The sequence below is a fragment of the Caulobacter sp. GW822-FHT07D08 genome (assembly GCF_058798735.1).
On sequence record NZ_JBXAKU010000025.1, the window covers coordinates 1 to 57,146 of the forward strand.

44 protein-coding genes, 1 tRNA gene and 2 pseudogenes (1 of these 47 running past the window's edge) are annotated in these 57,146 nt (G+C 67.2%); 29 read left to right on the top strand and 18 right to left on the bottom strand.

The window, feature by feature from the left end:
• Window positions 1–220, bottom strand: a pseudogene (locus AC1RJ9_RS26050) (IS110 family transposase); the annotation flags it as partial.
• Window positions 221–488: 268 nt separating this feature from the next.
• On the opposite strand from AC1RJ9_RS26050, the gene AC1RJ9_RS26055 reads away from it, so the two are divergent.
• On the top strand, window positions 489–1,397 hold the full coding sequence (locus AC1RJ9_RS26055) for a helix-turn-helix domain-containing protein (RefSeq protein ID WP_492841385.1): 909 nt from the start codon (window positions 489–491) through the stop codon (window positions 1,395–1,397).
• 12 nt (window positions 1,398–1,409) lie between these two features.
• Here AC1RJ9_RS26055 and AC1RJ9_RS26060 read toward each other — a convergent pair whose 3' ends face one another.
• Entirely contained in the window at window positions 1,410–1,949 is a 540-nt protein-coding gene (locus tag AC1RJ9_RS26060; RefSeq protein ID WP_492841383.1) for a hypothetical protein, read from the bottom strand.
• A gap of 19 nt (window positions 1,950–1,968) precedes the next feature.
• On the opposite strand from AC1RJ9_RS26060, the gene AC1RJ9_RS26065 reads away from it, so the two are divergent.
• Together AC1RJ9_RS26065 and AC1RJ9_RS26070 are read left to right on the top strand one after the other, a co-directional pair.
• The gene (locus AC1RJ9_RS26065; RefSeq protein ID WP_492841381.1) at window positions 1,969–2,289 is read left to right on the top strand and encodes a hypothetical protein; all 321 of its coding nucleotides are present in this window, start codon (window positions 1,969–1,971) and stop codon (window positions 2,287–2,289) included.
• A 136-nt stretch (window positions 2,290–2,425) separates the two neighbouring features.
• A pseudogene (locus tag AC1RJ9_RS26070) lies at window positions 2,426–2,812 on the top strand (sugar transferase); the annotation flags it as partial.
• Here the strand turns inward: AC1RJ9_RS26070 and AC1RJ9_RS26075 are convergent.
• The 4 genes from AC1RJ9_RS26075 to AC1RJ9_RS26090 all read right to left on the bottom strand — a co-directional run bounded on the left by AC1RJ9_RS26075 (window position 2,810) and on the right by AC1RJ9_RS26090 (window position 6,554).
• Window positions 2,810–2,865: transfer RNA gene (locus tag AC1RJ9_RS26075), tRNA-Cys, on the bottom strand. The pseudogene AC1RJ9_RS26070 and the gene AC1RJ9_RS26075 overlap by 3 nt on opposite strands.
• 114 nt (window positions 2,866–2,979) lie before the next feature.
• Entirely contained in the window at window positions 2,980–4,116 is a 1,137-nt protein-coding gene (locus AC1RJ9_RS26080; protein ID WP_492853340.1) for a DegT/DnrJ/EryC1/StrS family aminotransferase, read from the bottom strand.
• 328 nt (window positions 4,117–4,444) lie between these two features.
• Complete coding sequence (locus AC1RJ9_RS26085; RefSeq protein ID WP_492841379.1) at window positions 4,445–5,608, bottom strand: DegT/DnrJ/EryC1/StrS family aminotransferase; 1,164 nt, start codon at window positions 5,606–5,608, stop codon at window positions 4,445–4,447.
• Window positions 5,598–6,554 (bottom strand): NAD-dependent epimerase/dehydratase family protein, encoded by a 957-nt coding sequence (locus AC1RJ9_RS26090; RefSeq protein WP_492841377.1) that lies wholly within the window; start codon window positions 6,552–6,554, stop codon window positions 5,598–5,600. The genes AC1RJ9_RS26085 and AC1RJ9_RS26090 overlap by 11 nt, the downstream gene beginning before the upstream one ends.
• Window positions 6,555–6,586: 32 nt before the next feature.
• Here AC1RJ9_RS26090 and AC1RJ9_RS26095 point away from each other — a divergent pair, with 32 nt between their 5' ends.
• A complete protein-coding gene (locus AC1RJ9_RS26095) occupies window positions 6,587–8,227 on the top strand; it encodes a glycosyltransferase (RefSeq protein WP_492841375.1) in 1,641 nt (546 codons plus the stop codon).
• Here AC1RJ9_RS26095 and AC1RJ9_RS26100 read toward each other — a convergent pair whose 3' ends face one another.
• The 3 genes from AC1RJ9_RS26100 to AC1RJ9_RS26110 form a co-directional block, all read right to left on the bottom strand.
• Window positions 8,228–8,917 (bottom strand): acetyltransferase, encoded by a 690-nt coding sequence (locus tag AC1RJ9_RS26100; protein WP_492841373.1) that lies wholly within the window; start codon window positions 8,915–8,917, stop codon window positions 8,228–8,230.
• Window positions 8,914–9,753, bottom strand: coding sequence for a beta-keto acid cleavage family enzyme (locus AC1RJ9_RS26105; RefSeq protein WP_492841371.1), 840 nt, complete (start codon window positions 9,751–9,753; stop codon window positions 8,914–8,916). Before AC1RJ9_RS26105 ends, AC1RJ9_RS26100 begins: the two co-directional genes overlap by 4 nt.
• Before the next feature lie 104 nt (window positions 9,754–9,857).
• On the bottom strand, window positions 9,858–13,076 hold the full coding sequence (locus tag AC1RJ9_RS26110; RefSeq protein WP_492841369.1) for a hypothetical protein: 3,219 nt from the start codon (window positions 13,074–13,076) through the stop codon (window positions 9,858–9,860).
• Window positions 13,077–13,456: 380 nt separating this feature from the next.
• On the opposite strand from AC1RJ9_RS26110, the gene AC1RJ9_RS26115 reads away from it, so the two are divergent.
• Window positions 13,457–13,648: a hypothetical protein gene (locus AC1RJ9_RS26115; RefSeq protein ID WP_492853401.1), complete on the top strand. Its 192-nt coding sequence runs from the start codon at window positions 13,457–13,459 to the stop codon at window positions 13,646–13,648.
• Window positions 13,649–13,759: 111 nt separating this feature from the next.
• On the opposite strand, the gene AC1RJ9_RS26120 is transcribed toward AC1RJ9_RS26115, so the two are convergent.
• The 3 genes from AC1RJ9_RS26120 to AC1RJ9_RS26130 form a co-directional block, all read right to left on the bottom strand.
• Entirely contained in the window at window positions 13,760–14,278 is a 519-nt protein-coding gene (locus AC1RJ9_RS26120; protein WP_492841367.1) for an RES family NAD+ phosphorylase, read from the bottom strand.
• 91 nt (window positions 14,279–14,369) lie between these two features.
• Entirely contained in the window at window positions 14,370–15,092 is a 723-nt protein-coding gene (locus tag AC1RJ9_RS26125) for a hypothetical protein (protein WP_492841365.1), read from the bottom strand.
• 8 nt (window positions 15,093–15,100) lie between these two features.
• Complete coding sequence (locus tag AC1RJ9_RS26130) at window positions 15,101–16,252, bottom strand: tyrosine-type recombinase/integrase (RefSeq protein WP_492841363.1); 1,152 nt, start codon at window positions 16,250–16,252, stop codon at window positions 15,101–15,103.
• A 235-nt stretch (window positions 16,253–16,487) separates the two neighbouring features.
• On the opposite strand from AC1RJ9_RS26130, the gene AC1RJ9_RS26135 reads away from it, so the two are divergent.
• The 4 genes from AC1RJ9_RS26135 to AC1RJ9_RS26150 all read left to right on the top strand — a co-directional run bounded on the left by AC1RJ9_RS26135 (window position 16,488) and on the right by AC1RJ9_RS26150 (window position 19,960).
• Window positions 16,488–16,733, top strand: a complete 246-nt coding sequence (locus tag AC1RJ9_RS26135; RefSeq protein WP_492841361.1) for a hypothetical protein — start codon at window positions 16,488–16,490, stop codon at window positions 16,731–16,733.
• 68 nt (window positions 16,734–16,801) lie between these two features.
• Window positions 16,802–17,479, top strand: coding sequence for a hypothetical protein (locus AC1RJ9_RS26140; protein WP_492841359.1), 678 nt, complete (start codon window positions 16,802–16,804; stop codon window positions 17,477–17,479).
• A gap of 99 nt (window positions 17,480–17,578) precedes the next feature.
• Window positions 17,579–17,809 carry a helix-turn-helix domain-containing protein gene (locus AC1RJ9_RS26145; RefSeq protein WP_492853342.1) on the top strand — a complete coding sequence of 77 codons (231 nt, stop codon included), beginning with the start codon at window positions 17,579–17,581 and terminating at the stop codon, window positions 17,807–17,809.
• Window positions 17,810–18,535: 726 nt separating this feature from the next.
• Entirely contained in the window at window positions 18,536–19,960 is a 1,425-nt protein-coding gene (locus AC1RJ9_RS26150) for a M20/M25/M40 family metallo-hydrolase (protein ID WP_492841355.1), read from the top strand.
• On the opposite strand, the gene gcvA is transcribed toward AC1RJ9_RS26150, so the two are convergent.
• Window positions 19,942–20,874, bottom strand: coding sequence for a transcriptional regulator GcvA (gcvA, locus tag AC1RJ9_RS26155; RefSeq protein ID WP_492841353.1), 933 nt, complete (start codon window positions 20,872–20,874; stop codon window positions 19,942–19,944). The genes AC1RJ9_RS26150 and gcvA overlap by 19 nt on opposite strands.
• A gap of 132 nt (window positions 20,875–21,006) precedes the next feature.
• On the opposite strand from gcvA, the gene AC1RJ9_RS26160 reads away from it, so the two are divergent.
• Both AC1RJ9_RS26160 and astD read left to right on the top strand, forming a co-directional pair.
• Window positions 21,007–22,203 carry an aspartate aminotransferase family protein gene (locus AC1RJ9_RS26160; protein WP_492841351.1) on the top strand — a complete coding sequence of 399 codons (1,197 nt, stop codon included), beginning with the start codon at window positions 21,007–21,009 and terminating at the stop codon, window positions 22,201–22,203.
• Between the two features lie 2 nt (window positions 22,204–22,205).
• Window positions 22,206–23,669: a succinylglutamate-semialdehyde dehydrogenase gene (astD, locus tag AC1RJ9_RS26165; protein ID WP_492841349.1), complete on the top strand. Its 1,464-nt coding sequence runs from the start codon at window positions 22,206–22,208 to the stop codon at window positions 23,667–23,669.
• Between the two features lie 54 nt (window positions 23,670–23,723).
• On the opposite strand, the gene AC1RJ9_RS26170 is transcribed toward astD, so the two are convergent.
• Window positions 23,724–24,689 (bottom strand): FCD domain-containing protein, encoded by a 966-nt coding sequence (locus AC1RJ9_RS26170; RefSeq protein WP_492841347.1) that lies wholly within the window; start codon window positions 24,687–24,689, stop codon window positions 23,724–23,726.
• 304 nt (window positions 24,690–24,993) lie between these two features.
• Between AC1RJ9_RS26170 and AC1RJ9_RS26175 the strand changes: the two genes are divergently transcribed.
• From AC1RJ9_RS26175 to AC1RJ9_RS26225, 11 genes are all read left to right on the top strand, one after another.
• Window positions 24,994–26,553 (top strand): ABC transporter substrate-binding protein, encoded by a 1,560-nt coding sequence (locus AC1RJ9_RS26175; RefSeq protein ID WP_492841345.1) that lies wholly within the window; start codon window positions 24,994–24,996, stop codon window positions 26,551–26,553.
• Window positions 26,554–26,573: 20 nt separating this feature from the next.
• Window positions 26,574–27,518: an ABC transporter permease gene (locus AC1RJ9_RS26180; RefSeq protein WP_492841343.1), complete on the top strand. Its 945-nt coding sequence runs from the start codon at window positions 26,574–26,576 to the stop codon at window positions 27,516–27,518.
• Window positions 27,515–28,342, top strand: a complete 828-nt coding sequence (locus AC1RJ9_RS26185) for an ABC transporter permease (RefSeq protein WP_492841341.1) — start codon at window positions 27,515–27,517, stop codon at window positions 28,340–28,342. Before AC1RJ9_RS26180 ends, AC1RJ9_RS26185 begins: the two co-directional genes overlap by 4 nt.
• A complete protein-coding gene (locus AC1RJ9_RS26190) occupies window positions 28,339–29,970 on the top strand; it encodes a dipeptide ABC transporter ATP-binding protein (RefSeq protein WP_492841339.1) in 1,632 nt (543 codons plus the stop codon). The genes AC1RJ9_RS26185 and AC1RJ9_RS26190 overlap by 4 nt, the downstream gene beginning before the upstream one ends.
• 216 nt (window positions 29,971–30,186) lie before the next feature.
• A complete protein-coding gene (locus AC1RJ9_RS26195) occupies window positions 30,187–32,874 on the top strand; it encodes a TonB-dependent receptor (RefSeq protein ID WP_492841337.1) in 2,688 nt (895 codons plus the stop codon).
• A gap of 98 nt (window positions 32,875–32,972) precedes the next feature.
• Complete coding sequence (locus AC1RJ9_RS26200; RefSeq protein ID WP_492841335.1) at window positions 32,973–33,503, top strand: RNA polymerase sigma factor; 531 nt, start codon at window positions 32,973–32,975, stop codon at window positions 33,501–33,503.
• 4 nt (window positions 33,504–33,507) lie between these two features.
• Complete coding sequence (locus AC1RJ9_RS26205) at window positions 33,508–34,482, top strand: FecR family protein (RefSeq protein ID WP_492841333.1); 975 nt, start codon at window positions 33,508–33,510, stop codon at window positions 34,480–34,482.
• Window positions 34,483–34,581: 99 nt separating this feature from the next.
• On the top strand, window positions 34,582–36,426 hold the full coding sequence (locus AC1RJ9_RS26210; protein ID WP_492841331.1) for a hypothetical protein: 1,845 nt from the start codon (window positions 34,582–34,584) through the stop codon (window positions 36,424–36,426).
• Between the two features lie 44 nt (window positions 36,427–36,470).
• Complete coding sequence (locus tag AC1RJ9_RS26215) at window positions 36,471–39,290, top strand: TonB-dependent receptor (RefSeq protein WP_492841329.1); 2,820 nt, start codon at window positions 36,471–36,473, stop codon at window positions 39,288–39,290.
• A 196-nt stretch (window positions 39,291–39,486) separates the two neighbouring features.
• A complete protein-coding gene (locus AC1RJ9_RS26220; RefSeq protein ID WP_492841327.1) occupies window positions 39,487–40,662 on the top strand; it encodes an alginate lyase family protein in 1,176 nt (391 codons plus the stop codon).
• A complete protein-coding gene (locus tag AC1RJ9_RS26225; protein WP_492841325.1) occupies window positions 40,655–41,815 on the top strand; it encodes an aldose epimerase family protein in 1,161 nt (386 codons plus the stop codon). Before AC1RJ9_RS26220 ends, AC1RJ9_RS26225 begins: the two co-directional genes overlap by 8 nt.
• A gap of 34 nt (window positions 41,816–41,849) precedes the next feature.
• Here the strand turns inward: AC1RJ9_RS26225 and AC1RJ9_RS26230 are convergent, their stop codons facing one another.
• Both AC1RJ9_RS26230 and AC1RJ9_RS26235 read right to left on the bottom strand, forming a co-directional pair.
• Entirely contained in the window at window positions 41,850–42,899 is a 1,050-nt protein-coding gene (locus AC1RJ9_RS26230) for an arginine N-succinyltransferase (protein ID WP_492841323.1), read from the bottom strand.
• A complete protein-coding gene (locus tag AC1RJ9_RS26235; RefSeq protein WP_492841321.1) occupies window positions 42,896–44,368 on the bottom strand; it encodes a serine hydrolase domain-containing protein in 1,473 nt (490 codons plus the stop codon). Before AC1RJ9_RS26235 ends, AC1RJ9_RS26230 begins: the two co-directional genes overlap by 4 nt.
• 183 nt (window positions 44,369–44,551) lie before the next feature.
• Here AC1RJ9_RS26235 and AC1RJ9_RS26240 point away from each other — a divergent pair, with 183 nt between their 5' ends.
• The 3 genes from AC1RJ9_RS26240 (at window position 44,552) to AC1RJ9_RS26250 (ending at window position 49,402) form a co-directional block, all read left to right on the top strand.
• The gene (locus AC1RJ9_RS26240) at window positions 44,552–45,826 is read left to right on the top strand and encodes a hydrolase (RefSeq protein ID WP_492841319.1); all 1,275 of its coding nucleotides are present in this window, start codon (window positions 44,552–44,554) and stop codon (window positions 45,824–45,826) included.
• Between the two features lie 10 nt (window positions 45,827–45,836).
• On the top strand, window positions 45,837–48,287 hold the full coding sequence (locus tag AC1RJ9_RS26245) for a PepSY domain-containing protein (RefSeq protein ID WP_492841317.1): 2,451 nt from the start codon (window positions 45,837–45,839) through the stop codon (window positions 48,285–48,287).
• Between the two features lie 65 nt (window positions 48,288–48,352).
• Window positions 48,353–49,402: a carbohydrate porin gene (locus AC1RJ9_RS26250; protein ID WP_492841315.1), complete on the top strand. Its 1,050-nt coding sequence runs from the start codon at window positions 48,353–48,355 to the stop codon at window positions 49,400–49,402.
• A gap of 24 nt (window positions 49,403–49,426) precedes the next feature.
• On the opposite strand, the gene AC1RJ9_RS26255 is transcribed toward AC1RJ9_RS26250, so the two are convergent.
• Window positions 49,427–50,737 (bottom strand): MFS transporter, encoded by a 1,311-nt coding sequence (locus AC1RJ9_RS26255; protein ID WP_492841313.1) that lies wholly within the window; start codon window positions 50,735–50,737, stop codon window positions 49,427–49,429.
• A 104-nt stretch (window positions 50,738–50,841) separates the two neighbouring features.
• Here AC1RJ9_RS26255 and AC1RJ9_RS26260 point away from each other — a divergent pair, with 104 nt between their 5' ends.
• Window positions 50,842–52,035: a lactonase family protein gene (locus AC1RJ9_RS26260; protein WP_492841311.1), complete on the top strand. Its 1,194-nt coding sequence runs from the start codon at window positions 50,842–50,844 to the stop codon at window positions 52,033–52,035.
• A 3-nt stretch (window positions 52,036–52,038) separates the two neighbouring features.
• The gene (gene acnA, locus AC1RJ9_RS26265; protein WP_492841309.1) at window positions 52,039–54,645 is read left to right on the top strand and encodes an aconitate hydratase AcnA; all 2,607 of its coding nucleotides are present in this window, start codon (window positions 52,039–52,041) and stop codon (window positions 54,643–54,645) included.
• 104 nt (window positions 54,646–54,749) lie between these two features.
• Here the strand turns inward: acnA and AC1RJ9_RS26270 are convergent, their stop codons facing one another.
• Window positions 54,750–55,631: a GntR family transcriptional regulator gene (locus tag AC1RJ9_RS26270; RefSeq protein WP_492841307.1), complete on the bottom strand. Its 882-nt coding sequence runs from the start codon at window positions 55,629–55,631 to the stop codon at window positions 54,750–54,752.
• Window positions 55,632–55,772: 141 nt separating this feature from the next.
• On the opposite strand from AC1RJ9_RS26270, the gene AC1RJ9_RS26275 reads away from it, so the two are divergent.
• Window positions 55,773–56,837, top strand: coding sequence for an isocitrate/isopropylmalate dehydrogenase family protein (locus AC1RJ9_RS26275; RefSeq protein ID WP_492841305.1), 1,065 nt, complete (start codon window positions 55,773–55,775; stop codon window positions 56,835–56,837).
• Window positions 56,834–57,146, top strand: partial view of an NAD-dependent succinate-semialdehyde dehydrogenase gene (locus AC1RJ9_RS26280; RefSeq protein ID WP_492841303.1) — the 5' portion only. The gene runs 1,100 nt beyond the window's last position; 313 of the gene's 1,413 nt are visible here — the first part of the coding sequence; it begins with the start codon at window positions 56,834–56,836; its stop codon lies off the right edge, out of view. Before AC1RJ9_RS26275 ends, AC1RJ9_RS26280 begins: the two co-directional genes overlap by 4 nt.

Below are 57,146 nucleotides of genomic sequence, written 5' to 3' on the forward strand. Positions count from 1 at the left end.
GGCGTGTTTCGTGGCCCAGCGCGCCGATCTCGCGTGCCCAGTAATGTGCGCTGGCGCAAGCTTCCATCGCCACCAGACAGCGCGGCTGGCCGGCGAAGAACGCCAGCAGCTGATCGCGCCTAAGCTTCTTGCGAAAGACCACGCCGCCGGCAGCGTCGGCTCCATGAGCCTGAAAGACCGACTTGGCCAGGTCGAGCCCGATTGTGATAACTTCTCCCACGGACGCCTCCTTTGAAGTGGGGTTCTGACACCTCCACTTTGGCACATCGATGCCGTCAGGGGGCGTCCACCCCATCGACTCTGGTCCGCGCTGGATGAAAAATCAGGGGCAGGTCAGGGCTCAACAGCTAATACTACGGATTTGCAGGCCCGTGCGAACTTAGTGAATTCAAGCGGTTGGCTGCAAAGAGGCCGATTTTGGCCCCAAGCAAAATCAAGGGCTTAGCCGACCTCTGCAAACCAAAATCGGGCCTCCTGGGAGGCGCGAAATGAGCCTCGAAGCCCGCAATTGGGCCCGCCGCATCGGCGGCCTCTCGATCGCCGCCAAAGCCGTCCTGATGGCCCTGGCCGACCACGCCGACGCCGACGGCAAGGCTTGGCCCAAGCTCAAGACCCTGGCCGAGATTACCAGCATGACCGAACGGCATGTGCGGCGTCAGATCGGTGTGCTGGAGGGGAGGGGACTGCTCGTCCGCGAAGATCGATTCCGCAAGGACGGCGGCCAGACCAGCAATGTCTACCGGTTGGCGATCGAGCGGCCAGCGCCGGACCGTGAACCGGCCAACAAGCCCGAGCCTTTCGCAGGTCCGCCCCTGAAGGACGCTCCAGTCCGTGGGAGGCGGACGCTCAGGTCCGAGCTAGGAACCCCACCTGAACCTTCCTCTCCTGACGAAGAAGAAAGCACGGACGCCGCGGACCTGGACACCAGGTCGACCTTCGACCAAGCTTTCGAAGCCTGGAGAACCATCAGCCCGGCGCGCCTGTCCCGTCCACGCGCTTGGCCACTGTGGCGCCGCTTCGCCCGCCGCCTGTCTCCCTCGCGGCTTCTCGCTGCCGCTCTGCGCTACCTCCGCGAAGATCCGGACGTGAGGCGCTACGGCATGCCGCAAGGGCTCGCCAACTGGCTCGCCGACGAGAAGTTCGAGGCGTGGATGCCAGCGGCAGCAAAAGCCGCGGCGCCGGCGGCGCCATCATCGGTCCCCGCCGCGCTTCGAGAGGCTGCAACCCTGCGGAAAGGGGCGGGTTGGACCGCCAGCTGGCTAGCACCATGCCGCTATGACGCCATCGCACGCGTCCTCCACGCCAAGACCACCTTCGCGGCGAAGATCATCGCCTCGGAGTTGGGAGGGCTGCTGCGCGATCTCGAGGTCGGCTTGGCGCCGGTGATGCCAATCTAAGTGACAGTAGGCTCAGCGACGGCGGTCCGCCTTTCCGGGGTAGAGCATAGCCGGCCAATCGCCAGGCGTCAGTTGGGCGCTACGGCGACTGCTGAACCGCACGCCAAGATCTTCCGGGTCTATCCGCAGGATGTTCAGCTTCCTGAAGCCTGGCTCGACGGGTTCAAGCGGGAAGGGACGTCGGCCATAGTAAATCCAGAGGCGGAGATCGCTGTCGGAGAGGCGGCCGAGCTTGAGTAGAGACTCATGCCGCCAGCAGCTGTCGATCTCGAAAACGATGCGCTTTGCGCTGACATCAGTGGGAAGCCAGACGACATCGAACCGACCTGTCCGAGACATTTTGCGGTGTCCCGTGGCGACTTCCGCCTGCGCGTCAAATCCAAGGCGAACGCCAAGCTCGAGCATACGTGCCTGGATGAGGTTATGGCGCTGCAACTTGGAGGTCGCGCGGGGTAAAGGCGCGGTTGCCTCGGCATGGATCTGGCTGATCAAGGAGGTCGGAAGCTGCCAGTTGTTATCGGGCGCTGACCAGAAGGAGATCGGGGTTGGCATGAAGGAACCTACAGAGTGAATGACACTCTGCCTCGCCCCTCCTTCAATCTTTGGAGTTGTGGTTTCCGACCTTCGGATCGAGCGGCAAGGACCAGAGGGCAATGGCAACGCCGCGGCCGCCAGCCCGAACGTGCAACTGAAGTATTCGACGCGCCGCAATGGCAACGGGCAAAGAGCTGTCGCAATTTCTGGCGACGCTTGGGGCGCGCATGCGCGCGAAAAGGCAGGGCTCCGCGCGCATTTCGTTACAGTCATTACGGTCGATATCGTCAAACTAGTCGAGAAAGGCTTTCTTGACGGCATGCCGGCGCCTCCCAATAGGGCGCGCAATGTCCCTTGAACGCGCAGGAATCGCAGCTTTATGGAAAAAGGTTGGTTAACAACCACGGCGGGCGGTTGTTTGTGGAACGCTGATTTAGTAAAGGCTTCTTAAATCATCGGGCAAAGACCCGAACACATACACTGGTGGGGACCACGTGCTGATTGCATCTAATCCGTCAGCGGATCAGCGAACCTGCGCCGTGAAAGCGTCGCTGGTCGCGAAAGATCCGCTCAAGCGAGCGATGGATATTCTGGTGGCGGGCGGCGCACTGCTGTTCTTCGCGCCTCTCCTCGCCCTCGTCGCCGTCCTGATCAAACTGGAATCGCCCGGTCCGGTACTGTTCCGGCAGTCCCGTGGCGGGCTGAATGGCCAGGCTTTCACCATCTTCAAGTTCCGCTCGATGCGGTGCCAGGAGAACGGGGCGAAGGTGGTTCAGGCGAAACGCGATGACGATCGCATGACTACCCTCGGTCGCATCATCCGTAAGACTAGCATCGACGAGCTTCCCCAGCTCCTCAACGTGCTGAAGGGCGATATGTCCCGGAATCGAACCGGGGTGCACGGATTTGCAGTCCGCTGCGTCACCACTCCGCCACCGGGCCATCCGGATCGACGACGCAAATCACGTCGGCGGGGGAGGGCGTTCGATACAGGAGCCTCAGCAGGGCCGCAACTCGAAAACGCACGCCCTAACCCGGTCGCTTCTGTCTAATGTTGGGCTAGCGCTTCCACGAGCGTCACAACAACTCGCTCTACGTCCGCCTCGGCTAAATCTGCATGAACGGGCAGGTTCAAGCCGTTCTTAGCGATGGCCTCGGCCCATCGCAGCTCGCCCGTGTTCAGGTGCGCGTAGGGGGGCATGAGATGAATTGGCGCAACGACACGCGTGCTTTCGATCCCGCCAGCTTCGAGGTAAGCTATAATTATATCACGCGAGTTCGCGTCGTGGTCAGCAAGGCGAACGGTGTACGCGCCGGATGCGTGACGAGCGGCGTCTTTGGGGGGCAAGCTAGATAAGCGATCGCCAAGCCGAACAAGCTTTTCTTCGTACCAGGTCGCGACCTTCCTCCACGCTTCTGCACGCTCGTAAGCATGCTCTAGTTGCGCCAAGCCGATAGCTGCCTGAATGTTTGTCATCCTATAGTTGTATCCAACCACGGGGAACCAATAACGCCGAGTTAGATCCATGCCCTGGCCGCGCAACAGGCGAATTTTGGAGGCAAGGTCATCGTCGTCGGTTGTTATCATTCCTCCTTCGCCGGTGTTGATCAGCCTGCTTCCGGAAAAATTGAAAATGGCGCAGTCGCCTTGGCGCCCGATACTGGTGACATTCTGCTGGCCAGCTCCAATATCGGATGCTTCTTCGATTACCTTTACGCCATGACGCTGCGCGATCTCCACAATTGACGCCATATCGCAGGGCGCCCCGTATAGGTGCGGCGCCAAAATGGCTTTGGTGCGTGAGGTGATCCGCGGCTCGAGTGTTGCGGGGTCTAACGTAAGTGAATTAGGAGCGCAGTCGAGAAAGACGGGGGTGGCTCCAGCGTAACTTACAGCGTGCGCCATATGAACTTCCGCCAAGCTCGGCAGAATCACTTCGTCGCCCTTTCCGATCTCTAGCGCGACAAGCGCCAGATGGAGCGCCATCTCACCATTTGTGCATGTAATGGCGTTCCGTGCGTGGAAATATCTCGAGAACTCCTGCTCAAACTCTAAGATGAATCGGCCAGCCGACGAAATCCAAGTCGTGTCGACGCACTCCAGAACGTAGTTCCGCTCGTTTCCAGCCATATCAGGTTGGGCGGCGGAAATTCTGGGTAGTTTGGAGTTCGCCAAGGTAGACATTTCAGGCACCTTTTAATCTTGCCGAAGAAAGCGGTTAGCGGCTCCGGAAGTTCGTATATATAACCGTCTGTTGGGGCGACTGCACCGCTGTTGACTGCAAAAGCGCCAACCACGATGCGTGGGCGAAACCCGCGCGCCTGCCGCAGCTACATTGATGGGCAGTTTAGGCTCAATCACGTCAGAATTTCATTGCAATAGATGTGGTGCGCGGTTTCCGAACGCTGGGCGCTGCAATTTGCATTCCAGAGGCGCGCTCTGAATATCAGAATTCCCTGCGCTTTTTCTGGTCCAGTTTCCTATCAAAAAAATGCGACTTATCGCCAAGCGCTCACCCCCCTTCGAGCAGTGCTTGGAGCCTTTCAACCACCAGATCCGCATCCGCCACTGAGAGTTCTGGATGCATCGGCAAGCTGATGCAGCGTTCGCTGGCATGGCTCGCAACCGGAAAATCGTCGCGGTTCCAATCGAAGGTCCGGCGATACCAATCCAACTCGTGGATCGGGCGGTAGTTGATCGACACTTCGACACCGTTGGCCTTCAAGCGCGACGCCAAGGCGTCTCGCTCGACGTCCTTGCGGTCGATGAGGATGACGAAGAGGTGGTGGGCGTGCGTCACCTCGGCGCGACGCCCGAGCACCCGGACGCCGTCAACCCTCGCTAACAGCGTCTCGTAGCGCTCGGCGACCGCGGCCCGTCGATCGCGCCAGGCGGGGAGGTGAGGGAGCTGCCCTCGGCCCAGCAGCGCCGGCAGCTCGGCCATCTTGTAGTTGAAGCCGGGCCGGGCCAAGTCCCAATGACGCCAGTGCGCGGCCGCGTCGCCGTGCCGATCGAAGGCGTCGGCTGACATGCCGTGGTTGCGGAGCAGGCGGGCCGTGCGGGCGATCTCGGGGTCATGCGTTGTGAGCATGCCGCCTTCGCCGATCGGCAGGTTCTTGGTCGCGTAGAAGCTGAAGCAGGCGGTGTCCGCGTGCTGGGCCATCGATCGTCCGCGATAACGCGCCTCGGCGCTGTGCGCTGCGTCGTGGATGAGCGCAAAGCCGTGGCGCTCACGCAGGGCCAGGAGGGCATCGAGGTCCGCGGGGTGGCCAGCGAAGTGCACGGGCATCACCGCCTTGGTCTTCGCGCTGATGGCGAGCTCGATCCGATTGGGATCTATATTCAGCGTGTCGGGCTCGACATCCACGAGCACGGGCGTCGCGCCGGCGTGGATGATGGCGTTGCAGGTCGCCGCAAAGGTGAAGGGCGTGGTGATCACCTCGTCGCCGGGACCTACGCCGTGCGCCAGGAGAGCAAGGTGTAGAGCGGCCGTGCAGGAGGATACGGCCACGGCGTGTTCCACGCCCTGATAGTCCGCGAAGGCCTGTTCGAAGGCGCGCACTTGGCCAGCATTGGTCAGCCACCCCGAGCCAAGCAACTGGGCCACGGCGTCGAGGTCGAGATCCGGGAAGGTGGGCTGGGCCAGCCGCACGATCCGCTTGGGATCATCCGGCATGGCTATGCTCTTGGCGCTGAACCTCGATCATAAGCGCCAAACCTTCCTCCAGGGAGGTCCGCGGCGCCCAGCCGAAGTCGTCTCGCAACGCCTGGGTGTTGGGCTGCCGTCTAATGATATCCTGATAACCATCATAGAGTTGGTCATAGGGAATGACATCGAGGCGCGAGGTGCTCTGGGCGAGGTGAATTATCTTGCGGGCCAGGTCCAGCACCGAGGTCTCTTCCTCCACGCCCACATTATAGACGCCTCCCAGGTCCATGGGCGAGGTGATGATCGCCAGCAAGGCCTCGACGACGTCGTCGACATAGCAGAAGCACCGCGTCTGGAGGCCGTCGCCGTGGATCACCAGGGGCTGGTTGGCCAGCGCCGCCGCGACGAACCCGTCCACCACGCGTCCGCGCAGGCCAGGCCCATAGGCGTTGAACAGGCGCACCACGGCGTATTTCAAACCAAGCTGTCGGCGAAGAGCGTCCAGATAGTGCTCGGCCGCCGCCTTGGCGCTGGAATAGCACCAACGCACGTTAGCAACCGGGCCAAGCACCCGATCGGCGTCCTCGCGCCAGGGCACGTTCGGATTGACGCCGTAGATCTCGGAGGTCGAGGCGAACAGAAGAGGACGGTCGTGGCGCGCGCAGGCCTTGGCCACGTTGATGGACCCCAGCAGATTGACGTCCATCGTCTCGAGCGGGTGGCTGCCGTAGCGCATGGGTTCAGCGATGCCGGCCAGATGGATCACGCGCTCGGCCTCGCCGATCAGCCGATCCGTCAGGGCGTCATCCAAGACGCTGCCCTGGACATAGACGAGCGCCGGATCGAACGCCGCGGGAGGGGCGGCGACGTCGAGGACCGTCACGGTCCATCCGACCTGCCGCATCTGCTCTACGAGGCGTCGACCGATGAACCCCGCTCCTCCGGTAACCAGCGCCTTCAAGAACGGACTCATCTTTAAGTGTTTACGGTCGTTGGCTTATCAGTGTGGCGCTGCCCAGTACAGCAAACGACGGTATCGAGGCTTTGGTGTTTGTCATCGGTGCGCTGGCGCCGGATAGATCAGGCATGGACGCAGACACGCGTTGGGAAAAGCTGCTGGGCGACGCGTTTGGTCGCGTGCGGCTGAGCCCGGAGGCCAGCGCCCCCTGGCATGCGCTTCTTGAGGCCTACGACGCCGTCGATGATCCCAACATTCGCGTACTCACGCAGAGGATGGTCGCCGATCAAGCGCCCACAGACGGCGTCGCGGGTTTTCTGCGTGCGAGCTTCCTGAGCGGGCTGGAGGATGGCGACGCCTTCGCGGCTGAGGCCGGGGCGGCGCTCGAAGCCATTCGTCCCGTTGATCTGGACCGGCTGATGGCCTTCGCCGGCTATGAATGGGGGCGGGCGGTCGCGCGCGAAGGCGGCCGGGCGCGGTTTGCGCGGCGCCTCATCGCCACCCGATTGCCCCAACTCATGGCCATGGCGGGTGAAGTCCTGGCCGAAGACGCCGTGGACCTGCCGGTCAGGCCGATCGATGGCGTGAAGAGGGTGGCGCTGGTGACGCCTTTTCTCAGCTTCGCGGGCCATCCGCCGACGGTGCTGGCGCTAAAGCAGGCCGGCCTGCTGCAGGCCGCAGGCTTGACCGTGAAGGCCTTCGCCTGCCAGGAGCCGTTGATTCCGGGAATGCGCGACTATCTGGGCAATCGCGGCGAAATCCTCGCCGCGCCGCCCGATCTGCGGGACTTGGCCGCCCTGGCGCCGGCCGGGCTGACAATCAGCCTCGGTGACGCGGCGTTTCCCCTGCATCATCGTTGGCGCGAGACGTTGCGGGAAATCGGCGAATTCGATCCGGATCTCATCCTGTTCGTCGGACTGTTTTCGCCCTTGATCACGCCGCTGCACAAGGTTCGTCCCGTGCTGGGGCTGAGCATTCATGCCGTAACGCCGATGGCGCCGGTGGACGCCTGGCTGACCTCTGATCCGCATCTGGCGGATCGGGCCCTGACGCCCTGGGGGAACGCCCTGCCGCCAGCGTGGGGAATCCACCATCCCTTCCGGGTTTCGTTGAGGCCCCGCGCCTGGTCCATCACGCGGGACCAGTTGGAGGTCGGACCAGACGACCTGGTCTTGGTCAGTGTCGGCGCCCGGCTCGACGCCGAGATCGGTGGCGAATGGGCCGCTCGTATGGTGGCCCTGATGGAAAGCCGGCCCGATATCGTCTGGATGCTGGTCGGCGGCGGCGGCGCCTTGCCCCAGGCCTTGAGCGTTCTGCCCGAACACCGCATTCGCCGCGTCCCGCACCAGGAGGACATCCGGGCTGTGCTTGCCTGCTGCGATGTCTTCGTCAATCCGGCCAGGCTGGGCGGCGGCTTCAGCGTGGCTGAGGCGATGGCCGAGGGGGTGGCGGTCTGCGCGCTGGCGGACTCGGACGGCGGCGACAAGCTGGGCGGCTATGCGGTTGTGGACCTGACCGCCTATTTCGAACTGCTTTCCGCTCTGCTGGACGATCCGGCGCGCCGGCGCGGCCTCGGGGAGTCTTTGCGCGCACGGTTCTTCGCGTCACTGGACCTGGATCGCTCGGGACCGTCGCTGCTGGCCGCTTGCCAGACGACACTCGACCGCTTCAGTCGGAGAGGCGGCTAATCAGCCGGCGAGGGCGTCATTGGCCTTGAGGGTCTTGATGACCTTAGCCGGGATCCCGACCACCAACACATTCGGCGGAATGTCGGACAGCGCCACGGCGCCGGCGCCGACGAAGGCGTTGTCGCCGATGATCACGCGCTCGATCACCGTCGCGCCGATGCCGATCGTGACGCCGCGCCCATAGACCGACAGGCCGCCGACATTGCTGCCGGGCTGCAGGCGCGAGAAGGCGCCGATCCGCGTGTCGTGCCCCACGGTGACGCCACGGTTGATGAAGACGTGCGGGGCCAGGCGTGCGCCGGGTCCGATGACGCTGTTGGCGCCGACGAAGACCCCAGGGCTCAGGCTTGCCAACGGCGAGACAAAGGCGGTGGGGTGGACCAGGGTCGCGAACGTCAGCCCGAAGCGATCTTCAAGCTTGCTGGCCAGCGCCGCACGGGTGGGCGTCGTCGGGCCCAGGATATAAAGTTCGCCGTCCTGGGGCTGAAAGTCGTCGAGATCCTCGACGCCCGGGTATTGGCCTAGGGGCGCGAGTGCGGCGATACGCTCGGCGACACTCTTGTCGCGCTCGCCGGTCTCTTCTGGCAGGTCGCGGACCACCTTGGCGATGTCGAGCCCATTGGCCAGAGCGCAGTCGAAGACATCCGACAGAATGTTGCTGACGCCGAAGATCACCAGGCTCGGCTTCATATATCTCGTTCCAGGTTCAGGCGCCGACGCACCTGCGCCGGCGTGGCGATCGGTCGTCCGATCGCTGTAGCCACCGCCACGACGCGCTCGACCATCTGGCTGTTGGTCGCCAACTGGGCGCGGTCGTCGTCCAGCCAGAGATTGTCTTCCAGTCCGACCCGAACCCCGTCGCCCATCATGACGCCCAGGCCATTGGCGCGGGTTTGGAAGCGTCCGATCCCGGCGAGGGACCAGACCGATTGCGGCGGCAGGTCCCGGACCAGGGTCCCGACATGGCTGAGATCCAGCTGCGCGCCAGACGGACTGCCCAGAAGGATGTTGAAATAGAAGGGCGGCGCGATCAGGCCCTTGTCGATCAGGACCTTGGCGAAGTTGATCATGCCCAGGTCGAAGACCTCGAGCTCCGGCTTGACGCCGCGCTCCAGCATGATCCTGGCCAGCGCCATCACGGTGGCGGGCGGATTGATATTGGCTTCGCTGGCGAAGTTGATCGAGCCCAGGGTCAGGCTGGCCATGTCCGGCTTGGCGGGGCCTTCCAGGAAAAGGCTGGAGGCGCGTCGATCGATGTCGGGAGAGCGGCGGCCGCTGGTGGTGGTCACCACCACGATATCGGGGGCCTGCGCGCGGACCTGGTTGATGATCTCGGCGAAGATGGCGGGATCGTCACTGGCCGCGCCGTCCGCTCCGCGGGCGTGCAGGTGGGCCATGGAGGCGCCAAGCCGGGCGCAACGGCTCACATCGTCGGCGATGGCTTGCGGCGACAAGGGCAGGTGGGCCGACTGCGCCTGCGTGGAGGTCAGGCCGGTCGGCGCCAGATTGATAATTAAAGGTGTCATCAATCGGCGCCAGAGGCTTGAAATTGTGTGTTGGGGATCGCTCCAAATGGAGTGCGGCGGGTCGAGGTTTTCGGCCCGCCGCGTCCAGCTTGAAGGCTCTACGACTAGACCGTGAGGACGCCCGCGGCGAAGCTCGAGGTGGTCAGGCTTGGGCCACCGACCAGCTTGACCACGATGTCTATACCAGCATCGAACGTCGCGTTGGCGCTCGAGTCCTGAACGACGTAGGTATCGCCGCCGAACGTGAACCATTGCACGATCGCCGTGCCGCTGCCGTCGCCGGCGGCGGCGGCGTCGAGATAGGCCGCGAGGCTGGCCTGACCGGTGACCTCAGCGCCCAGCGTCGTCGCGGTGACGGCGCCGCCTTGAGCGGTGAGGCCCAGCTTGTCGCCCGCGCCGAAGCCGGTGATCGCCGTGAAGGCCGTGTTGCTGGCGGCGTTGGCGGCCGTGACGTTCACCACGTCATTGCCGCTACCCACATTGATCGTGTTCTGGCCGCCGTTCGCCGTGACGGTGTCGACGCCCGTGCCGCCGGTATAGGCGTTGTCGCCGAGGGCCGCGGCGAAGTTGACGGTGTTGGCGCCCGTGGTGGAGCCCTTGATCGTCGCGGAGCCGGCGAGGGCGCCCGACGTCCAGGAGAAGCCGCCCAGGGTGATGCCGCTGGCGTCGACCGCGGTCAGGGCCGTGCTGGCCGCCGTCAGAGTCAGGCCGGCGTTGCCGCTGGCGTTGATCGTCTGGACGATGTTGCCCAGCCAGGTCACCGAATCTTTGAACGACCCGGTCGGGGTAGCCTGGGTGTCAGCGGTGCTGACGTTGAGGGTTTCGACACCGGAGGCGGTGATCCCGGTGGAGGCGAAGGAGACGCCAGCGGTCGAGCCGTCGGTCAGCTGCAGGTTGAAGGTATCGGAACCACCGCCGAAGTTGCCGGCCCCGACCGTGTAGGCCGTGCCCGCGCCGGTCAGCACCAGGGTGTCACCCGACGAGAAGTTGTTGAGGGTCAGGCCGTTGCCACCGCTTGTAGTGACGTGGTGGTAGGGACCGATGACAGCCAGATCAATCGTCTGGTTGGTTGCGCCGGTCAGGACCAGGCGCTCGAAGTTGGTGAAGGTGGTGGCGAAGACACCCGAACCCGAGGCAGTTGCGGCCTGGGCGGCCGACATCTTCAGGACGTCTTGCGTGCCACCGCCGGCATCATACGTGCCGCCGGTCACCGTCGTTCCGGCGGTGATGTCCAGGCTGTCGTTGCCAAGGCCGAGGGTGAGGCCCTTGCTGGCCGCGCTTGCGGTGAGGGCGACGGTGTCCACGCCCGAGCCGCCCGAGAAGGTGGCTTTGCTGGCGTCGATCGTCACGGTGTTGGCGCCGCTGGTGGCCGAGGCGTTCACCGAGGTGACGGTGGCGCCCGAGAGGTTGGCGGCGATGCCCGCCGCACCCGTGACCGTCACCGTCTGCAGCGCGGTCATGCCGGCCGTGCTGGTGAGGGTCAGCTTGCTGGACCCGCCAATGCTTAGCGCGGTCAACCCTCCGAAGGTGAGGTTGGCCAGCACCGAGTTTTCTGCCCCCGTCGTAACGTTCAGCGTCGTGTAGACGTCGGCGTCGTCCAGGGTGCCGCCGGTCGTGCCGCTGATGGTCAGGTTCAGCGTCTTGGTAAGATCGCCGCTGGCGAGGCTGCTGGAGTTGTCAATGATCAGGTTACCGCTGGTGTGGGCGACGCTGAGGGTCGACAGGGCGTTGTCTTGGATGCCGACGGTCGTGGCGCCGTCGACGCTGATCGAGGTGATCGTGCTTTTGGTCGTTGAGGCGCTGCCGCTATTCTTATCGGTGATGGCGACGGAGTTGCCGTTGACGCCCGCCACTGAGCCGGAGGCGGTCGCCCTGGCGGGGTTGTGAACCGAGACCGACGTCGTCGTCGCGCCACCGTTGACCACGATCGTGCCGTAGGTTTGGGTGGTGGCGACAGCGTTGGTGGCGACCTGGGTGATGTCGACCGTCGTGCCGCCATTCACGGTAATGTTGCCGGTGGCGCCCGCCACGCTCGACGTACGGCTGACGACGATCGAACCCGTGGGCGCGACCGTGTTGCCAACCGTGACGTTACCGGTGGTCGCGCCGGTGGCCGTGATATTGACGTTGCTCCCGCCGTTGACGGTGATGTTGCCGGTGGCCTGAGACGTGGCATTGGTCGTGATCGCGACGCCGGCTCCGGCCGTGACGGTCGCGGCGCCGACGCTGGTGACGTTCAGTGCGGTGACGCCGGTCCAGGTGGCGGTGTTGGCCGTGACGCTATTGTCGCCTGTCACGTTGACGGTCTCGATCCCGGTCACCGAGGCGACTGGCAGGGTCAGGGCCGCGCCAGTGCCACTGACGATGTTGAGGGTGTCGTTGCCGGCGCCCCCGTCCAGGGCGTCGCCGGTGGTGAGCACCGCAAAGTGGCCGCCCAGGCCGTCGGCGTCATCGGCGTTGAAGGTGTCGTTGGCGGTCCCGCCGGCGAGGCTATCTGTGCCGGTCGTCAGCCGCACCGTGCGGGCTGAGTCCGCCGGGGCCGTGGGCGTCGTCGGGGTCAGGGGGACGTCTCGGTCGATCGCCTTGCCGGCGCCATGAGCGAACGAGTCGGCTGACGGCGCGTAGGTCTTCGTGATGTCGGTGCCGTAGACCGCCGTGCCAGTGGCGAGGGCGACCATGAAGTTGTCCGTGGCGGCGGCATAGAGCCCGATGTCCGCCTTGATCGCCGCGGCCATGACCAGGCCCGCCATCGCCGCTTTCACGGCCAGGTCGATCTGGGCCGGCGTCGAGTTGGCGTTGATCAGACCGGCCGCGGCCACGGTCGCCTGGACGGCGGCCTTGGTGCTGATCAGGTAGGCGATGGCGGCGTCGACGTCGACGCCGGCCGTGGTGGCCATGGTCCGGCCGATGACGGTCTGATAGATCGAGGCGACATAGTCGGCGAAGCTCATCTCGCCGTACTTCGTGGCGAACGCGAACGCGCCCTCGCCGTTGACGCCCAAATTGGCGGCGAAGTTAATGTAGCGGTTCTCGATATTGAAGCCGCTGTAATAGGCGTCGTTGAGGTCGGTCGAATTGTAGGGTGAATTGACCAGGTAGCTCATGCCGACCTGAGTTGGGCTCCTGCCCGTGAAGAACTGGTAGCTCATTACGGCCAGAGCCGTGCTGTTGTCGGCGCCGTTGAGGATATTGCTCAGGATCTGGCTATCGCTGGCGCCGCCACCGGCCACGGCCGTAAACGTGGCGCGCACCTCTGGGGGCGGTACAACGCCCACGTGCACGGCGGTATAAGCCTTAACGAGTTCCTCGGTCGTGTAGCTCATCTCGCCATCTCCCAAGTTTTATTTGGTTCGCTGTTGTTCCGGCGCACCTTTATGTTGCGCAGTGTTACACCCGCCTGAGTTTTTCAACAGCCTGATAACTTTATTTTTCACCCGCCGGTTGCGACGAGATCGGGGATGAAAACCGCGCAGTTAAGTCAACTCTCGCAGGTCGATCCACGTAGTCTGAATGCGATTGCGTGACGCAGCTGCTAACTTTGGCGGGCTCGCGCGAGGACAAGGCTCGATTGGCTTGGGTCAAGACGCATCAAATCGATCAGTTGGCCTAACGGGTGAGAGCGCTATAGCGTTCCATTCTGGGGCGTCCTGCAATTGTTTCAGCCGGGCCTCGCAGAGTTCCTTAACCAGGGCTGGCCTACCGGATTGCTGAAGCAGCGGAGGCCTTGGCCATCAGCCGTAGTCGCTTCTACGAGCTCGTGGCGGAGGGGCGCATCCGGGTCTTGAAAGAGGGGGCCCGAACTCTGGTGCGCTCGTTCCGAGCTGGAGCGCTATCTCGACGATCTGGACCGCTGCGCCGATTTCTAGTGCTGGGCTTTCTCCGCGGCTTGCGCTGAAGCGGCGAAGGCCGTGGAAAGCGCCGTGACGGCCAGGATAGCGATACAGAAAGCCTTCACGAGGAACCTTAACTGTCTAGTGGGCAGCCCGAGAGGCGTTCTTCGAGCGCGCTAGGGGGCGATGGCGATTTCCAGATCGTCCAGGATGTCGGCCAGTTCCACATCGCACTCCAACAATCGCGGATTTGAAATCGCGTGAAGCCTAACGAGCGCGCGATCATAGACCGCGATGCAGGGCTGGCTGTTTAGGCGCGACATATAAAAGACGCCGTCGGGCTGATCCTTATGGGCGTGAAACGCCGCCGACCAGGCGCGCGCCAAGGCCTGGTCACTGGAACCCACGACATCGGACGGAACACCCATCCGCAGCCGCCCGTCGTCGGCCAGATCCACCAGTCGGAGCGGCTTCGTCAGCGCGATGCTTGCCAGGGACCGCTTTTCGATTTCCGCCATGTCGAGCACGAAGTCGCCGCCGCGGCCATCCGCGCGATCACGCAGGACGGTCTCGACGAAGGCGACCTTGGCGCTGGCGCCCAGATAGACCACGCCAAAGGCCATGCCGGTGGGATCGCTAAACCGGCTCAACCCCAAGCCCCAGCCGAGGGGATCAGCAAAGCGGGTCTCGGACATCCGCCGCCAGACCTCGCCTTCGGGGAGGGTTCTCAGAACGAGCGATCGTTCCGCGATGGCCGGGCCTGGGAGAGCCGGTGGAAGAGACACGTCAGCTAAAGGCGCCGGCGGCCTGATCTGTGGCTGCGCGCACAACCATGTCGACCTGCCCAGCCTTCAAGGCGTCGAGCGCCGTACGGCCACCCAACTCGGCGTGGGTGGCGCGCAGAAAGCGAAAGACGGTCCAAGGGTGCTCGCCCAGCGCGTCGAAAACTCGCGCCAGGCCCGGAAGGGGCAAGCCGTCATCGGTGATCTGCCATCGCGGATATTTCAAGCCCCGCGTGGCGCCCTCCAGGCCCAAAACCTCGTGGCGCTTTCGCTTAGCATTAACGGTCTCGTGGGAGGCGCCGATCAGCGGCCCAAACTCACGGGCGGTCAGCATATCCGCGCTCTTGAGGATATCGCTGACCTTACCAGCTCCGCGCGCCTTGGCGCGGGCGAGCGCGGACTCCAGTCGGCTGGGAGCCGTCTTGGCCGGCGCCTCGAAAACGGCCTCGGCCTTGCCATCGGGCATCACCCGATAGGCGAAGATGAGCGGCTGACCGGTTCGCTTGGCTTTGGCGGCGGCGTCGGCGTAACCGGAGATTACCTTACCCACAACGTTCATCTTCCCAGCGATGTCGGGGAGGCGTTCCTTGGAAACGGTCGCTTCAGCCAAGACCTGGCCATCCTGCAGCAACACAAATTGGCCAGATGTGGCGCTGCGCGCCGCGGCGTTCTTGGCGCCGGGCAGCTTGGTGGTGGCGTTGGGCGTGTCGCGGCGAGCTTGAACCATGAGGCCTCCTAATCTGGAATATGGGGCGCCTCGTCAAGTTTGTCAAATTCGTCAAGTTTATCAGGCTTGGCAAGGTGAACGCCTTTTGCTGCGCCTGGAGGCGTGAGCGCGGCCATCGCGGCTGGGGTGGGGGCTATGTCGACATGTTGAAGTCGCCGTCGCGCCAGCGCCCGCGCGATGGCGCCGCGGTCGGCATAACGCTCCAGGCTGGAGAGGTTGCGAAAGGCGTGTCCGGTGCAGAACGCCACCTCCTGCAAGGTCCAACCCTCCGCCAACCGCCGGGTGACGAAGGCACCGCGCAGATCGTGAAAGGTCAGATCGGTGATCCCTGCCTTTCGACAGTAGAAGCGCCAGGCGTTGCGGAAACCGCCATCGGATGCCCAAGGCTCACCATCCTGACGCACGAGGATAAAGGGGCCGGGGCGCGGCACGTCCGCCAAGGCGCTCGCCAGGCGTAAGGTGATGGGCACGGCCACATCTTGCCGGGTCTTGGCCTGGCGCAGGCTGATGACATCTTCGTCGATGTCGCTCCAGCGCAGGCCCAGAAGGTCGCTTTGCCGCTGACCCGTCTCCAGGGCCGTGATCAGCGCGAGGCCAAGATTGGGAGGCGCGACGGCGAGAAAAGCCTCGATGTCTGTGTCGTGCCACACCTTGTAGCGGCGATCACTGCGATAGAGGGGCGGTATGCCGGCGGCGCGATTGCGCTCGACGAGGCCACGTCCGGCCGCCCAACCCAGCAAGGCTTTAAGTACCTGCACCCCGTAGTCGGCCCGGCGCGGACTGGCCGCGCGCCGATCACGCCAGGCGAAGATCCGTTGGGCGGCGGTCTTGTCGTCGAAGGCTGCCAGTGGCTCACGGTCAAAGGCGCGACCGATGCGCAGGAGTTGCTCGCGATAGTCGTCCTGAGTGCGGGCGGCCAGTCGCTTGAACTCGGGCGACTGTTGATAGCGCCGGATCAGATGGTTGAGGCTGCCTTGGGCGGGCTCGGGACCGAGCAACGCGTTGTCGAGCCGCGTGGCGAAATCCCTGGCGTCGGGCGCGCCCAGCGGGATGTAGCGGCGGCCGCGGCGCAGATAGGCCTGGGGCAGGGCGCCGCCGCGACGCGGCGGGCCGATGACGACGCCTTTGGGCATGCCTGTCGATCGCGACATCGCATTCATCTTCGCAGCTCCTGATCGTCCGGCCCGGCGCCGGCGCCCGTTCAGGTGCTACGTATAGTCATCTATAGCAATGCTACTTATCGTCTTCATGAGCTCGGTATCCTCGTGGGGCGAGGGCAGAATGCGGTGGAGCTCCTCGCGGAGGCGTCGGCGAGGCAACTGAAGGTTAAGCTTGACCTTAAACCGCTCCGAAATAGTTTTGTTCAACCTTGCCGTCAGCAACTTGGAGTCGAACATGATTGTTCTGGCGTTGACGGGCTTGGCGCTTTTTGGGGGCGGCGTTGCGCTCAACGTTTGGGTGGATCGTCGCCAATTCTACCGTCGTAACGTTGCCGGTATCGAGGAGTTTGCATCCTATGGCGCGGCGGTGGCCGCGCGTGGCCTCGAGGGGCTTGCGCGCTTGGGCGCCCGTTCGGCGCAGGGCGTTGGGTTCATCTTGCTGGGCTTTGCGCTGATCCAAATTGTGTTCAAGCACCCGTGAACGTCCAGCGCCGAGCGTTGCGCGACCTCAATCCCGCCTTTTCCTGCCCTATAGAAATGGACTGTTCGATGAGCCTCTACGATTTCATCAAGGCCGACGAGCATCACGTCGCGCGCGAACGCTTGCTCTACACCCGCGCGGCTTACGAAATGAAGTTGCATGGCGCCCGGCACGGTGTGCAGGTTCAGATGACAGAGCCGGAAATTGATAATCGTGGATACGATTTCACAGTTGTCATCGGCTATGAGCCGCTACATCTGCAAAACAAGGCCACTGTCAGCGATACTACGGTCGGACGATGGGATATTCATGCAAGTCTCATCCAGCCGCGTTGGCATGATCGCGACTTGGCCCCATTTAATCGCGGACTGCCGATCGGGAACTACGACGGCGCCTCGGGCGGCGTCCTGCTGCATGAGATCTGCGCGCAAGCGGCCAAGGCTGGCGAGCTGAAGGTGCGGTACTTCTACTTCGACCAATACTATGCCGCCGGTGTCGCTTCGGGCGCTGTGGCCGCGCCCGGATTTTCCGCTAAGGACGCGGCGGACCTCTTGGATCTCTTGCAGAACGCCGTCGGTCGCTTCCAGCTTCCTAAACGCGCCTTTCTGCCTATTTCGTCGCCCGCGGCCATTCTCGCGCTGCGCATGCAGACGCCAGGTCCGAGCAACTACATGAGTCTGGCGGGGGAGGGCGATGTGATCGGTTTGTGGTCGCATGAGCTAGAGGCCTGGAAACCCGCAGCCTGACGGTGGTAGTGCAGCGTTATGCGCCAGCCGCATTGCGGGCGGGCGGAATTGCTACTTATCGTCTGTCGACGCAAAGTCATCACTTTCGAAGATGGCGGCATGAAAGCTGCGCCCTCCGCCCTCCGCCGAATCGTCGCTGACAATGTTCGCCGGCTTCGCCGCGACTTGGCCTTGAGTCAGGAAGATCTGGCCGGGCAGGCGCAGTTGCACAGGACCTATGTCGGGGCGATCGAGCGGGCCGAACGCAATCTCTCGCTCGACAATATCGAGCGTTTGGCGCTGGCCCTGAAGGTGACGCCCGCCGCCCTGCTGACGCCGGGCGAGGGGTAGAAGCCGGCCGGCTTGAAAGCGCGAAATCGGCGCGAGCTGTCCAGATCTGTCCAGCGTGATCGCCACACAGCCAGACGGCAAGCGGGGGGCAAAACGGGGGGTGGCTTTCCGGGGAAAACGCTAAGTATTTGAAAGGTTTGCGGTCCGTCCGGCCAATGCCCGGACTCCGTCTCCGCCATTTTCCCCAGTAAATTGTTGATTTTACTGGGGAAGGATATTTCAGCCACACGCTAACCTAAAGCTTGCCCTAAGTGTCGGCGGAGTTCGGCAGCGGCGCCTATGTCGCTCGGTAAGATGGGCTCGGCGGCGCGGGCGTCGATCCATTTCTCGAGGACTGGGATCTGTCGCAGCAGGTCTCGCAAGCATCGCCTTTGTGCGCAACTGAAGCATCAGAGGGCGTGGCGCGACCGAATGGTTTCGCTTCAACGAACATCAACCGGCGACACGGCCGCGCCGGAGCGCTGCCGCGACGTGCGCTGGCTCACGGCGAGCTTGGCCGAAGTTTTATGAAAATCAGTATGTTGCGGGATATTGTGTACATGAGTTGCACACGAGAGCGCTTTTTCTGAGGTTCCCTTGGCGCGCGAGCGCTGGGGCGGGACCTAGATTTTGAGCATCGGCGCCGGGGACGCGGGGTGATTATTGTGCTTATGTGTTCAATAGAACAATATCTTGTCCATTCGAGACCTGACGCTATCATCGGCGGGGGCAGAAACGGAGAGGCGCATGAGCAGGATGACCACAGCGGCCGGACTCGGCGTCCTCGCAGTGTTGGCGACAGGGGGCGGGCCGGCTACCGCCGCCGGGCCCGATGCGGCTCTCCAGCGCTACCGCGATACCTATCGGGAGATGGTCGAGACCGATTCCAGCGCCGCCACCGGCAGCTGCACGGCCGTCGCGCAGAAGGTGGAGGCGCGGCTATTGGCGGCCGGCTATCCGCGCGCGAGTGTCGAGGTCATCATCGCCCCCGGCTTTCCCAAGGACGGCGCGCTTGTGGCGCAATTGCCCGGCTCCGATCCGAAGGTCCCCGCCGTGCTGCTCCTGGCCCACATCGATGTGGTCAACGCCGACCCCGCCGACTGGAAGCGCGACCCGTTCAAGCTGGTCGAGGAGGATGGATATTTTTACGGACGCGGCGCGATCGATGACAAGGCCATGGCTAGCAACCTGGTCGACGCCCTGGTCCGCTATAGGGAAGAAGGTTTCAAGCCCCGCCGGACTCTGAAGCTGGCCTTGACCTGCGGCGAGGAGAGCGGCGGCCGGGTCAAGGGGGTCAAGTGGTTGCTGGAGCATCGGCCCGAGACGCTGAAGGCGGCCTTCGCCATCAACGAGGGCGGTTCGGGCTATCTGGACGCGGCCGGCAAGCCGAGGGTGTTTGGCGTCGAAGCCGGCCAGAAAGTCTATCAGGACTTCAAGCTGGTGGTGACCAGCCCCGGCGCCCATAGCTCGCGCCCCGGCAAGGACAACGCCATCACCCGCATGTCGGCGGCGCTCGTCGGCTTGGGCGCCTATCAGTTTCCGGTTCAATTGAGCGACGTGGCCAAGGGGTTCTTCGGCCGCTCGGCCGCGCTCTACGAGGGCCAGGTGCGCCAGGACATGGCCGCGATCGGGGCGGGTGCGGCGGACGCGGCGGCCATCGCCCGCATCGCCGACGCCGATCCGACCTGGAACGCGCGCCTGCGCACCACCTGCTCATCGACGATGATCGACGGCGGCCACGCCCGCAACGCCCTGGCTCAGCATGTCGAGGTCAACGTCAACTGCCGCATCGTGCCAGGACCCAGCATCGAGGACATCCGCTCGGCGATCGTGACCGCCTTGGCCGATCCGTCGGTCGAGGTGACTACCAACTCGCCTCCGCCCCCGCCACCGGTCCCCACGCCCCTGACCCGCGAGATCATGGCGCCGATCGAGACGGTGGCCGCGCGCCTGTGGCCGGGCACGCCGGTGATCCCGGCCCTATCGACCGGAGCCACCGACGGGCGTTTCCTGACCGCGGCCGGCATCCCGACCTACGGCGTCACTGGCATGTTCGTCGATCCGGACGGCAACGGCGTCCACGGCCTGGACGAGCGGGTCAGGGTCAGTTCGCTCTACAAGAGCCGCGACTTCCTCTACCAGTTGATCAAGCTTTACGGCATGGGGCGGTGAGCCTCGCGCGGGGCCTCCTCGCGCGCCTCGGCGATGATCCAGTCGCGCAACTGGGCAAAGCCTAGCTTGTCACGCTGGCCGGGCGGGTAGACGAGATAATAGGCCCCCTGGCTCGACATCGGCAGATCGAAGGCCTGGACCAGCGCGCCAGAGGCCAACTCCGGTTCGATCAGGAAGCTTGGGATCAGGGCAGCGCCCGCGCCGGCGACGGCGGCCTGGGCCAGCATCAGGAAGTGCGCGAAGTCAGGCCCCGCGCGCATCGACGGCCGGGGTGACACCCCGGCCAGCTCGAACCATCGCGCCCAGGCGTCTTGGCGAAAGCTCTGGGTGAGCAGCGGCAGGCGCGCCAGGTCCGCCGGGCTCGCCAGTCCGTATTGAGCGGCAAGCGATGGCGCGACCACCGGGATGCTGCGTTCGTGGAACAGAAGGTCGTGTTGCGCCCCGCGCCAGTCGGGGCGGCCAAAATGGATAGCCGCGTCGAAGGGCTCCTGAGCGAAGTCGAACTCGTCGGTGCGGGCGGCGAAATTGACCATCAGGTCCGGGTGGCGGCTGGTCAGGTGCGGCAGGCGCGGAGCCAGCCATCGCATGCCGAAACTGGGCAGGGTGGCCAGATTGACCATCCGGTCGGACGAGGGCGCTAGCGCCTTGGCCGTGGCGCGGCGGATGCTGTCCAAGGCCGGGGCGATGGCCGCCGCATAGGCCTCGCCCTGCGCGTTCAGCGCCACGCGCCGTCCCGAGCGGTCGAACAGGGTCAGGCCCAGCCAATCCTCGAGATGGGAAATCTGCCGGCTGACGGCGCTCTGCGTCAGGCCGATCTCGTCGGCGGCTCTGGAGAAGCTGCCATGGCGTGCAGCGGCGCTGAAGCTATGTAGCGCCGCCATCGGCGGAAGCAGCTTTCGGCTCGCATCATTCATTCCAAAAGCTCATCTAGACATTCGAGTTTTACGTTTGCTGATCGGAAGCTTCCGGTCAATCTATCGCACCAAATGGCACAAGGTGCGGCCTGGAGCGGGCCGTCTCATCCTTGCGTTTTGGAGTGCCCTGACATGTCCGACCCGTTGATGAACGTCTATAATCGCGCGCCTCTGGCCCTGGTCCAAGGACGCGGCGCGTGGGTCTACGCCGAGGACGGGGCGACCTATCTGGACTGCGTCGGCGGCGTGGCCACCAATGCCTTGGGACACGCCCACCCGGCGCTCGTGTCGGCGCTTACCGAACAAGCCCATCGCCTGTGGCACGTCTCCAACATCTTCCAGATTCCGGGTCAGGACGCTCTGGCCGAGCGCCTGGTCGCCGCCTCGTTCGCCGACCGGGTGTTCTTCGCCAACACCGGCTCCGAAGCCGTCGAGTGCGCGCTGAAGACAGCGCGCCGCTACCACGCCGCCAACGGCCAACCCGAACGCATCGATATCATCGGCTTTGAGGGGTCATTCCACGGCCGCACCTATGCGGCGGTCAACGCCTCGGGCAATGCGGCCTATCTCGAAGGCTTTGGCCCGCGTCTTCCAGGCTATGTCCAGCTGAACGTCCGCGATGCGGCCGGGATCGAAGCGGCGATCGCCGCCAGCGCCGCGGCGGCCGTCATTGTCGAGCCTGTGCAGGGCGAGGGCGGCGCGAAGGCGTTGAGCGGAGAATTCCTCCAACGCCTGCGGGCGCTCTGCACCAAGCACGGGGTGCTGTTGATCTACGATGAGGTGCAGAGCGGCATGGGGCGAACGGGCAAGCTCTTCGCCCACCAGTGGTTCGAGGACGCCGCTCCGGACATCATGGCCCTGGCCAAGGCGCTGGGCTCGGGCTTTCCCGTCGCCGCGTGCCTGGCCACCCAAGAAGCCGCCAAGGGCATGACGCCTGGCTCTCACGGCTCGACATTCGGCGGCAATCCGCTGGCCATGGCCGTCGCCATCGCCGCCTTCGACGAAATCTCGCGTCCCGAAACCCTGATGCTGGCGCGCGGCGTCGGCCACCACCTGGCCGTCGAACTGGACCACCTGATCCGTCGCCGTCCCGACGTCTTCGTCGAACGTCGCGGCAAGGGCATGCTAATCGGTCTGCAGCTCAAGCCCAACAATCGCGATTTCATGGCCGCGGCGCGGGACCGGGGCCTGCTGGTGGCTGGCGGCGGTGAAAATTGTATCCGCCTGCTGCCGCCCCTGATCCTGTCGAAGGAAGAGGCCGATTTCGCCATCGAGCGACTGGAAGAGACCTGCAACGCCTTCGGCTCGGCTTCGGGGCAGGCGGCTTGATCATGGCCAGCCTGTTCATTGACGGCGCCTGGCGCGACGGGCGCGGCGAGGTTCTGGTTTCGACCGATCCGGCCAAGGGCGATCCGGTGTGGCGCGGCGCCGCGGCGACGGGCCTCGACTGCGAGGACGCCCTGCGCGCGGCCCGCTCGGCTTTCGCCGGTTGGGCCGCGACGCCACTGGAGCGGCGGATCGAGCATGTCCGCGCCTATGGCGAGCGCCTGAAGGCGCGGTCCGAAGACATCGCGCGCGACATCGCGCGCGAAACCGGAAAGCCGTTGTGGGAAGCTCGGACCGAGGTCGCCGGAATGGTCGGCAAGGTCGAGGTGTCGATCCGGGCTCAAGCCGAGCGGGCCGGCCATCGCGCCGCCGAGGCCGCCTTCGGCCGGTCGGTGCTGCGCCATCGCCCACATGGCGTGATGGCGGTGCTGGGGCCGTTCAATTTCCCCGGTCACTTGCCCAACGGTCACATCGTTCCGGCCCTCCTGGCCGGTGACACGGTGGTCTTCAAGCCGTCGGAGGAAACGCCGCTGACCGGCGCCAATCTCGCGCGGGCCTGGGACGAAGCTGGCCTGCCGCCGGGCGTGCTGAACCTGGTACAGGGCGGGCGCGATACGGGGGCGGCGCTGATCGCCGGCAAGATCGACGGGTTGCTGTTCACGGGCTCGGCGAGCGCTGGCGCCCACTTCCGCCGGGCGTTCGTCGATCGGCCGGAGGTGATGCTGGCGCTGGAGTTGGGTGGCAACAATCCTCTGATCGCCTGGGACGGGGATCCGGCCGCCGCCGCCTCGGTCATCGCGCAGTCAGCCTTCATCACCGCCGGCCAGCGCTGTTCGTGCGCGCGCCGTCTGATCCTGCCGCGGGGGCCACAGGGCGAGGCGATCCTCGAGGCGCTGGTTGCCCTGAGCGCCCGGCTGACGGTCGGCGACTGGGACAGCGAGGCTCCATGCTTCATGGGCTCGCTGATCTCGGCCCCGGCCGCCGAACGGGTGCGGAGCGCGGTCGCGGCCCTGGTCGCCCGGGGCGCAAAGACGGTGTTCAAGGGCGCGCTACCTTCGGGGCTGTCGCCCGCCTATGTCTCGCCGACCATTCTCGACGTCACTGATGTCGCCATTCCAGACGAGGAGATCTTTGGCCCAGTGCTGCAGGTGATCCGCGTCGATGACTTCGAGGCGGCGATCGCCCGCGCCAACGACACCGTCTACGGCCTGGCGGCCGGTCTGGTCACCGAGGACGACGGTCTGTGGGAGACGTTCTTGAATCGCGCGCGCGCCGGCGTGGTCAACCGCAACCGGCCCACGACCGGCGCGGCGGCGACCTTGCCGTTCGGCGGCCTGGGCGCTTCGGGCAACCATCGCCCCAGCGCCTACTATGCGGCGGACTACTGCGCCTATCCGGTGTGCAGTTTCGAAGCCGATCGGTTGGTCGATCAGACTACGGACATCACCGGGCTGGCCGCCTCGGCCTAAGACGGGCCGCGGCCAAGACAGGGGCGCGAAACGCGCCGACGGCTTCGGGGGGGCTCACTTGAGCTTGGCGTGATCCGGGTTCATGACGCCGTGATGGGCGCTGGTCGTCAGGTGGTTGCGCATCAGGGCCGAGGCTTGCTCGTTATGGCCCGCGTCCAGGGCATCGAGGATCGCCAGGTGCTCCGTGATCGATTCCTGAACCCGCTCGACGCCATACTCCCAATTGTAGTTGAGGAACCGGCGAAGCTGGATCTGCTGCTGGACAGCGGCGAGCATGAAGCGGTTGCCCGAGCAGCGGGCCAGGCCCTCGTGGAAATCGGAGTTCATTTCGTAGAACTCGACCGCCAGGACATCGCGCCAGGGGCGCTCGCGGAACGCCAGGTGCTTGGCGCGTGACTCGGCCAACCATCCCCGATCGAGCGAGAAGGTCGGTTGAACCAGCAGGGCTGGTTCGAGCGCGTGGCGGAAGGCGTAACTTTCGGCCTGGGCGCGCGCGGAGTCGATCGAGGGGAGGAAGGTCCAGCCGTTACCGGCCTTGCGCTCGACGAGGCCAAGCGCCGAGAGGCGGCGCAGGACGCGCAGCACCTGCGGCAGCTTGGCGTCGAACAGACGCATGATCTCCTGCTGCGTGCAGTCGGCGGCTAGACGCCCGGCGTTGCGGGCCTGGGCGATGGCGACCGCCAGCCTCTGGTCCTCCTCCTCCTGCAGGTTGACCGGATCGATCTCGGGGGCGGCGATGACCGGCTCCAGAAGCACGAAGCCGCGATTGGCCCGGGCCTCGACCGCGCCCTGGTCGGCCAGCAGCTTCAGGGCGCCGCGGATAGGCGTGCGGGACACGCCGAAATGCTCGCACAGGTCCAGTTCGACCAGGTGATGACCGGGACCGGCGCCTTGGTCCTTCAGCAGACGAAGGATGCGCGCGGCGAGGTCGGCCTGCAGGCGACTCGGGCCACGTCCCGTCGATCCCGCGGGATTGGCGCTGGCTTCGGCGGGCGGCTTCCTGTTTGTCCGTGCAACCATCGCGCGTCGCCTTCAACTCCTTGGATCTTCTAACGCCACAAACCTTGAGCCACGCGCAAGGGTTTCATTCCGTTGTCGCCCGCGTCGGCGCATCCTGGCAAGCAGCCGCGTTGATCCTTCACGGGTCATATCCTGCCCAGAAGTGCGGCGTGCGCCGCCGCGACGGGCGGTATTGGCATTTTGTCTTTTTGACACCGAGAAAACACTTATATAGAGTCCTGAGCTTGTCCGGAAGAGACGACGACCATGCCTGACTGGGTAGAGCGTCGGGGCCCGGGGTGTATGTGATGGGGAAGTGCGAGCGATGAAGCCGTCAGGCGTTTTCGTCCAGCTGGCGACGGTGCTGGCGGTCTGCCTGGGCCTGACCGGGGCGGCCGGCGCCGAGACGGTGCTCCGTGCGCGCCTCAACGCCGACATTCTGTCGCTGGATCCGGGCGCGCGCCGTGACGAGAACACCGACGCGGTGATCCTGCATGTCGTCGAGGGTCTGGTGGCCTCGCGCGAGGACGGTTCGATCGGGCCGATGCTGGCCAGCCGCTGGGCGGTGTCGCCGGACGGGCGGACCTACACCTTCGCGCTGCGCCAGGGCGTGACCTTCCAGAACGGCGCGCCGCTGACCTCGACCGAGGTGGTCTGGTCCCTAAAGCGCTATCTCGATCCCAAGACGCGCTGGCGTTGCCGGTTCGAGTTCGGCGACGAAGGCATCACCAGGATCGAGTCGATCGCCGCGCCCGATCCCAGAACCGTGGTGGTCCGACTTTCCAGGCCCGCCCCGATGTTCCTCAAGACCCTGGCGCGCAACGACTGCGGCGGCACGGGGATCCTGCATCCGGATTCGGTGGGATCCGACGGCGCGATTCGCCGCCTGATCGGCACCGGTCCCTTCGAGGTCTCCGCCTGGAAGCGCAACCAGTTCATCGAGCTGTCGCGCTTTGCCCGCTACGCGGCCCTGCCTGGGCCGCGCGACGGCAATACCGGCGGCAAGCGGGCCTTGGTGGACAAGATTCGTTTCCTGATCATCCCCGACGGTTCGGCGGCCCGCGCGGCGCTGCTGCGCGGCAATCTCGACGTCTTGGACGCACTGAGCCCCACCGAGCTGGCCGGGGTTCGGGGCAAACGAGGCGTGCGGCTGGAGATCAATCCGACGATGGATCTCTACACGGTGCTGTTCCAGACACAGGATCCGGTGATCGGCGATGCGCGCCTGCGCCGGGCCATCGCCCTGTCGATCGACACCGCCGGCCTCGCCAAGGCGGTGACCTGGGACACGGCCAAGGGCAACACTTCGCCCGTGCCGCGCGTCAGTCCGTTCTTCGGGCCGGTGCAGGCCGCCCAGCGACGGGTCGATCTGGCCGAAGCCCGGCGCCTGGCCAAGGCCGCCGGCTACAAGGGGCAGCCGATCCGCCTGGTCACCAACCGCCGCTACCCGCAATGCTTCGACGCGGCCGTGCTGATCCAGGCCATGGCGGCCCAGGCCGGCATCAACATCCAGATCGACACCCTGGACTGGGCCAGCCAGCTGGATCGCTACGCCACCGGCCAGTACCAGGCCATGGTCGAGCCGTTCTCGGCGCGCCTGGACCCGTCGTTGAATTTCGGGCTGCTGATCGGCGACAAGGCCAAGGACCCTCGCAAGGCGTGGAGCACGCCGCAGGCGCGGGCGTTGCTGCGCCGCTCGATGGAGGCCGAGCGCCCCGCGGATCGCCAGGCCGCCTTCGACGACCTGCAACGCGCCTTCCTGGAAGAGACGCCGGCCATTGTGCTGTTCAGCAGCTCGCGGATCGCCGTCGTTCGCCAGAACGTCACGGGCTACAAGGGCTGGCCCGCCGCACAGCAGCGCCTGTGGGGCGTTGGCCTACGCTGAGCCCGGAAAGAAAGCCAGAGATGCTCAGCTATATCCTCAAACGCCTGCTGCTGACTCTGCCGACCCTCCTGATGGTGGCCCTGGCGGTGTTCTTCCTGATCCGGCTGATCCCCGGGGATCCGGCCCTGGTCATGCTGGGCGACGCCGGCGACGCGGCCTCCCTGGCCGCGCTGCGTCAGGATCTGGGCCTGGACCAGCCGCTGCCGGTGCAGTTCCTCCTGTGGGTCGAGCATGCCCTGAGGGGTGATCTTGGCCACTCGATCCTGACTAGCGAACCGGTCTCCGTCTTGATCTGGCAACGCTTCCAGCTGACCGCGATCGTCGTCGTCGTGGCCGTCAGCGCCGCGACCGTGATCGCGGTGATCGCCGGCCTTGCGGCCGCCTGGCGGCGCGACACGCCGCTCGACTTGGCCGTGGTCGGCGCCGCGAGCCTGGTGCTGGCCGTGCCCAGCTTCTGGCTGGGCCTGATCCTGCTGCTGGTGTTCGGCCTCAAGCTCGGCTGGCTGCCGGTGGTCGGCTATGTGCCGTTCTCGGAGAGCGCGGTCGAGGCGGCGCTGTTCCTGGTGCTGCCGATCCTGACCCTGACCATCACCGAGAGCGGCGTGCTGACTCGCATGATGCGCTCCAGCGCCATCGACGTCCTGCGGCTGGAATATGTGACTCACGCCCGCGCCAAGGGGCTTTCGGAATTCACGGTGCTAAGCCGTCACGTGTTCCCCAACGCCTTCGCCCCGACCCTGACCCTGGTCGGCCTGATCCTGGGCCACCTGCTGGGCGGCATCGCGGTGATCGAGACCGTGTTCACCCTGCCGGGCCTGGGCCGCCTGATGGTCGATTCCATCCTCGGCCGGGACTACCCGGTCGTGCAGGGCTGCCTGCTGTTCACCGCCGTCGTCTACGTGGCCGTCAACCTCGTCGTCGATCTCTGCTATCCGCTCTTCGATCCGCGGGTGACCGCCCAATGAAACCCTCCGTGCTCTCCGGCGCCAAGCCCAACGCCGTCATCGGCGGTCTGCTGGTGGGCGGCCTGCTGGTCGTCGTCCTGCTCGGCTATGTCTGGACGCCCTACGATCCGATCGCCATCGACTTGGCCCACCCTCTGGCGCCGCCGTCCTGGACCCACTGGTTCGGCTCCGACGAGTTCGGCCGCGATGTGCTGAGCCGCGCCATGCTGGGCGCGCGGATCAGCGTCACCATCGCGCTGGGCGTCGTCGCCGCGGCCGTGATCGCCGGCACGCTGATCGGGGCGATCGCCGGCTTCCTGCGCGGCTGGGTCGACCGGGTGATCATGAGCGTCAACGACGCCATCCTGGCGTTTCCCGGCATGCTGCTGGCCCTGGCCCTGATCGCGGTGCTGGGCTCCAATCGCGGCAGCATCATCCTGGCGCTCAGCGTCGCCTACCTGCCCTCGATCGTGCGGGTGGTGCGCGGGGCGGTGCTGTCGATCCGCGAGCGCGAATATGTCGAGGCCTCCAAGGTGGTCGGCGACGGCGCCCTCTACACCATGGTCCGCCATGTGCTGCCCAACGCCCTGCCGCCGGTGGTGGTGCTGGCCACGAGCCTCTTTGGCTGGGTGGTGCTGTCGGAAAGCGCCCTCAGTTTCCTGGGCGTGGGGGTCCCGCCGCCCGCGCCGACCTGGGGCAACATGCTCAGCGCCGCCCGGCCTTACATGGAGAACGCCAGCTGGCTCAGCGTGACCCCGGGCGTTTGCATCGCCCTGACCCTGCTGGGCGTCAATTTGCTGGGCGACGCCTTGCGTGACCGCCTCGACCCTCGGAGGGACGCATGACCGCCGCGACGCCGCTGCTGCGGCTTTCCAACCTGCGCATCGAGGCCAATGTCCATCCGCGCGCGCGGCCGCGCCCGCCGCTGCTGGAGGGCTTGAGCCTGGACCTGGCCGAAGGCCAGGTGCTGGCCATCGTCGGCGAGTCCGGCAGCGGCAAGACCATGGCCGCGCGGGCCGTGCTCGACCTGCTGGTGCCGGGCGTGCGCCGGACGGGCGGGTCGATCCAGCTGTCGGGCCGGGAACTGACCGCCCTGTCGCCCGACCAGATGAGGGCCGTGCGCGGCGGCGACATCGGCATGGTGTTCCAGGAGCCGATGGTCTCGCTGAACCCGGCCATCCCCATTGGCAAGCAACTGGCCGAGGGTCTGCGCCTGCACCGCAAGCTGCCCGAGGCCGAGATCCGCCGCCAATGCCTGGAGATGCTGCGCCGGGTCCAGATCGCCGATCCGGAAAAGTGCCTGGCCGCCTATCCGCACGAGTTCTCCGGCGGCATGCGCCAGCGGATCATGCTGGCCTCGGTCATGCTGCTCAAACCCCGCCTGCTGATCGCCGACGAGCCGACCACGGCGCTGGACACGCTGAGTCAGCGCGAGGTGCTGGAGCTGATGGTCGAGCTGGCGCGGGACTATAGGGTCGCCGTTCTCCTCATCACCCACGACCTGGGCCTGGTCGCCAAGTACGCCGAGAAGGTGGTGGTGCTGGAGAAGGGCAAGCTGGTCGAGGCCGGCGACACCCGCCAGGTGCTGACCGCGCCCGAGCATCCCTACACTCAGCGCCTGGTCGGCTCGCTGCCGCGCCGGTCGGACGGCCGCCAGGCCCTGGCGCCCGACGCGCCGGTGCTGTTGTCGGTCAAGGGCTGCTGCATCGACTACGCCGGCAAGCCGGGCCTGCTATGGGCCGGGCCGCCCAAGCGCGTCGTCCATGGCGTGGATGTGGCCGTCCGCGCCGGCGAGATCCTCGCCGTCGTCGGGGCCAGCGGCTCCGGCAAATCGACGCTCGGGCGGGCCATGCTGGGTCTCAAGCCGATCGCCGAGGGGGCCGTGACCTTCGATGGCGTCGACATCGCCAGGATGCGCCCCGAACAGATGCGCGCGTTTCGTCGCGACGCCCAGCTGGTGTTCCAGGACCCGTTCTCCTCTCTGGATCCGCGCTGGCGAGTGGGCCAGATCATCGCCGCGGCGCTGCGCAATGTTCCGGGCCTCGACGCGCGCCAACGCCACGAGCGGGTGGAGCGCATCCTGGAGGAGGTGGGCCTGGGCGGCTTCGCCGACCGTCATCCCCATCAGATGTCCGGCGGTCAGCGCCAGCGGGTGGCCATCGCCCGCGCCGTGGTCTCGCAACCGCGCCTGGTGATCGCCGACGAACCGGTCTCGGCTCTGGACATGACAATCCAGCTTCAGGTGCTCGATCTCTTCCAGGCCCTGCAGGCCCAGTACGGCTTCGCCTGCGTGTTCATCACCCACGACCTGGCGGTCGTCGAGCAGATCGCCGACACCGTGCTGGTGCTGTCGCAGGGCAGGGTGGTCGAGATCGGGACGGTCGAGGCGGTCTTCGCCGCGCCCCAGCACGCCTACACCCAAGCGCTGCTGGCGGCCACGCCGACCTTGGCGGCTGTTGCGCTCGCGGGTTGACGACCGGCGCTCGCGCGGGTCTTCAATGACCAAGCGGCTCTTGGCGCAGCGGCCCGTTGCCGTCGTGAGGCTGAGGCGGGTGAACCGATCGTCGCGGCGCTCGCCACGGGGATGGCGCCGGGGCGGAGCACAAGCTACTGGCGTCATAAAGAGAATGGGCCGCGCGTTTTGGATCGCGCGCCGAGCAGGCGGAGATCCGCAATTGGGGAGGTCGGCATGTTTCCGCAGGCGTTCCGCGCTCGTCGCCTGGGGTGCGTGGGAGGGCTCCTGGCCCTGGCCGCGCTCGTCCCCGCGCACGCGCTCGCGGAACAGGCGGCGGCCAATTTCGACCAGGACGCTTCCAGCCTCGGCCTCGCCCTGCAGCGGTTCGGTCAAGCCACCGGCTTGCAGTTGCTCTACGCTCCAGACCTGACCGCCGACCAGCGCGCGCCGGCCCTGCGCGGCCGCATGAGTCCCGAGCGCGCGCTGAGCGCCTTGCTGGCTCGCACCGATCTTGCCTTTCGCAAGACCCCCTCGGGCGTCATCGTCATCGACCGTGTCATGCCGGCGGCGCGGCGGGAGCGGGAGCCTTCGCCCGTCGTCCGCCAGGCCCAGGAGGTCGAGCCGGTCGTTGGCCTGGAGGCGGTGGTCGTCACCTCGGGCAAGCGGGTCGAGACCCTGAGCCGCTCCGACGCCTCGGTGCAGGCGCTGTCCAGCCAGACGATGGACCGCGCCGGCGTGCGCGACTTCGACGACCTGACCAAGCTGGCTCCGACCCTGACGATCTCGAAGACCACCCAGCCGGGCAACAACAGCATCAATGTCCGGGGCGTGGGCACCTATTCCTATTCGATCGGCGCCGAGCCCAGCGTGGTGGTGGTGATCGACGACGTTCCGCAGGCCTTTCAGGCCATGGCCTTCACCGCCCTGGCCGACGTGCGGCAGGTCGAGATCCTGCGCGGCCCCCAGAGCACCCTGTTCGGCAAGTCGGCCTCGGCGGGCGTCATCTACATCACCACCAACCCGGCCAGCGACGTCTTCGCCGCCCGGGCCGAGACCATGGTTACCGACGATCACGAGCGGCGGCTGGGGGCCAGCATCACCGGGCCGATCAGCGACGACCTCAAGTTCCGGGTCTCGGCCGCCTATGGCCGCTATCGCGGCAACGTCTTCAACCTGGCGACCCGGCAGTGGCTGAACGGCCAGTCGGACGTCAATCTGCGGGGCAAGCTGGTTTGGACGCCGGGTGACAACTGGACCCTCGCGCTCTCGCCCTACTACACGCGCTCGCAGTCCTCGTGCTGCGTCGGGGCCGACACGTACATCTCGCCCAAGGCCACGCTCAGCCGGGCCGCGCTGCCGCGCGAGGTGGTGCTGCGCGGCATCGTGCCGGGGCCCGACAACCACTTCGCGCGCTACGACACCAACGCCCGCGGCAACGGCGCGGACAAGGGCGTCACCGCGAGGATGGGCGGAGCGATCGGCTCGTGGCGGCTGACCGCGATCTCGTCGCTGGACCGCTACTCTCTCTACGACCGCCAGGACACCGACGCGACGGACCTCGACTACAGCCTCTACGCGCCGCAAGCCCCGCGCGGCGGCTCGTCGAACGGTGGCTATTTCCGCATCCGATCGGAAAGCCAGGAGGTCCGCTTGAACAGCCCGACAGGCGGACGCTGGGACTATGTCGCTGGCGTCTACGTCGGGCGGACACGCTCGGAGCGCGCCTTCGTGCGGGGCTCCAACACCCTTGGCGACTACAACGGGCTGCCGGCCCTGCCGACGACCAATAGCACGGCCTATGCGAGCTACGTCGCGCGCGCCTTCAGTCGGACGATGGCGGTGTTCGGGCAGGGGGCTTACGCCGTCAACGACCGGGTTTCGGTCCTGTCGGGTCTGCGCCTCAGTCACGACAACATCGGCTACCGGTTCGACGACCTCGGCAATGGCGTCACCTATGGCGCGCCGCGCTGCTCGCGCGCCAGCCCAACCCTGCCGATCGACACCTGCCACAGCGATACCGCGCTCAGTGGGCGTATCGGCCTTCAGGGCAAGGTCGCCTCGGGCGTCACGACCTACGTCACCTATTCGACGGGCTACAAGGGCAGGGCCTACGACCTGACCAGCAGCTTGACCACGCGCACGCTGCTCACCTCCGGTCCCTATGCCGGTAAGCCCGTGGCCGACGCCATCGCCGCCCAGCAGCCGATCGCTTCGGAGACCGTCGGCAGCTATGAGGCCGGCCTTCGAGTCGTTTCGCCGGATCGCAACCTCAGCTTCAATATGACAGCCTATCAGGAGCGGTTTTCCGGCTTTCAGGTGCAGAGCCGTGACGACGTGACGGGCTTCAACGTGCTCAACAGCATCGGAGGCATGCGCGCCGAGGGGATCGAGAGCGAGTTCAGCGCTCAGCTCAGTGACCGGCTGACCCTGGGCGGCGCGGCCGCCTACAGCCGGGCGATCATGACCGACTTCGACGCCGCGCCTTGCTATTTCGGTCAGAGCGCCGGGCAAGGCTGTGTGGGCGGCAAGCAGGACCTCAGCGGCAAGACCCTGTTCAACGCCCCGCGCTGGTCGCTCACCCTCAACACCCTCTACCGCAAGCCCCTGGCCGGCGACCGGCTGCTGGAGGCCAATCTCGGCTACCGCTGGCGCTCGCGCGTAATCTACAGTCTGCTGCAGGATCCGGCCTCGGTCGAGCCAGCCTATGGCGTGCTGGACGCCTCGGTCGGGGTGAGCGGGGAGGGGTGGCGCCTCACCGGCTTCGTCAGCAATATCTTGGACGAACGCTTCGCCGTGACCCGGGGCCGGGACGTGCAGTGGAACCTCATCGGCGCCGACGGCCAGCCAGCCATAGCCACGCACTGGAAGCCCGCGCGCGACAGCGGCCGCCATGTTGGCCTGCGCCTGGCCGTGAACTACTGAGATTGGGCGCGTGCGCCTTGAGGACTTCGCCCGCTGGCGCGTCGGAACAGGATAGGCGCGGCGTAGACCCGCGCGCCCCGGAGGAAACGTTCTAGGCCATGGCCGCGCAGCCTAAACTCGATCCGCGCGAGCAGGCTTTTCTCGAGCGCCTGTCGGCAGCCTATCGCGGGCCGCTGATCGCCTATTTCGAGCGCCGCGTGCGCTCGCGTGACGAGGCCGAGGACCTGACGCAGGAGGTGTTCCTGCGCCTGGTGCGGCTGCCGGACGGGGCGGTGATCGACAATCCCGAGGCGTTCGTCTTCCGCACGGCGGTCAACCTGCTGCGTGACCGCTCGCGGCGGCGGAAGACTTTCCGCAGCCACCTCGACGAGACCGAACTTCGCCAAGACCGCTTTGAGGGTATTTCTCCCGAGCGCGTCTTAGGAGATAGGCAGGCCTTGCAGGCGGCGATGCGGCGACTGTCCGAACTGGACGAGCGCACGCGCGACGCCTTCATCCTGCACCGGCTGGAAGGCTGGAAACATGCCGAGATCGCCCGAGCCTTCGGCGTTTCCGTCAGTTCGGTCGAAAAGTACATCATCAAGGCCCTGGCGCACCTGATGCGCGGGGCCGATCCGTTCCAGAGCTAGGCCCGTGTCCGATCCGCCGCGACAGACCCTGATCGACGAGACCGCCGCGGGCTGGGCCGCGCGCCGGCTGGGCGGGGCCGCGTCCGACAAGGCCGGTTTCACGCGCTGGCTGGCCGAGGATCCCGCGCACGAAGAGGCCTATGCCCGCGCCGAGACGGTCTGGCGTCTGATGGGCGAGGGGGGCGGGACCGATGGCCTGCTGGCCATGCGCCGCGAGGCTCTGCAGCGCGCCCGCGCCGGGCGATCCGGTTGGAGCCGCCGGGCGGTCGCCGCCGGGGTGGCCGCCGCCATCGCCGCGCCGGTCGGCGGCTTGTGGTGGATGCGCCACCGGGGGCGGCAGGGCGAACTCTTCCAGACGGCGCTGGGCGAGCAGCGCACCCTGACCCTGTCTGACGGCAGCCGGGTGACCCTGGACGCCTTGAGCGTCATGCGCGTTCGCTACACTGCCGCCGCGCGGTCGATCGACCTCGTGCAGGGCAGGGGCTATTTCGAGGTCGCCCACGACACCAGCCGGCCGCTGCGGGTCCATGCCGGTCCACGCACGGTGACGGCCGTCGGCACCGCCTTCTCGGTCCGCCGCGAGCCGGGCGAGACCATGGTCGTCCTGGCGGAGGGCAAGGTCGCCGTCAGCGATCACGAGAGCCCGGTGACCCTAGCCGTCCTGGCGCCGGGTCAGTCGATGCTGCTGGTCGACGGCATGGGCGCGAGCCAGCCGGTGACGACCGCGCTCGACCAGGCTCTGGCCTGGCGCCGTGGCCAGTTGGTGTTCGACAACGTCGCCCTGGCCGATGCGGCGGCCGAGATGAACCGCTACTCGACCTTGCAAGTGGTGGTCGCCGATCCCCGCCTGCGGACCTTTCGGATCAGCGGCACGTTCCTCGCTGGCGAAAGCCGCGCCTTCGTCGAGGCGATCCAGTCCTACTTCCCCGTGCGGACCCGAAACACCGACACGACCGTCGAACTGCTGGCGGCCCCGTAAAAAAGTTTCGCTTTTCATTGAGGGTCCCGCCGGGAGGCGCGTCGGAACGGTCAAGAGCAAGGCCGGAATGGCCACTCGGGGAGGACTGTCGACTTGTATATGACACCGGTTACCAGCCTTTGGATCGCAGCTTTGTTGCTGGGCTCGGGTTTCGCCGCCCATGCCGGCGAGGCTCCGACCGCCATTCCGGCCTACGACGTCACGGTCCGCGATCGCATCCAGCCCCAGACCGAGCAACTGCTGTTGAAGCTGGTCAAGGACGGCCGCAAATTGGAGCTGGACGGTACGCCGGTGTTCAACGGCAGCGACAAGTTCCTGCCGGGCAAGATCGCGCTGGGCCTGGTCGACTTCCTGGTCACCCTGCCGGACAACGATCCGCGCCTGCCGACCTACCTGGCCGACTTCCGCAAGATCGCCAAGCTGACGGCCGACGACGCCAATGACAGCTGGGGCGCCTACTACTACCTGTCGGCGCTGAACAAGCTGCGCGAGGCCGGCCGGCTGAAGGACGCCGTCGACCCTCTGACCCTGGCCAAGCTGCGCGTGCGTCTCGACTGGCGGATGTTCGTCGACGTCGACACCTACCAGCTGATCGACCACCCCAATAACTACTACTGCGTGGCCTTCGCCATCGCCCGCCTGCGCACGCGCATGGGCTGGGACGACGGCGCGCCGGCCGAGAAGCTCTACGCCAAGATCGCCGAGCACTACGAGCTCTACTCCGGACAGTACGGCTTCGCCGACGAGACAGATGGGGAAGGGCGCTTCGACCGTTACAGCGTTTTGCTGGCCGGCGAGATCGCCCAGCGCTTCATCGAGACCGGTGGCAAGCCGCCGCAACAGGTTCTCACATGGCTGCGCAAGTCCGCCGATGTGATGCTGATGCGCCTGGACGCCGAGGGCAGGGGCTTCGAATACGGCCGCAGCATCGGGCCCTATGGCGAGACGGCGATCATCGAGGTGCTGACCGCCGCGGCGGTGCTGGATCTGCTGACCCCGCGGGAAAAGGACCTCGCCTATGCCTATTCGGCTCGCGCCGCCCAGCGCTACGCCGAGTTCTGGCAGGACCCCAAGACCGGTTCGGTGAACCTTTGGGATGGCGGCCGCCGCACCGACGACTATCGCGGCAAGTTCCGCATCCTGGGCGAGAACCTCTCGCTGGCCCACCAGTACGCCTACACCAGCGCCCACTGGGCCCGCATGGGCTATGGCGGCAAGGCCCCGGCGGCCGACTGGGCCAAGGGCCTTGCGACCCTGCCGCGCCGGCAGGTGACCTGGTTCCAGCGCGGCGACTACGACCGCCTGCTGGTCACCGTCCGCGACGGCGATCGGCTGATCAGCCTGCCGGTGATCAACGGCGGCGAGAGCCAGCACATGCACAATCCGTATTTCCCGATCCCGTTCTCGCCGGGGATGCTGTCGGGTTCGCCGGATGGCGTCGCGCCGTTCCTGACCCCGCGCCTGACCCTGGACGATGGCTCGGCCCTGATGCCGCTGGCCTATTTCAAGGACGTCAAGGTCGAGGCCAAGGGCGCCAAGACCACCGTCTCCTGGCGTCAGGACGAGTTGGACAGGATGGGCGAGCGCGCCCCGGTCGCCGACAAGCGCGTCTCTGTGAAGACGACCTACGTGCTGGAGCCAGGCCACATCACCCGCACCGACGTCTTCACCCCGGCCGCCGGCGTGAAGGTCAAGGAGATCGAGCTGCAGTTCGGCTCGTTCTCGGGCGGCCCGAAGCAGGCCGGCGCCACCACCACCTTCACCGAAGGGGCGGCCCGCCGCTTCACCGTCGAAGGCCTGAAATCCTGCGAGTCCGGCCCTGTCGGCCAGGACAAGGAATACCGATCCGCCACGGGCGCCATGACGACCAAGGTCGTCTGCCAGGGCGCCCCGACGGGTCCAGCGACGCCTTTCAAGATCACCTGGCGTCTGGACTACCGCTGAGGGGAGGACCTCGGCGCGACAAACAAAAAAGGAAGGGGAAACCTATGAAATCAACGTTCTATCGTAGCCTGCTGCTGAGCGCGGCCATCATCCTGCCGGCCCAGGCCCTGGCTCAGACCGCCCCCGCGACGCCGCCCGCGGACGACACCATCGACGCGATCGTCGTCACCTCGGCGCGCGCCACCCAGCGCAGCTCGATCGAGACCAAGCGCACCGCCAGCGTCATTGTCGACGGCATCGTCAATGACGAGATCGGCGCCCTGCCGGACAACTCGGTGGGCGACACGCTGGAGCGCATCACCGGCGTCACCGCCGACCGCTTCAAGGGCAACGCCAACGAGCTCAGCGTCCGGGGTCTGGGTCCCGCGCTCAGTTTCTCGACCTTCAACGGCCGCGAGGTCTCGACCGCAGGTCCCGACCGCTCGGTGGCCTTCCAGCAGTTCCCGTCGGAACTGGTCAATGGCGTGCTGGTCTACAAGAGCCAGCAGGCCGACTTCCTGGACGGCGGCATCGCCGGCGTGATCGAGCTGAAGTCGATCCGACCCATCGACTACGGCAGACGCCGCATCCAGATGGAAGTGCGCGGCGCCTACTTGCCCAAGGACGATGATATCCGCGGCCATAACGGCCTCGGCTACCGTGGCAACGTCTCCTATACCGACAGCTTCGACACCAAGTTCGGCGAGATGGGCGTCAGCCTGGGGTATCAGCGCCTGGATCAGGCCACGCCCGAGGATTACTACATCACCAACTCGGCCTTCGTGCCGTGCGCCACCTACGCGGCGGCGCCGGGCTCGGCGACGACCAATTGCTCGAACGCCACGACCGCGCCGACCGGCTCGACGATCGGTCCGCGCTACTTCGCCACCAGCTCGCGCACCTTCCAGTCCAAGGTCACGGACGAGAAGCGCGAAGCGCTGATGGGCACGTTCCAGTGGAAGCCGACCTCGAACCTCGACATCAGCATCGACGGCCAGTACTCGACCCGCAAGAGCGGCGAATACCGCAACCAGCTGGCCATCACCGAGGCCCTGCGCGGCGTCCAGCCGCTGATCGTCGGCGGCCAGTCGAACGACTTCAGCGACGGCGCGCTGATGAAGTACAGCGGCAACTCCAACCTTGAGATCCAGGTCGAGGACCGTCAGCGCAACGAGAAGTACATCGGCGGCGGCGGCGCGGTCACCTGGACCCCCACGGATCGCCTGACGATCAGCGGCGACCTGTCCTACTCCCAATCGCACCGCACCGAACTGCAAAAGGCCACCAACATGCGCTCCAAGTCGCGCGTGGCCTATACGCTGGACGCCACGACCGACGAGGTTCCCTCGGTCACCTTCACGAACTTCGACGTCAACGATCCGGCCAACTTCCTGATCGGCGCGCCGACCAGCAACAGCAACTATGCGCGCTATCGCCTCGTCACCGACCGCTTCGACAAGATCGGCGCGGTGCGGGCCGACGTGACCTACGACTTGGGCGACGGCTTTTTCCAGAGCATCAAGGTCGGCGGCCGGCTGTCGGATCACCGCCGGACCCAGGACGCCAACAACAATAGCGACCTGGCCATCCCCGTCACCTATGACGGCCGCACCCCGACCCAGCTGGTCGCCGACGCCAACGCCAACTGCCGCGTGCCGTTCTCGACGTCCGACTTCATGGACGGCAAGACCAACCTGAAGTCCTGGGCGCTGTTCGACAACGACTGCCTGTTCCGCACCTATAGGGGCAAGGACAAGGTCGACCTGCCGTCGAACGCGCCCGGTCCGGAAGACTCGAACATCCGTGAGCGGATCAACACCGCCTACGTCATGACCAACTTCCGCACCCAGCTGGGCGACACGCCGGTCTCCGGCAACGCGGGCGTCCGCTACGTCCGCACCCGCGTGCTGTCGAAGGGCTTCCGCGGCGAGCTGACAGTGACGCCGTCGGTCGGCGGCGCGGCCGCGACCGTGGTCCGCACGCCGGGCACGCCGCTGCAGGAGATCGAGGGCACGGGGGGCTACGAGTATTTCTTGCCCAGCGTCAACGTCGCCTTCGACCTGACCGATATCGTGAAGCTGCGCTTGGCCGGCTACAAGGCCCTGTCGCGCTCGGGCATCGAGGACTTCAACGTGGGCATCACGCCTGGCGTCGACGCCAACGCGACCACGGTGCAGGGCGTCCTGGCCAACAGCACCACCGGCAATCCGAACCTCAAGCCGATCCGTGGCTGGAATCTGGACGCCTCGCTGGAGTTCTACATCAACCGCGACACCTCGTTCGCCGTCGCCACCTACTACAAGTGGCTGAAAGGCGCCTCGTTCGACGCCCAGGAGCCGCGCGAGACCAGCATCGTCGCCAACGGCCAACTGGTGACCTTCAACGCCATCGCGCCGGCCAACGATCCCGCGACCCGCGACCTCTACGGGATCGAGTTCTCGGGCAACCACGCGTTCAGCTATCTGCCGGGAATCCTCAGCGGGTTCGGCGTGCAGGGCAGCTTCGCGATCACCGAGGCCAATTTCGAGATCCCCGATCCCTCGACCGTCGCCCCCTACACGGACATGGCCAACCTCACGGGCCTCTCCAAGTACACGGGCAACGGCTCGGTTTACTGGGAGAACGAAAAGCTCTCGCTACGCGCCTCGTATCGTTACCGTTCGAGCTACTTCAAGCCCAACAGCAACACCAACCGCAGCGCCAAGGGCTCGGGCTATCTGAACCTGTCGGCCTCCTACGACCTGACCAAGCAAGTGCAACTGAAGCTCCAGGCCCTGAACGTCACCAACACCCGGGACGTGATGTACAAGGCCGGCGAGGACTCGATCACCGAGGTCTCGGACAATGGGCCGCAAATCTACGCCGGGGTTCGTCTGCGATTCTGATCCAACGCGATCCGGCGGGTTCTTCATTCATCCCCGCCGGACCGACGACTGTCCCGCCGCGTCGTCGCGGTCCGTCGACCATCAGGACTCCCCAATCGCCTCCCAAGCGCGGATTTCCTGACCGACGGATGATCCCCGGGCCGAGCCCCGGGGGCGCGGGACCCTTTTATTCCCTCGTTGCCGTTCGGAGCGGTTCATGAACCGACGCGATTTCTTCCTCGGGACGGGCCTGGCCCTGGCGGCGTTTGGCGGCGCGACGGCGGCGCCGCTCGACATCGCCGCCGTCGATCGCGCACGCATCCTGCAGGCCGCCGACCGCCACCTGGCCGAGGCGCCGGCGACGATCACCGCTTTCGCCGCGCGGCGCAGCCCTGGCGGCCGACACGACTACTATTCCGAAGCCGACTACTGGTGGCCCGATCCGGCCCATCCCAAGGGTCCGTATATCCGCAGGGACGGCTATTCCAATCCCGACAAGTTCACCGCCCACCGCGACGCGGTGATCCGGCTGGGCGTCCAATTGCCGGCCCTGGCGGCGGCCTACAAGGTGACCCGGGACGCCCGCTACGCCGAGCACGCCGAGAAGCACTTGCGGGCCTGGTTCGTCGCGCCCGACACCCGGATGAACCCGAACCTGGAGCACGCCCAGGCCATCATCGGCGTCAACACGGGCCGGGGTATCGGCGTCATCGACACCCTGCACCTGGTCGAGGTGGCGAGGGCGGTCTCGGTGCTAGGGGCGACGCGGCCCGAGCTCGGCGTCTATGCTCCGACCATCGCCTGGTTCGACGCCTACCTGACCTGGCTGACCACCTCTCCGAACGGCGTCGACGAGCGCGACCAGAAGAACAACCATGGCACATGTTGGGCGCTGCAGGCGGCCGTGTTCGCGCAACTGACGGATCGCAAGGTCGAACTGGATGTGGCGCGCCGCAGGATCAAGGCGCTGGTTCCCGGCCAGATCGCCGCCGACGGCTCCCAGCCGCTGGAGCTGGCCCGCACCAAGCCCTACGGCTACTGCCTGTTCAACCTGGATGTCCTGGCCGCCTGCGCCCACGTGATGTCGACGCCGGGCGACGATCTCTGGACCTTCAAGGGCGCGCCGGACACAGGTTTGGGTGGCGGGTCGATCGCCGACGCCCTGGCCTACATGGCCCCGTTCGTCGCTGACAAGAAGACCTGGCCTAGGCCCGCCGACGTCGAGGCCTGGGACGGCTGGCCCGTCCGCCAGCCCAGCCTGCTGTTCGGCGGCCTGGCGCTAAGGCGGAAAGACTATCTGGACCTCTGGAAGAAGCTCGACCCCGACCCGACCGATGCTGAGATCATTCGCAATTATCCGCTTCGTCAGCCGGTGCTCTGGACCGATGTCTGATCTCGTCTCCCACGAAAGCCGCACGGGCGCGGCGGCGGCTCTGATCGCTCTGATCGTCCTGATCGCCGGCGCCGGCGGGGCCCGCGCCGCCGAGGTCCGCCGTCTGCCGTTCGGCAAGACCAAGGCCGGCGTGGCCGTGGTCAAGACCGTGCTGCGCAACGACCTGGGCATGAGTGTCGCGGCCATCGACTACGGCGCCACCCTGACCGCGATCGAGACGCCCGACCGCCAGGGCAAGTTCGCCAATGTCGTGCTGAACCGGCCCGACATCGGCGCGTATGAGACCAACCAGCGCCGGTACGGCGCGGTGATCGGTCGCTATGCCGGCCGTGTCACCGACGCGCGCTTCACCTTGGACGGCCAGACCCACCAGCTTGAGGCGGGGCGCAACAACATGACCCTGCACGGCGGCTCACGGGGCTACGACAAGCGATTGTGGTCTAGCCAGGTCGTCTCGGACGGTCAGTCGGTCGGCGTCCGCTTCAGCCTGCTCAGCCCGGCGGGCGACCAGGGCTTCCCCGGGACGCTGCGGCTGACGGTGACCTACCGTCTGATGCGCAAGTCCAACGCGCTGCGCATCGAATATGTCGCCTGGACCAGCGCGCCGACCGTGGTCAATTTCACCAACCACGCCTTCTTCAACCTGGCCGGAGCCGGGGCCGGGGCGAGCGCCGTGGCGGATCACCGCGTCCAGATCGACGCCGACCGCTACGCCGAGGTCGACGCCCGCAAGGCCCCAACCGGCAAGCTGCCTTCGGTGGCGGGCACGGTTCTGGACTTCCGATCGCCACGACGGGTGGGCGACGTGCTGCGTCTCGACGATCCGCTGCTGGCCGCGTCGAACGGCTTCGACCACAGCCTCGTCCTGCGCGACGCCATGGCGACCGCTCCGGTTTCGGCCGGCTGGATCGAAGATCCCGCCAGCGGTCGCCGCATGACGGTGCTGACCACCGAGCCCTCCATTCAATTCAACAGCGGCAACGGGTTCGACGGCGGTGAGACCGGTTCGGAGGGCGTGGCCTATCCCCGCCACGCCGGCCTGGCGTTCGAGACCCAGCACCTGCCTGACAGTCCCAACCAGGCGACGTTCCCTCCGACGGTGCTGCGGCCCGGGACCCCGTTTCGATCGACGACCATCCTGCGCTTCTCCTGAACCCAAGGGGGCCGAAGTCGCTCAAAGGCGCAAGTCACATCCCATCGGCTCGGGCGCGGCGTTCGCGGCCGGGCGCGATACGGACCTGAACGCCAAGGTCGACCCGCAAGGCGCGTCGGGCCGTCTCGTCGATGGCGACCTCGCCAGCCGCGGCGCGGGCGCGGGTCTCCACGACGCGGAAGTCCTCAAGGTGCGTGTTCGAGACCAGCCAGGGCGAGGTCTCGCCCGCGGTGGTCCTCGCGACCTGGACCGAACGGCTGTCCTGCACTGTGCGGATCTTGTCGCGCGCGGCATGCACCTGGGGGCCGCCGTCAAAGACATCGACATGGGCCTCGTAGCGGAAGTCCTCGTCCATAAGCATCGCCATGGCCTTGGCGCTGACGGCGTGAGCCCGGCCGATAGCCTGGCGCGCCGCCTCTGGAAGCAGGGCGGTGTAGATGGGCTGCTTGGGCATCAGGTCGGCGATGAACCCCGCGCCCTCGACCGCGCTGAGACGGTCGGCCTCTTCGAACGGCAGGTCGAAGAAGCGCGCGCCGATCGCGTCCCAGAACGGGCTACGTCCGTCCGCATCCTGCCAGCCGCGCATTTCGGCCATGACCCGGTCCGCGAACAGCTGCGGAAAGGCGGCGATCAGCATGTAGCGGCTACGGGCCAACAGGCGGCCGGCGCTGGTCCCGCGCAGCTCCGGTCGGATCGCCAGGGAGCCGACCTCGGTAGCCCCGGTATAGTCGTTGCTCAGCGTCAGCAACTCGACGTCGACCCGGCGACCTAGAAGGTCCGAACGCTGCACCAGCTTGGTGAGCTTGTAGGAGAAGAAACCGTGGCGCTCGCCGATGCAGGGATAGACCGCCGAGATTCCCAGGACGCGGCCGTCGGTAAGGTCCTCCAGCACCAGAACGTGCTGGCGGTCGTCGGTCTCCTGGCCGGCGAAGGTGCGTTCCGAGCACGCGATCTTGTGGGCCAGAACCGCCGCGTCCGGGGGCAGGGTGGTCATGCCGGGACCCAGGGCCCGGGCCAGGTCCAGCAGCGGATCCAGGTCGGCGGCCCGCGCGGCGCGGACCACCCAGGCGGGCGGGGCGGTCATTGTGGCTCGAGGCTCCGGTCGGCGGTCCCCGCCAGCTCCGGCCAGGCCAGGGCCCCGGAATTGACGTTGACGGTGCGGGTAAGCGTCAGGCGCTCGCCCTCGAAGCGGCACCAGACGGTGTCGCGAAAGGCGGTGTCGGGAAAGATCCAGGTCAGGCGCGTGGTGGTCTCGTTGATCTGTTCGGCGCCCGCCAGCACCCGCGCGCCTTGCAGGGCGTAGCCGTGATGCAGGTCGCGGCCCGGCATGTCGGTGACTCCCGCGATCCAGGTCCGGCGCCCCGCCGCGATCACATGCTCGCCCGCTGTGTCGACGAGGGTGAAAACGCACGCGTCCTTGTGGAAATCCAGCCGAACCGTCCGCGCCCCGACAGGATTGTCCTCCAAGCGGTAGGTGACGCCGTCCACCAAACGGGGCGTGTTGGCGCGCACGGAGTTGAGCGGTCTTGGGCGATGCAGATCCGACAGGACCGCATCCAGCGCCGCGTCGCCTTCCGCCGAGCCGCCGTTGAAGGCCTCGGGCATCCAGCGATCGATGAAGGGCGCGATCTTCTCGCTGCCGTCGATCGCGCCGACCACGACCAGGGTGGCGCCCGCCTCTGGGAAGACTGTCGCCATCTGTACGAAGAGGCCCAGGGCGCTGTAGCTGCCGTCGGGGCGCACCACCCAGTGGTAGCCATAGCCGCCGTCGCCATAAGCTCTTGTGGCGCGCGCCACCCAGTCGGCCGGCAGCAATCGCCGCCCGTTCCAGACGCCATTCTGCGCGTGCAGCGCGCCGATCTTCAGCAGGTCGACGGGCTTGAAGGTCAGGCCGTTGCCGCCCGGATTGATGCCGTCCGAACCGATGTCCCACTGTTCGTCGGCGATCCCCAGCGGCTCGAACAGTCGCGGCTTGAGATAGTCGTGGAGGGTCAGCCCGGTTGTGCGCGACAGGATCGCGGCCAGCATGTAGCTGGCCGCGCTGGTGTAGACATAGGCGCCGCCCGGCGGGTGCGTGATGGGAATGCCGAAGAACTTGGCGATCCAGCTTTCGCTGCTGCCGCGCCAGAGGGCGCCGGAAGTCTCGGCCGCATGCCCCGTGCGCATGGTCAGCAGGTCTTCCACCGTCATCGCCGCCAGCTTTTCGTCCACGACGGGCGGCAGGTGCTCGGGGAAAAACGACACCACCTTGTCGTTCAACGCAAAACGGCCTTCCTCCAGAGCCAGGCCGATAGCGCAGGCCGTGACGCTTTTGGCCACCGAATGCATCACCCGCGGGGTGTCGGTCCGGTAGGGCCACCAGGCCGCGTCGACGGCCACATGGCCGTGACGATGCAACATCACCGCATGCAGCTCTAGGCCCGCCTCCAACGCCTCGCGCACGAAGCCGGCGATCTTGGCGCCGTCAACGCCCACGGTCGAAGGGCGCGCCCGGGGCAGGCCGTCGACCGCGACCGCCGCTTCCGTCGCGGAGCTATCGGAAATGAGCGCCATTCACCCCAGCCTGAAAGTCTCGCGGCGACGACCGATCGACGCAAAAAGTACCGTTGGCGAAAGTCGATACGGTTGACCGGAGCAGGCGTCAATGATTTTGTATTTATGCAAGCAAAAAGACGAAACGACCTTCTGAGTCGGCGCCTTTGCGTTTCTTGGCCTTGCTGTCGGGGGGAGTACGGGGTGACGAACGACAACCACGAGGCGCGCGCGGCCAGGCCCGTTGAAGCCGAAGATCGCTTCATGCTCGACCGCTTGGCGCGGGATGGGGCAGCGCTCGTCGAACGCGCCACGACGTGGTGCGGCGTCAACTCCGGCAGCCGGAACCTCGAGGGCCTGGCGATCCAGGCCGACCTGCTGGTCGACGCGCTAGAGGTCTTGCCTGGGGAGGTGACGCGCTCGCCTCTGGGCCACACCCTCGAAGTCGCCGCCGACGGCGCCGAGCGCCGTCAGGCCAATGGCGAGGCGCTGCTTCTGACCGTGCGGTCGCATGCGCCCGTCCAGGTGATCCTGACAGGCCACTACGACACGGTGTTCCCGGCCGACACCGCCTTCAGGCACGTGGTCTCGCGCGACGACGGGGCCCTGAACGGGCCAGGCATAGCCGACATGAAGGGCGGGATCAGCGTCATGCTGGGCGCCCTGGCCGTCTTCGAGCGTCATTCGCTGGCGCATGCGGTCGGCTACCGCGTCCTGCTGTCGCCCGACGAGGAAACCGGATCAATCGCCTCGGCGCCGCTGCTGGCCAAGATCGGTCGGCTTGGTCACGTGGGCATGACCTACGAGCCGGCCATGGATGATGGCGGGTTGGCCGGCGCCCGCAAGGGCTCCGGCAATTTCCACATCGTGGTCCGCGGTCGCGCCGCTCATGCCGGTCGTGACTTCGACAAGGGTCGCAACGCCATCGTCGCGGCCATGGCCATCGGCCAGGCGCTGGCCGCGCTGAACGGCCGGCGGGAGGGCGTCACCGTCAACCTGGCCAAGATCGACGGCGGCGGGGCCCCCAACATCGTGCCGGACCTGGCGATCCTGCGGTTCAATGCCCGCTTCCCCGACGCCGCCGCGCAGGCCTGGCTGGAGGCGGGGATCGACGAGGCTCTCGAGGTCGGGCGGGGCGAGGGGCTGAGCGTCGAGCGCCACGGCGGTGTCACCCGCCCCGCCAAACCGCTCAACCCGGCCCAGGAGCGGCTTTTGAACGCGGTGCGCGAGACCGGTGCGATGCTGGGCCAGCCGATCGCCTGGAAGGCGTCCGGCGGCGTGTGCGAAGGCAACAACCTGTTCGCCGCGGGCCTGCCCAACGTCGACACCCTTGGCGTGCGCGGCGGCGACATCCACAGCCCGGCCGAGTTCGCTCGACCCGAGAGCTTCGTCGAGCGCGCGCAGCTCTCGGCCCTGCTGCTGGCCCGGCTGGCGCGCGGCGAGATCGACGCCCCGGCGCTGCGCGCCGCCATGACCTAGGCGCTGTCGCATGCTGAAGGAACTGATCCGCCAGATTCATTGGGCGCTAGGCGTCACCCTCGGGCTGGTGCTGACGGTGATGGGCGTCACCGGGACGATCACCGCGTTCGACGATGAGATTCTGAGAGCTCTGGACCGCGGCGTGATCCAGGTCGCGCCCCGGCAGGCGCCATCCCTGTCGCCCGACGCCCTCTTGGCGCGCTTCGCCGCCCAGCGCCCCGGAGCCAAGCCGACCCTGCTGACCCTGCAAGGCGAACCGGGCGGCTCGGCGCGGGTCACCTTCGTCCCCGCCGGCCGCCCCAAGGACTCCACGGCTCCGCCCGAGAAACTGTACCTGGATCCCTATGACGGCCGCGTGCTGGGTCAGGCGCGGGGCGAGGCGTTCTTCGCCCGGATTCTGCTGCTGCATCGGGTGCTGCTGCTGCCGGGCGGGAGCGAAGGGCCCGGGCGGCAGGTCACCGGGGCGGCGGCCCTGGCCCTGCTGTTCTTCGTGATCTCGGGGATCTATCTGCGTTGGCCAAGATCGGCCGCCCGCTGGCGCGCCTGGCTGACCTTCGATCCGCGCCAGCGCGGCCGGGCCCTGTGGCGAGGCCTGCACGCGACGGTCGGGACGTGGGTGGCCCTGGCCTATCTGCTGAGCGCGGTCAGCGGCCTCAGTTTCTCCTACGATGGGTGGCGCGACGGGCTGTCTCGCCTGCTGACCGGCCAGGCTCCGCCCGCCAAAACCGCCGAGTTGACCAAGGCGGCCCGGAAGACGAGCGGCAAGGACGGGGCGGCGGTCAAGAAACTCGGCCGTCCGTCGCTGGACAGGGCCTGGGCCGGCATGAAGGCGATCAATGGCGGCCGCTTCGACAGCGCCATCGTCACCATTCCCAAGGACGCCAAGGCGACGGTGCGAATCCGCTACCTCGACCTCGGCGCGCCGCACAACCGCGCCTTCAACGAGCTTCAGCTCGACCCCACGACCGGGGCGGCGCGCAAGGTCACGCGGTTCGACGATCTGCCCCTGGGCCGCAAGCTGATGCAGGCCATGGTCGCGGTGCACCGGGGCGCGTTCTTCGGCCTGCCGGGACGGATCCTGGTCATGACCGCGGCGGCCCTGCTGCCGGGGTTCTTCATCACCGGCTGGCTACTTTATCTCGACCGCCGCCGCGGAGGGCGGGCCGCGCGGGTCCTGGCCAAGGCCGCCAAGCGCCAGGAGCGGCGGGCCGGCGGCGAGGAGATCCTGGTGGCCTTCGCCAGCCAGACCGGCACGGCCGAGCAACTGGCCTGGCGAACGGCCGCGGCCCTGGTCGAGGGCGGCCGCGTGGCGCGCGTGGCGTCCCTGGCCAGTCTCGACGCCGACGCTCTGGCGCGCGCCGACCTCCTGCTGGTGGTGGCCGCGACCTATGGCGAGGGCGAGCCGCCGGACGCGGCGCGCGCCTTCGTGCGCAAGCTCATGGATCGGCCGCTCGACCTGTCGCGGCTGAGTCACGCGGTCCTGGCCCTGGGCGACAGCGCCCATGCCGATTTCTGCGCGTTCGGGCGACGACTGGACGCATGGCTGACGGCTAGCGGCTCGCGAGCCGTGTCCGCCCCCATCGCGGTCGACGGCGGGGAGCGCGACCATCTCGCCCTGGCCCGCTGGCGCGACGTTCTGGCGGCTCTGGGCGCGGCGGCGCCCGCCGAGACCTGGAGCGCCGACCACCACGAGCCTTGGATCCTGACCGCGCGGGAGCACCTCAACCCAGGCTCGCCCGGCGGCGAGACCTGGCGGGTGGTCCTGACCCCGCCCGATCCGGCGCGCCTGGTCTGGACGGCCGGTGACATCGCCGAGGTGGTCGCCAGGGCTCCGGACGGGGACGACCGAGGCCCCGCGCCCCGCGACTACTCGATCGCCAGCCTGCCGTCCGAAGGCCACGTGGAGCTTCTCGTGCGCCAGTCGGTGCTGCCCGATGGGCGGCTGGGTCTGGCCTCGGGCTGGCTGACCCGGCACGCGCCCCTTGGCTCCAGCATGCCGATGCGCCTGCGCGCCAACACCAACTTCCATCCGCCGCGCCAAGCCCGGCCGATGATCCTGATCGGGGCCGGCACGGGCCTGGCGGGCCTGCGCGGTCATCTGGCCCATCGGGCCGAGCGAAACCTGACCCCGACTTGGCTGATATTTGGCGAACGCTCGCCTCGCGCCGACCGCTACTACGCCGACGCGTTGGAGGCCTGGCTGGCGTCAGGCGTCCTGAGGCGCCTGGACCGGGTGTTCTCGCGCGAGGATCAGCGCCGGGAGGGACCTCGCTATGTGCAGGACATCCTGGCTCAGAACCCTGACGCGGTGCGCCAGTGGGTCGACGACGACGCGGCGATCTTCGTCTGCGGAGGCCTTGCCATGGCCGCCGCCGTGGATCGCGTTCTGGCGAACATTCTCGGGCGGGAGCGTCTCGATGACCTTGCCGCCGCCGGGCGCTATCGGAGGGATATCTATTGAGCCGTCATCCTGCGCGAAGGCGGAAGGCCAAGCCCTGCCGGCGCACGGTCTTTGGATTGGCCGCGGTGTCCGCGGCCCTGCCCATCGGCGAAGCCGCCTGGGCGCGGGAGGGCGAGGTCTGGAAGAGTCAGGCGGCCTATACGGCGGATCTTGTCGTCACGCCCAACGGACCGGGGCGCGCCTGGGCCCTGGACAATCTGGACCTGACCGGCGACCTCGATCTCGACGCTCTGGCGGGCCTTGGCGACGCCGTCTTCCACGCGGGTCTCCTGGTCAACGCCGGCGGCCAGCCCGACGCCGCGCTCGGGACGCTGGAAGGACTCGACAATATCGAGGTGACGCGGCCGCGCACCCGTCTGTTCGAGGCCTGGCTGCAACAGGATTTCGGCGCGGGGCGAGGATCGGTGCGCGCCGGACTCTACGACCTCAACAGCGAATTCTACGCCACGTCGGCCTCCGACCAACTGATCCATCCCGCGTTCGGGATCGGCACGGAGTTGTCGGCGACCGGATCGGCGGGGCCTTCAATCTTTCCCTCGACGGCGCTGGCGGTGCGGCTTCGCTGGGAGGACGAGGACAAGCGCTATGTCCAGGCGGCTATCATAGACGCCAAGGCCGGGACGCTGGGCGATCCCGGCGGCGTCGACCTCGGGTTCGCCCAAGGGGCGTTGGGCATCGTCCAGCTCGGCGGGGGCGACCGCGGGCGTTGGGCGGTGGGGGTCTGGCGCTACGGTTTTGAGCGCGACGACACCGGAACGCCGCGCGCGCGGGGGATCTACGGCCTGTTCGAGCGTGACCTGACCTCGGACAATGGCCGGGGGATCACCCTGTTCGTCCGCGGCGGCGCGAGCGCCGGCCACGCACCGGTCGCCGTGTCCCTGCAGGCCGGAGCGACCAAAAGCGGCGTCTGGGCCAGCCGCCTCGACAGCCGCCTGTCGGTCGGCTTTCACTACGCCAAGGCCCGCGGCGAGGGGAGCGAGGTCGGCCTCGAGGCGGCCTATGCCGACAAGATCGCGCCGCGGATGACCCTGCAGCCCGGCCTGCAGCTTATCGCCGCGCCGGGCGGGCGGTCCATCGCCATCGCCTCCCTCCGGCTCATCGTTGAAGCCTGGTGAGACGGGAGACCGTAGGCGCCAGGATCAGGTTCGCCCTTCGTCGGCGCTGGTGTTCAGCCGCGCCGCGGCGGTCATGGCGAAGGCGACCAGCGTCAGGACGGCCAGGAACAGCAGGCCCTTAGCCGGGTCGCCGGTGCGCGTCTTGACCCAACCCAAGGCAAAGGGACCCGCAAAGCCGCCCAGGTTGCCGATCGAATTGATCACCGCCACCGAGACCGCCGCCGACGAGCGGGTCAGGAACAGCCCGGGCAGCGACCAGAACGGCGACTTGAAGGCGTAGAGACCGGTCAGGGCCAGGGTCAGCAGCACCATCGACAGGACGATGTCGCGGGTCAGAACCGTGGCGGACAGGGCCAGGCCCGCCACCAGTAGGGGCAGGGCCGAATGCCAACGTCGCTCGCCGGTGCGGTCGGAGTTCTTCGACCATAGCACCATGGCCACGGTGGAGACCGCATAGGGCGCGGCCGAGACCAGGCCGATCTGGAAGGCGGTGAGGCTCTTGGACAGATGCTTGACGATCTGCGGGGCCCAGTAGCCGATCCCGAGATTGCCGCACTGGTAGATGAAATAGATCACCGACAGATAGAGAACGCCGGGCGCCAGCATGGTCTTGAGCGTTCCCAAATGCTTGACCTGGCCGCGCTGGGCGTGATCGGCCTCGATCTCGGCGTTCAGCCAGTCGCGCTCCTCGGGCGTCAGCCACTTGGCGTCCTTGGGGCGGTCGGTCAGCAGCCAGTAAGCGCAGACCCCGCCGACGATCGCTGGCGCACCCTCCAGGAAGATCATCCAGCGCCAGCCGCCAAACCCTAGGACCTCGTCCATCCGCTCCATGATCAGGGTGCTCAGCGGCGCGCCCAGGAGATAGGAGGCGGGGATGGCGGCCAGGAAGAAGGCGACCGTCGCGGCCTGCTCCTTGGAGCGCACCCAATAGGTCAGATAGACGATGATGCCGGGGAAAAAGCCGGCTTCCGCGACGCCGAGCAGAAAGCGCAGGACGTAGAGCTGCGCGGCGTTCTGGACGAAGGCGGTCAGGACCGACACCGCGCCCCAAGTCAGCAGGATCCGGGCGATCCAGATTCTGGGGCCGAACCGGTTGAGGGCGAGGTTGCTGGGCACCTCGAACAGGAAATAGCCCAGGAAGAACACGCCGGCGGCGAAGCCGAACGCCTCGCTGGTCAGGGCCAGGTCGTGGTTCATCTGCAGGGCCGCGTAGCCGATGTTGGCCCGGTCCAGATACGAGATCATGTAGAGCACGAAACAGGCGGGGATCAGTCGCCAGAACACCTTGCGCGTGGTGCGGGTCTCTAGCGCCCGCGCCGCCTCGTCCTGCTGCATCGCTCGTCTCCCAACGTTGATTGTCGTGGGGCGTCGTCGCCCTCTTTCCAGCGCAGGATTGAACTATTATAGATAGAAATACAATAACGATCCGGAGCCAGCCCGTGCCGCCATCGATCCAAGCCGACGTCTTGGCCGCGCCCAGCCGGCGCGGCGTGGTCGCGGGGCTTGGCATGGGCCTGGTGGCCGGATCCAGCGCCGTGGCGCGGGAAGGAAAGGCGAAGGGGATGACGAGCTATCTGGCCTATGTGGGCGCGCGCACCTCGCGCGAGCGCAACGCCCGGGGCGACGGGATCAATGTCTACCGGGTCGACGCGGCCAGCGGCGCCTGGACTCACCTGCAACAGGTCGGCGGCTTGGTGAACCCCTCGTTCCTGGCCTTCGATCGCACCGGCTCGAGCCTCTACGCCGTGCATGGTGACCAGACCGAGGTCAGCGCCTTCCGGGTCGGGACGGGCGGTCATCTAACGGCGATCAATCGCCGTTCCGCCGGCGGTAAGAATCCAGTGCACCTGGCCATCGACGCCACCAATCGCTGGCTGGTGGTCGCCAACCACGTCACCTCGAGCTTGGCGGTGCTGCCGCGCGGCGAGGACGGGGCGCTGGGCGAACTCGTCGACCTGGTCGCTCTGTCGGGGCCGATCGGCCCCCACCGCGTCGAGCAACCCTTCTCCAAGCCGCACCAGGTGGTCTTCGACCCGTCCAATCGCTTCCTGGCCGTGCCCGACAAGGGCCTGGACCGCACCTTCGTGTTCCGGCTGGATCCGGCCTCGGGCAAGTTGACGGCGATCGAGGCGCCGCCGGCTCTGTCGCGCGAGGGCGCCGGCCCGCGCCACATCGCCTTCCATCCGGACGGAAGGCTGGCCTACGTCATCAATGAGCTGGACTCCACCATCTCGGCTCTACGGTTCGACCCGGCGAGCGGCGCCCTGACCCCGTTCCAGATCGTCTCCAGCCTGCCCGACAGCTTCGTGGGCGCCAGCAGGGGCGCGGAGATCGAGGTCTCGGCCGACGGCCGCTTCGTCTACGCCTCCAATCGCGGCCACGACAGCCTGGCCGTGTTCGCCATCGATCCCGCCGACGGACGTCTGTCCCCGATTGAATGGCGCGCAAGCGGCGGCAAGACCCCGCGCTTCTTCGCCTTGGCGCCAGATCGCCGATTCCTGTTCGCGGCCAGCGAAGATAGCGACCTCATCATGCCGTTCGCCGTCCATCGGAAGTCCGGCCGCCTGACCCCATCAGGCCCGCCGGTCAAGGTCGGCAGCCCGGTCTGCATCGTCTTCCGCGGCCAGGCCTGACCTATGCGCGTCGTCAAGATCGAAGGCGCGTTCGGCGCCCTGGCCTGCGCGGATCTGGTGGCCGAGGCGGGCGCGGACTTGCAGCGCCTGCCGGTCACCCATCGGATCCTGCTAGAGAACGTCCTGCGCCAGGGCGGCGAGGCGGCGCGGCAGGGCAAGGCCGACCTGCTCGGCTGGCTGGCCCTGGGCCGCAGCGAGGCGGCAATCACCTTCTCGCCCTCGCGGATCCTGATGCATGACACCACCTGCGGCCCGGCCCTGGTGGACATCGCGGCCATGCGCGACGTACTGGCGGCGGCGGGCGGGGACCCGTCCCGGCTCAACCCCGACCGGCCCGTGGCGACCTCCACCGACCATTCCCTTGCCGTCGATTTCGCCGGCGTCGGCGACGCGGCCGCCCGAAACATGGCCCGCGAATTGGAACGCAACGGCGAGCGCTACCGGTTCATGAAGTGGGCCTCTGGCGCGGTCGACGGCTTTCGAGTGTTCCCGCCCGGCAGCGGCATCATGCACACCATCAACATGGAGCGCCTGGCCATGGTCGTCGGCCAAGAGACGCGCGACGGCGTCGCCTGGGCGATCCCCGACACCCTGGTGGGCACCGACAGCCATACGCCCATGATCAACGCCTTGGGTGTGCTGGGCTGGGGCGTGGGCGGGCTAGAGGCCGAGGGCGCGATGTTCCGCGTGCCGGTCACGCTGCGCATCCCCGAGGTCGTTGGCGTACGGCTGACCGGCGCGCTAGGCCCGGGCGCGACCGCGACCGACCTGGCCCTGATGGTCACCGAGCGGCTGCGCAAACTGGGCGTGGCCGGGGAGTTCGTCGAGTTCTTCGGTCCTGGCGTGGGCAATCTCAGCGTCGGCCAGCGGTCTGTGGCGGCCAATATGGCGCCCGAATACGGCGCCTCGACCGGCTTCTTCCCGATCGACGCGCGCACGCTCGATTACCTGCGGATCACCGGCCGGAGCGCGCCCCAGATCGACCTCGTCGAGGCCTACGCCCGCCACCTTGGCCTGTGGCGGACGCCGGAGCTGGAGCCGCGCTACACCGAGACGATCGAGATCGACCTGTCGGCCCTGGCGCTCAGCGTCGCGGGACCGCGCCGACCGCAGGATCGGTTGGAGCTGGCGGCCGTGCCCGCCGCCCTGGCGCCGGCCCTGGCGGGCGTCGCTCCAGGCGGTCCCGGCGCGCCTCCGGCCGACGCGGTGGCCATCGCCGCCATAGCCTCCTGCACCAACACCACCGACCTTGCCCTGCTGGTCGGCGCCGGCCTGGTGGCGCGCAAGGCCCGAGCCCTGGGCTTGACGCCGCCCGCCTGGGTGCGCGCGTCCCTGACGCCGGGCTCGCCCGCCACGCGTCGCCGGCTGGAGCGGGTCGGTCTGCTTGAAGACCTCGAAGCCGTGGGCTTCTCCATTGCCGGCTATGGCTGCGCGACCTGCATCGGCAATTCCGGCCCGCTGCCGGCCGTGATCGAGCAGGCGGTCGCCGAGCGGGGTCTCAAGCCCATCGCCGTGCTGTCGGGCAATCGCAACTTCCCCGGCCGGGTCCACGCCCAGGTCGACAACGCGCTCCTGGCCTCGCCCGCCCTGGTGGTCGCCTACGCCTTGGCCGGCCGAGCAGCCCTGGACATCGCCGAAGACCCGATCGGCCACGGCCCGGGCGGCGAGGTCGTGCGTCTGGCCGATCTCTGGCCCGCGGCGGATGAGGTCGAGGCGTTCGTCCGTCTCGCCGCCGATCCTGGAGATGTCGCCGAGGCCTATGATGCGGCGGAGGCCTCCCCCGCCTGGGCCGCTCTGTCGGCGCCGGAGGCGGCGCGGTTTCCCTGGGACCCTTCGTCGACCTATCTGCGGCCGCCGCCGTTCGTGCGCCTGGAGAGCGGCGCGATCGCGCCAGGATCGATGCGGGCGCGGATCCTGTTGGCCCTGGGCGACGACGTCACCACCGACCACATCTCGCCGGCCGGGGCGATCCCCGCCGCCAGCGAAGCCGGGCGCTGGCTGGTCGCCCACGGCGCCGACCCAGCCGACCTCAATGTCTACGCCTCGCGCCGCGGCAACTGGGAGGTGATGGTCCGGGGGCTCTTCACCAACCGGACGCTGAAGAACCTTCTGGGCGAAGGTCTCGCGCCCGGCTGGACCTTCGATCCCGACGGCCAGCCGGCTCCGGCCTGGACGGCCGCGCAACGCTACGGGGCGCTCGGCGCGCCGCTGGTGATCGTGGCCGGAGAGCGCTACGGGACCGGCTCGTCGCGCGACTGGGCGGCCAAGGGCGTTCAGCTCCTGGGCGTGCGGGCGGTGCTGGCCAGAAGCTTCGAGCGCATCCATCGCTCGAACCTGGTCGGCATGGGCGTGGCCCCGTTGCGCATGCCCGAGGGCTGGCGCCCCGAGACCCTGGGCCTGACGGCGGCCGACCACATCGAGATCGACTGGGACCTCGACGCGCTGGCGCCCCGCGCGTCGGTCGCCATCCGGATCCTGCGGGCCGACAGGACGGTGCTGGAGGGCCAGGCCACAGCCTTGGTCGAGACCCAGGCCGAGATCGCGCTGCTGCGGGCGGGAGGCATGATCCAGAGCATCCTGCGCCGGGCGCTGGACAGACCCGACGCCTAGAGCGTGGCAGCCGAAAGTGTGAGCGGTTTCGGCGCCTGCCACGCTCTAAATGCTTGAGATAGAGCCTGTCTGTTTCTGATGTTTCCATCAGAAACAGACAGGCTCTAGGCGGCGCCCTTCGGCCGGCTCTTGGCGGCGCCGACCGAGGACAGATGCCGGCGCATCAGCTCGGCGGCCTCGGGCCGGCGACCTTCCAGCAGCAGGTCGAGGATCGCCACGTGCTCGCGGCACCGTTCCACGGCGTCTGTCCTGTCGAGCTTCTGGCAATGCTCCATCAGCCGCCTCAGACGGTTGAGGCGGACCAGGGCGTCGATGAAGAAGCCATTGCCGCTGCAGGCGATGATTGTCTCGTGCAGGCCGCTGTTCAGTTCGAAGATTCGGGCGTCGGATGCGGTGTGGATCTCGCCGTCGATCAGGGCCTGTTGCTGGCGCCGCCGCCGGTCCAGGGCCGGGACGTCGAGCACGAACCCAGGCTCGAGCATGGCGGCCGGCTCGATGGTCAGACGGAAGCGATAGCTGTCGCCATAGGCCGCCAACGAGGTCAGGGCCGGCAGGAAGGCCCAACCGTGGCCGGGCAGGCGCTCCATCAGACCCTCGGCGACGGCGCGACGCAGCAGGCGCGCCAGCTGGCCGCGCGTGACGTCGTAGCGGCGGACCAGCTCGTTCTCGGTCAGACGTTCGGGCAGGCGCTGGTCCAGCCGGTCGTTGATCAGCCGGTCGTACAGCGCCGTGTCCTCGTCGGCCGCGTCCGGCGCGCGGGGAGGCGCCAGGCCGCCATCGATCGCCACATAGCCGCCGCGCGCGGCCGGACACACTACGCCTTCGGTCTCCAGCAAGCGCAGGGCGCTCCTCACCGGCGAGCGCGATACGCGCATCCGCTCGGCCAAGCCGCGCTCGGTGAGCTGGTCGCCAGGGGCGAGAGCGCCCTCCCGCATGAGATCCAGGATCTGGTCGGCCAGACGGCGGGTGAGGGCGGTGGCGGTCATGGCTCCTGCTTCGCACGACAACTTCCCCGCCGCAAAGATCAATGGCCCTTTCATTGGTCAAAATGCCATTAAATGGAATATTGAAGTTGTAAAATGCCAAATCGTCCGCCATAGCTCGCGAGCCCTACCTGGAGACCCGGCATGCGCATTCTTGTTCTTCCCGGCGATGGCATCGGTCCGGAGATCACCGATGCGACCTTGAGCGTACTGGAGCGGGTCGACGCCCGTCTCGGCCTGGGTCTGGCCTTCGAAATCCACGATATCGGCCTGGCCAGCCTCAAGGCGTCCGGCATGACCTTGCCGGACGCGGTGATGCGCCGCGCACCCCAGGTGGACGGGGTGATCCTGGGCCCGGTCTCGCACTACGAATACCCCGCGCGCGCCGAGGGCGGGATCAACCCGTCGGCCGAGCTGCGCGTGAGGCTCGAGCTCTACGCCAACATCCGCCCCTGTCGGTCGCGGCCGGACCTGACGGTGCTGCGTCGGCCGATGGACCTGGTGATCGTCCGCGAGAACACCGAAGGCTTCTATTCCGACCGCAACATGTTCGCCGGCTCCGGCGAGTTCATGCCCGATCCCGACATGGCGTTGTCGGTGCGCAAGGTCACCGCCAAGGGCTCGGCCCGCGTGGCTCGCGCCGCCTTCGACCTGGCGCGCGCTCGCCGTCGAAAGGTCACGGCCGTGCACAAGGCCAATGTCCTGAAGCTGTCCGACGGGCTGTTCCTGCGCGAGGTGCGCAAGGTCGCGGCCGACTATCCGGACATCGAGCTGGAAGAGGTCATCGTCGACGCCGCAGCGGCGCTGCTGATCCGCAGCCCCGACCGCTTCGACGTGATGGTCACCACCAACATGTTCGGCGACATTCTGTCGGACGAGGCCTCGGAACTGACCGGGAGCCTGGGGCTGGGCGGTTCGATCAATGTCGGCGATGCGGTCTGCGTGGCGCAGGCCCAGCATGGTTCGGCCCCCGACATCGCCGGCCAGGACCTGGCCAATCCGACCTCGCTGATCCTGTCGGCGGCCATGCTGCTGGATTGGCGCGGCCGCCGCGACGCCGACGCCAAGCTGGTCGAGGCCGCCCGCCGCATCGAGGCGGCGGTCGAGCGGGTGCTGGACGATCCCGCCGCGCGCACGCGTGACATCGGCGGGACCTCGGGGACGGCGGCTTTCGCCAAAGCCGTGTGCGACGCCGTGGAGGCGGCATGATGGAGCGGCCGCTGTTCGTCTCCATCGACCCGGCGACCAACCGGGAGTTCGCGCGCTACGACGGCGACACGGCCGCGGAGGTGGAGCGCAAGCTCGACGACGTCGTCGCGGCCCAGGCGAGCTGGCGGCGGCTGTCCGTTGAAGCGCGCGTGTCGTTGTTGCGTCGCTTGGCCGAGACGCTGCGCGCCGACCAGCCGCGCCTGGCCAGGCTGATCACCGACGAGATGGGCAAGCCTCTCGCCGAGGCGGCCGGCGAGATCGAAAAATGCGCCTGGACATGCGCGTTCTACGCCGACGCCGCGCCGGCCT

Bases quoted from the DNA above. Each gene is read 5' to 3' on its own strand.
- AC1RJ9_RS26160 (WP_492841351.1), top strand. From the start codon at position 21,007: ATGTCCGACCCGTTGATGAACGTCTATAATCGCGCGCCTCTGGCCCTG.
- AC1RJ9_RS26060 (WP_492841383.1), bottom strand. From the start codon at position 1,949: ATGCCAACCCCGATCTCCTTCTGGTCAGCGCCCGATAACAACTGGCAG.
- gcvA (WP_492841353.1), bottom strand. From the start codon at position 20,874: ATGAATGATGCGAGCCGAAAGCTGCTTCCGCCGATGGCGGCGCTACAT.
- AC1RJ9_RS26100 (WP_492841373.1), bottom strand. From the start codon at position 8,917: ATGAAGCCGAGCCTGGTGATCTTCGGCGTCAGCAACATTCTGTCGGAT.
- acnA (WP_492841309.1), top strand. From the start codon at position 52,039: ATGCGCGTCGTCAAGATCGAAGGCGCGTTCGGCGCCCTGGCCTGCGCG.
- AC1RJ9_RS26275 (WP_492841305.1), top strand. From the start codon at position 55,773: ATGCGCATTCTTGTTCTTCCCGGCGATGGCATCGGTCCGGAGATCACC.
- AC1RJ9_RS26200 (WP_492841335.1), top strand. From the start codon at position 32,973: ATGGCCGCGCAGCCTAAACTCGATCCGCGCGAGCAGGCTTTTCTCGAG.
- AC1RJ9_RS26185 (WP_492841341.1), top strand. From the start codon at position 27,515: ATGAAACCCTCCGTGCTCTCCGGCGCCAAGCCCAACGCCGTCATCGGC.
- AC1RJ9_RS26215 (WP_492841329.1), top strand. From the start codon at position 36,471: ATGAAATCAACGTTCTATCGTAGCCTGCTGCTGAGCGCGGCCATCATC.
- AC1RJ9_RS26090 (WP_492841377.1), bottom strand. From the start codon at position 6,554: ATGAGTCCGTTCTTGAAGGCGCTGGTTACCGGAGGAGCGGGGTTCATC.
- AC1RJ9_RS26065 (WP_492841381.1), top strand. From the start codon at position 1,969: ATGACACTCTGCCTCGCCCCTCCTTCAATCTTTGGAGTTGTGGTTTCC.
- AC1RJ9_RS26145 (WP_492853342.1), top strand. From the start codon at position 17,579: ATGAAAGCTGCGCCCTCCGCCCTCCGCCGAATCGTCGCTGACAATGTT.
- AC1RJ9_RS26210 (WP_492841331.1), top strand. From the start codon at position 34,582: ATGACACCGGTTACCAGCCTTTGGATCGCAGCTTTGTTGCTGGGCTCG.
- AC1RJ9_RS26230 (WP_492841323.1), bottom strand. From the start codon at position 42,899: ATGACCGCCCCGCCCGCCTGGGTGGTCCGCGCCGCGCGGGCCGCCGAC.
- AC1RJ9_RS26175 (WP_492841345.1), top strand. From the start codon at position 24,994: ATGAAGCCGTCAGGCGTTTTCGTCCAGCTGGCGACGGTGCTGGCGGTC.
- AC1RJ9_RS26180 (WP_492841343.1), top strand. From the start codon at position 26,574: ATGCTCAGCTATATCCTCAAACGCCTGCTGCTGACTCTGCCGACCCTC.
- AC1RJ9_RS26270 (WP_492841307.1), bottom strand. From the start codon at position 55,631: ATGACCGCCACCGCCCTCACCCGCCGTCTGGCCGACCAGATCCTGGAT.
- AC1RJ9_RS26105 (WP_492841371.1), bottom strand. From the start codon at position 9,753: ATGACACCTTTAATTATCAATCTGGCGCCGACCGGCCTGACCTCCACG.
- AC1RJ9_RS26130 (WP_492841363.1), bottom strand. From the start codon at position 16,252: ATGAATGCGATGTCGCGATCGACAGGCATGCCCAAAGGCGTCGTCATC.
- AC1RJ9_RS26190 (WP_492841339.1), top strand. From the start codon at position 28,339: ATGACCGCCGCGACGCCGCTGCTGCGGCTTTCCAACCTGCGCATCGAG.
- AC1RJ9_RS26120 (WP_492841367.1), bottom strand. From the start codon at position 14,278: ATGTCCGAGACCCGCTTTGCTGATCCCCTCGGCTGGGGCTTGGGGTTG.
- AC1RJ9_RS26055 (WP_492841385.1), top strand. From the start codon at position 489: ATGAGCCTCGAAGCCCGCAATTGGGCCCGCCGCATCGGCGGCCTCTCG.
- AC1RJ9_RS26245 (WP_492841317.1), top strand. From the start codon at position 45,837: ATGCTGAAGGAACTGATCCGCCAGATTCATTGGGCGCTAGGCGTCACC.
- AC1RJ9_RS26150 (WP_492841355.1), top strand. From the start codon at position 18,536: ATGAGCAGGATGACCACAGCGGCCGGACTCGGCGTCCTCGCAGTGTTG.
- AC1RJ9_RS26125 (WP_492841365.1), bottom strand. From the start codon at position 15,092: ATGGTTCAAGCTCGCCGCGACACGCCCAACGCCACCACCAAGCTGCCC.
- AC1RJ9_RS26110 (WP_492841369.1), bottom strand. From the start codon at position 13,076: ATGAGCTACACGACCGAGGAACTCGTTAAGGCTTATACCGCCGTGCAC.
- astD (WP_492841349.1), top strand. From the start codon at position 22,206: ATGGCCAGCCTGTTCATTGACGGCGCCTGGCGCGACGGGCGCGGCGAG.
- AC1RJ9_RS26235 (WP_492841321.1), bottom strand. From the start codon at position 44,368: ATGGCGCTCATTTCCGATAGCTCCGCGACGGAAGCGGCGGTCGCGGTC.
- AC1RJ9_RS26170 (WP_492841347.1), bottom strand. From the start codon at position 24,689: ATGGTTGCACGGACAAACAGGAAGCCGCCCGCCGAAGCCAGCGCCAAT.
- AC1RJ9_RS26195 (WP_492841337.1), top strand. From the start codon at position 30,187: ATGTTTCCGCAGGCGTTCCGCGCTCGTCGCCTGGGGTGCGTGGGAGGG.
- AC1RJ9_RS26220 (WP_492841327.1), top strand. From the start codon at position 39,487: ATGAACCGACGCGATTTCTTCCTCGGGACGGGCCTGGCCCTGGCGGCG.
- AC1RJ9_RS26255 (WP_492841313.1), bottom strand. From the start codon at position 50,737: ATGCAGCAGGACGAGGCGGCGCGGGCGCTAGAGACCCGCACCACGCGC.
- AC1RJ9_RS26140 (WP_492841359.1), top strand. From the start codon at position 16,802: ATGAGCCTCTACGATTTCATCAAGGCCGACGAGCATCACGTCGCGCGC.
- AC1RJ9_RS26135 (WP_492841361.1), top strand. From the start codon at position 16,488: ATGATTGTTCTGGCGTTGACGGGCTTGGCGCTTTTTGGGGGCGGCGTT.
- AC1RJ9_RS26225 (WP_492841325.1), top strand. From the start codon at position 40,655: ATGTCTGATCTCGTCTCCCACGAAAGCCGCACGGGCGCGGCGGCGGCT.
- AC1RJ9_RS26085 (WP_492841379.1), bottom strand. From the start codon at position 5,608: ATGCCGGATGATCCCAAGCGGATCGTGCGGCTGGCCCAGCCCACCTTC.
- AC1RJ9_RS26080 (WP_492853340.1), bottom strand. From the start codon at position 4,116: ATGTCTACCTTGGCGAACTCCAAACTACCCAGAATTTCCGCCGCCCAA.